Genomic DNA, 57,671 nt, shown 5'->3' with positions numbered 1-57,671 from the left:
CGCCCGGTCCCGGGCCGCGACCGCACCCCGTACCGCCGCCGCGACCCGATGGCGACCGGCCCGGGTCGGGTGAGCCGGGTCGATCGGGTGGGCGGCGCGCCGGAATCGTTATCCGAACACGGTGAGCCCGGTCACGTCGTCGCGGAAACGGGCAGCCGGTGACAGGCGGTGACATCGACCACGGCGATGCGCGGCATTGTCGCCTCCGGTGTCCGGTTGTTGTCCCCTCATGCCTGGAAAGTCAGTCGTCCCATTGAGTCACGTCAGTGCCGAACTGCACCGGAAACTGTCCCGGCAGATGACGTTTACGCAGCTCAGGAGGCTTGGCGTGGGGTGCCACTGCCAGTAGTGTCACCCCGGTCCGGCGCGGTTTCCGATCGCAGAAGGCGACGCCGCGCCGACCCGCCGAATCGTGGCTCACACGAACCGGGGACCCAAGCAAGTCTGGGGTGAATCCGTGGGCCCGGACCCGCGGTAGGGCGATCTTCCCGCCCGAATCCGTCAGCTAACCCGGTAGGCGGTGTCGGAAGGAGTTCCATCCCCGTGCCCCACATCCCTCACCTGCGCTCCACCTCGGTACCGGGGTGCACCCGCCGGTAGGCCGCGCCGTCGCGTCCTGACCCCGGCATCCGCCCCGACGCCCGGCCACCGCCCGGGCGCTCCCCCCGCCGAGCGGCCCGTCCCTCCGTTTCGCGCGTGACGCCTTCCGCCACGCGCCGATCCGGCGTGCCGCTCCGGCCCTCGTACCGTGGAGGAACACGTGAAGCACCACCTCAGGCGGCAGTTGCGGCGCCTGGCCACCGAGCGTCCGTACCAGGTCGTCGTGGGCTCCGCCGCCGCGCTCCTGCTGGCGACCGGCACCGGCGTGCTGGTCGCCGGCGCCGACGAGTCGCCCGCCCGTCAGCAGACTCCGGCCGCCCTCGTCGAGGCGGCTCCGCGCCTGGCCGACGTGGCCAGCCGGAACCAGGCCCGTGTGGCCGTCAGCACCCCGGCCGCCAGCCCGTCGCCCTCGGCGAGCCCCACCCCGTCGCCCACCGCCACGCCCTCGACCAAGCGCAGGGCGGCCGACCCCGACCTGACCCGGACGGCGGCTCCCAAGCCCCCGGCGTCGAAGATCCTGGACTACGACTACCAGGCCCAGGTCACCTACTACTACTGCGGCCCCGCGGCGGTGCGCCACGCGCTCAGCGCGGCCGGCATCGACCGGACCCAGGACGGGCTGGCCGGCGCGCTGGGCACCACCGAGATGGGCACCAACTCGGCCCTGGACACCACCCGGGTGCTCAACCAGTTCGTCAAGGGCAACCCGTACCGGACCCGGATGTTCCCGGGCACCCCGAACGCGGCGCAGGTCGCCCAGCTCCGGGCCGACGTGGTCGCGGCGATCACCGCCCGGCGGGGGGTCGTCGCCAACGTGGCCGGTGACGCCACCGACACCGCCGGTGGCTGGCACTCCTTCCCGGGTGGCCACTACATCGCCGTGATCGGGTACCGGGACAGCGGCCGGCTGGTCCGGATCGCCGACTCGGCCGACCCGAGCCTGCCGGAGTACTGGATCACCACGGCCGACCTGGCGAACTGGATCGCCACCCGCGGCTACTCCGCCTGATCCGCCCCGCGCCACGGGCGCCGGTCCTCGGTCGAGGACCGGCGCCCGTCGCGGTGTCGGGGAGCAGGTGTGCGGCAGCGGGCCCGCTCGGGCCGGCCGGTGGCCGGCGTGCTCCTCCGCTCAGGCGGTGGGGGTCAGGGGTGCGGCATCCCGCCTCGCCGGGGCCGCGGCGCGCGGCGACGGTGGCCTACCGCCCGGCTCCAGCTCACGCCGGGCCGCGTCCAGGAACCCGTCGGCGTACGAGGCGGCCGGGAAGTCGCCGAGGTAGCGGCGGCGCGTCTCCCACCGGGCCGGGGCCAGTGGGTCGGTGTCCAACAACCGGGTCAGCACGTCGTCGACGTTGGACATGTCGCGCCGCAGCACGTAGCCCGATGCCGCCAGGGGGAACCGGGCGACGAAGTCGTCGCCGTCGACACCCATGTCGGTCACCGCGTACGGCTTGCCGGAGTAGAGAAAGTCGGAGATCACCCCGGACACGTCCGAGACGAGCGCGTCGGCCCGGTTGACGCAGTCGGTCAGGGTCAGTTCGCGGCTGGCCGCCGCGCCCCACAGGTGCCCCCGCGCGGTGCGGGCCCGGTCGGCGGCGAGCAGCTCCGTCAACCGGGCGAGGTGCCGCGCCGACGCCGGGTTCTGCGTGGTGTAGGGGTGGGCCCGCAGGATCACCGTGGCGCCCCGGTCGAGCAGCCGGCGTAGCAGCGTCTCGGCCACCGGCAGGGAGCAGTAGTTCGCGTCGGCGTGGTGCCCCGTCCAGGTCGGCGTGTAGAGCACGGTCGGGTTGGGCAGGCCGAGGGCCGGTTCGGGGCGTACCTCGATCGACTCGACCTGGGGGCGACCGACCACGACGAACTTCTCCGCGGGGATCTCCACGCCGGCCCGGGCGTACCGCTCGATGGCGGCCGGACCGGCCACGAAGATCCGGTCGAAGATCGCCGAGACCGGGTTGGCGCTGGGGGCCTTGTCGCTGTCACCGTGGTGCAACTGCACGTGGGTGAGCTGGGTGAACCGGACGCAGTGGCTGTTCTTAGCGCCGTGGTTGACGTAGAACGCCACCCGCAGGCTCGGCACCAGCGCCTGGTCCATGGCCTTCAGGGTGGGGCAGTAGACCACCGGCGCGGAGGTGGCCGCGGCGATGGTGGGCAGGAACTCCGGCTCCCGCAGCAGCACCAGGAACGGCCGGCCCAACCGCTGCAGGTACGGCAGCCACATGGTGACCTGGTACTCGGACCCGGGCGGGGCGGAGAAGTAGAGCAGGAACTCCGGCTGGTGCGCCCGCAGCGCCCGGGCCACCGGCCCGCCCCCGGCTCTCGGCCGGAACCTCCGTCGGGCCAGGTCGAGGCCGACCGCCCCGCAGGCCCCGGCCACCAGGAGGGCGGCGGCCAGCGCGACCACGGCGGGCAGGGGGCCGGCGGCGGCGACCGCGACCACCACGAGCAGGGCCAGCAGCGTCGCGTCGAGCCGGGCGGCGACCAGCGGGGTCCAGGTACGCACCGGCAGGTTCGCCGCCCGGATCTCCAGGTTGCCGGCGTCGCGCAGGGGGCCGACCAGCAGCACCAGCCCGAGCAGCACCAGCCCGGCCAGCGCCAACACCGGGTCGAAGCCGCCGTCGAGCCGGCGCGCGTACCCGCCCAGGATCGCGGCGGCGAGCAGCGCCGTCTCGGCGGTGATGTCCGCGTTCGAACGGACCCGGCGTTCCGCCGCGGCGGCGGCCAGCGCGGCCACCGCCAGCGCCAGACCCCACCCGGTGGCGCCGGTGAGCGCCACCACCAGGAACGCGACCACGGCCAGGCCGGTGGTCAGGCACCGCGCGATCAGTTTTCTGACCAGGTCACCACGCATGTCGATCGCCCGCCTCGGAGGTACGTGGGTCAGCCGGCGTTGGCGAGCCGGTCGGCGTCGGCGGCGGTCGGCTGGGCCGGCACCGCGGCCGGCTCACCCGGCGCCCGGCGTACGTCGATCACCTGGCCGGTGAGGTCGGAGATCAGCACGTCCAGCGACGACCGGGCCACCGCCTCGGCGGCGAGCAGGGTGTGCTCGGGCTCCTCCCCGAACGCCTTGGTGCGCATCGGGGTGGCGGTGCGCTCCGGGTTGATGCAGTTGACCCGTACGCCGAACTCGGCCCACTCGTCGGACAGCGCCTGCGTCAGGTTGACCAGGGCGGCCTTGGTGGCGGAGTAGAGCGCGTACTTGGCCCGCCCGCGGGTGTAGGAGCTGGAGGTGTAGAGCAGCAGTTGCCCCTTGGTCTGCTGCAGGTACGGCAGGGACTGTCGGGCCACGATGACCGGCCCGACGAAGTTGACCTGGAGCACCCGGTCCATGGTCTCCTCGTCCAGGTCGGTCAGGGCGCCCTTCTCCAGGATGCCGGCGGTGACCACCACGTGGTCGATGCGGCCGGTGGTCTCGAACGCGGTCTTCAGCGCGGCCTGCACGTCCTCGGCCCGCTCGACGTGGGTGCCGGTGCTGGAACGGCTGAACGGGAAGACCTGGGCGCCGTACCGGCGGGCCAGTTCGGCCAGGTCGTGGCCGATGCCGTAGCTGCCGCCGAAGACGACGACCGTACGGCCGGTCAGCTCCTCGGTGTAGCTGCGGTGGTCGGTCAGCCGGGGGGCCTGGGCGGCGGCGAGCTGGAAGAGCTTGTCGGCCAGGTGCACGTCGACCGGGTGGGTGACCTTGATGTTCTCGTCCGAGCCGTCGATCACCTTGATCGGCGTGCCGGGCAGGTACCGCAGCACCACACCGCAGTCGTCGGTGGCCGCGAAGTGCGGGTCGCCCTCGGCCCGCCGGTACGCCTCGCGGATCGTCCCGGAGCGGAACGCCTGCGGGGTCTGGCCGCGACGCAGGGTGGAGCGGACCGGGATGTCGGTGATGCAGTCGTTCTCGTCGACCTGGATGATCGTGTCGGCCGACGGGATCGCCACGTCGACCGCGGAGTACGTCCAGAGCGCGTTGACGCACTCGCGGACGATCCGGGCGCTGACCAGTGGCCGGACGGCGTCGTGGAAGAGGATGTTGACGTCGCCCTCGCCCACCGCGTCCAGCGCGATCCGGGTGGTGGCGTTGCGGGTGTCGCCGCCCTCGATCACCTTGCTGACCTTGCGGAAGCCGGCCTTGTCGACGATCTGCTGGGCCTGCTCGACGTGGCCGGTGGCCATCAGCACGATGATCTCGTCGATCTCCGGCGCGGCCTCGAAGACGGCCAGGGTGTGTTCGATGATCGGCTTACCGGCGATCTTCAGCAGTTGCTTGGGGATGCCCAGGCCGAGCCGGGTCCCGGTGCCGCCGGCCAGCACCACCGCCACCGTCCGCGAGGGCCGCCACGGCGCCGGGGTCTCCGGTGCGGCGTCCGGGCCAGTGGTGTGGTCCTGCGTCATTGCCGATCCTCACTCTCAGGGGGAGCTGAACGAAAGATGGCGCCCGAGTGGCGACGGGTTGAACCTTAACGCGCGGACCGCGCCGCCCCAACGGGGCGACGCGGTCTCCGGTGCGGTGTCGTGGGATAGATTCTACTTTTTGTTGGAGAACGCCTCGTATGCCCGGATGACCTCGTCGGTGGGTCCGTCCATCCGGATGAGCCCCGACTCCAGCCAGATCGTCCGTTCGCAGGTGTCCCGCACCGAGGAGAGCTGGTGGCTGACCAGGAACACCGTGCCGGCGCTCTCCCGCAGCTCGCGGACCCGCTGTTCGCTGCGCTTGCGGAAGCCCTTGTCGCCGGTGGCGAGCGCCTCGTCGATCAGCAGCACGTCGTGTTTCTTCGCCGCGGCGATGGAGAAACGCAGCCGGGCCGCCATGCCGGAGGAGTACGTCCGCATCGGCAGGCTGGCGAAGTCGCCCCGCTCGTTGATCCCGGAGAACTCGATGATCTCCGGAGTCATCCGGACCACGTCGTCCGGGTGCATGCCCATGGCCAGGCAACCGAGCGCGACGTTCCGCTCCCCGGACAGGTCGTTGAGCAGGGCGGCGTTCACGCCGAGCAGGGAGGGCTGGCCCTGCGTGTAGACCGCGCCCCGGTTGACCGGCAGCAGGCCGGCGATGGCCCGCAGGATGGTCGACTTACCGGAGCCGTTGCTGCCGATCAGCCCGATCGCCTCGCCCCGGTACGCGGTGAAGGTGACCCCCTTGACCGCGTGGACCTCCTGGATGTTCGGCGCGGAGGTGCGCTTGACCAGCCGGCGCAGCGCGGCCACCGGGGTGGTGCCGCCGCCGGCGCCCTTGTGTACCCGGTAGATCACGTGCGCGTCGTCCACCACCACGGTCGGGATGCGCTCGCCGACCCGGGGAAGGGTGATGGTCGCGTCGTTCGACGCCTCGAGGTGCTCAACCACGGCCGTACTCCTGTTCGCCGCGCCAGAAGTAGACGAAGCCACCGATCCCGGCCACCACCGCCCATGCCGCTGCGACCAGCCAGAGCTGGGTCAGCGACTCGTTGAGCAGCGGCGCCTGCTCCAGCAGCGCGTGCCGGGCCAGCTCGATGTAGACCAGCATGGGGTTGTACTGGATGAGCGTGGCCGCCCACTCCGGCAGCCGCTTGAACAGCGAGACGCTGTACAGCACGCCGGAGCCGTACATCCAGGTGCGCATGATGAACGGCATCAGCTGCTTCAGGTCGCTGGACTTGGACCCCATCCGGGCCACCACCATCACGACCCCGGCGTTGAACACCGCCTGCAACAGCAGCGCCGGCACCATCAGCAGCCACTCCGGGGTGATCGGCTCACCGGTCACCAGCACGATGCCGACCAGCACGACCATCGAGGCCAGCAACTGCTGGAACTGGGTGAGTGTGGCGGCCACCGGCAGGCAGGCCCGGGGGAAGTGCAGCGCCCGGATCAGTCCCAGGTTGCTGCTGATCGACTGGGTGCCGGCCAGTACCGCGCTCTGGGTGAAGTTGAAGATGAACAGCCCGGTGGTCAGGTACGCGATGAAGTTCGGGATCTCCTTCTGCGCCAGCACCACGCCGAAGATCAGGTAGTAGACGGCGGCGTTGGTCAGCGGGGTCAGCACCTGCCAGATCTGACCCAGCTTCGCGTTGCTGTACGAGGCGACGAGCTTGGCGTTGGCGTACGCGGCGATGAAGTGCCGGTAGGCCCACAGCCGGCGGCTGTATTCGGCCAGGGAGGGGCGCTCACCGGCGACCCGTAGTCCGTGCCGGGCGGCCAGCTGCGCCTGGGTCAGGCCCGTTACGGGGTCGACCAGCGCGGTGTCGGCCATGAAAGGGCGCTCCGATCTTTCGTGCCAAAGGGATGCGCGCGACGATGGAATCTTAGTGGGAGCTCGATGCGGAGGGCCGCCTCGTCGCTGGGTGGACGGTAGTGCAAAACACGTCGGGACGCAACCGTAGCGTCGTTGCGCTAACCTGGCCTGCGTGACAGCTGCGGAGACTCCCCGATGACCAGCGAGAAGAGACGTGTGCCGGCCGGCGCCGCGGTGCTCCGCGGCGACATCACCAGAGCCATCCGGCGGGCGCTGATGCACGAACTCGCCGCGGTCGGCTACGGCCGGCTCTCCATCGAGGCGGTCGCCCGCCGCGCCGGGGTCGGCAAGACCGCGATCTACCGGCGGTGGAGCTCCAAGCTCGACCTCGTCCTGGAGACCGTGGTCGCCGCCGCCGGCAACAAGCTTCCCGCGCTGGACACCGGCACCCTCCGCGGCGACCTGTCCCTGCTGTTCCAGGTGGTGGCGCACGCGCTGAGCCACCCGCTCGCCTCGCAGATCATCCCCGACCTGCTGGCCGAGGCGGCCCGCAACCCGACCATCGACGAGACCCTGCAACAGGTGCTCCGCGCCCAGCAGCAGGAGATCGGCGGACGGCTGATCGCCCGCGCGGTGGATCGTGGGGAGCTGCCAGCCGACACCGACCTCGACGCCGCGGTGGACCTGATCGCCGGCCCGCTGTACTGGCGGCTCGCCATCGCGCGGACCCCGCTGACCGACACGTATCTCGACACCCTGGTGGAGGCTGTCACCGCAGCGCTGACCGCCGACGCGGCGGTGCCCCGGCAGCGCGACGGGTCGGTTCCCGGATGACGGCCACCCCGCCACGACACCCCTGGTACACCCGCCGGACATCTCCGCCGGGCGATTGCGGCTAGTCTCTTGCCAGACCGGAGCTGAGTGGGCCGCCCGCCGCCCGCCGCCCGTCTCCTCGCGCACCTTGCCCGTACGACGACAGGACGACCCGTGTCGAACGCCGACCACGTTGCCGTCGCGCCGCGCCCCGGCGCCGCCGACACCGCCACCGAACGACCGCCGTCACCCCCCGGCGGCCTGCTGCGTGCCCTCACCGCCGCGGCGCCCGCCGTCATCACCGACGCCGGGGTGCTGGGCTTCGCCCTCTGGACGGTGCTCTACCACGCGGCCTTCCTGTTCGCCCTGCGTCCGTCGGTCACCTTCCTGATCTGGGTGGCCGGCGGCGTCCTGCTCGCCGGCTGGTGGTCGGTGCGCGCCTGGCGGCGGTGGTCCACGCCCCGCCCGGCGGCCGGTCCGACCGTCCCGGACGCCACCCCCGCCACCGGCTACCCGCGTCGCCTGCTGCTCGCGGTGGTGGCGGCCGGCCTGGTCGCCGCGGTCACCGCCGGCCTGGCCAACACCCCGGCCGGCGACGCGATCTCCTGGTGGATCCCGGCCGCCGCCGGCGCGGTCGCCGCCGTCGGGGTCATGCTGATGACCCGCCGCGCCTGGCTCGCCGGTCCCGCGCCCGCCGCGCCCGCGCCCACCGTCCCGCAGTCCGCGTACGCGCTGCTCGTCTCCGTCGGCGTGGCGATCTCCTCGCTCCTCATCGCCCGGAACACCCCGGACGACGTCTACTACGTCGGCAAGTCGACCTGGGTGGCCGAGCGCGACATCGTGCCGCTCAACGACTTCCTGTTCAGCGAGAACGTCCTCCCGGCGATGGGGTCGCAGCCGCCCACCCCGTCGATCGAGGTGTTCACCGGTGCGCTCGGCCACGTCCTGGGCATCCACGGCGCCTCCGCCACCTGGTACCTCGCGCTGCCGGTGATGGCGGTGCTCGCCATCCTCGCCCTGTGGCGGCTGACCCATCGTTGGGCCCCGCGCCGGCCGGTGTTGGCGTTCAGCGTCGCCGTGGCGTACCTCTACCTCGTGGCCGGTGCGGACGCCGCGCTCGGCACCTTCCACCTGCCCCGGCTGTACGAGGGCAAGGGCATGTTCGTCTCGGCGGTCATCCCGCTGATGTGGCTCTACCTCACCGAGTGGTTCGACACCCGCAGCCGCCGCTCGCTGCTGATGGTGTTCGCGCTGTCGGTCACCGCCACCGGCCTCACCACCACCTCGGCGATCATCCTGCCGCTGCTGGTCGGGGCGGCCGGTCTGGCCATGCTGCTGGTCGGCCGGGTCAGGGACGCCGTCATCGGTGGGCTGGCCGCCGTCGCGTACCCGGTCGGGGCGATCGTGGTGTCCCGGCTGGTGCTGGGCGGGATGAACGCCACCGGCGCGGACGACGCCTTCTTCGACGCCGAGTACACCTACCGGCGCACCCTGATGATCGGCATCGTCGGCGTGATCAGCGGGCTCGCCCTGTGGTTCGGCCCGCTGCTGGCCCGCCGCCGCACCCCGGCGCTGCTCGCGGCCGGCGCCACGCTGACCATGAGCGTGCTGCTGATCCCCGGGGTGCTGGAGGCACTCGGCGCGGCCAGCGGGATCTCCGTCGTGCTCTGGCGGGTGCCCTGGCTGCTCGCCCTGCCCACGCTGATCGGTCTGCTCTGCACGGTGGACGTGCCGTCGGCGACCCGGGCGTTGCGGGTCGCGGTCGGTCCGGTGGTGGCCGTGGCGATGGTCGCCTCGTTCGCGATCTGGGCGACCCCGATGTGGTCGCCGGTGAGCTGGGTCGAGACCCACGACCGGCCGACCTGGAAGCTGCCCCAGCAGCGGCAGCGGATCGCCTTCTGGATCTCCGAGCAGGACCGGCCGGCCGGGCTCCTCCTCGCCCCCTCGGTGATCATGCGGACCTCGCTGATCGTCACCAGCCGCGTCCGGGTCGTCCTGCCCCGCGACTTCTACCTGGTCGAGTACGACCGCAACTCCGACTTCGCCAAGGACCGGCTGCTGCTGGCCCGGTTCGCCGACGGCCGGCAGCAGCCGTCCAAGGCCGAGGTCGAAGCCGCCGTGCAGCGGGTCGGTGTGGGCACGATCTGCGTCTACCACAGCAACCAGTACGCCCGGGACATGGCGGTCGACCTGGGCTTCCAGGAGTTCGCCGCGCGCCGGGGCCCGGGGGCCATGACCTGCTACGGCCGCAGCGGTTGAGCACCGGGCCGGGGTGGTGACGCCGCCGGCGTGACGGGGGACCTCCTGCGGACGGCCGGAACTGTGACCATTGTGGGAGTCGTGTACCCGAAGGACGACCGGGCGTCTCCTCGCGTTAAGGTCGCAGTCACCGTCGGACCGGTTGGCCCGGTCGTCGCACCGTGAGCGTCGCCTCGCCCGGTGACGTCAGCGATCGTCAGGCTACGCCCGTCATCGATCTCGTAGGGAGCGTACTCGTTGTTCGGCTCGTTGACTGGACGCATCGGCACCGCCGCCCGTGGCGCGCTGCTGGTGCTGTCCTATCTGGTCATGCTCGTCGCGGGCACCTTCGGCTGGGTTCCCGTCTTCGCCGTGGCCGGACTGGCCGCCGTCGTCGGTGAGTACGCCCTCACCCGATGGTCGCCGCCGTCGGACGTCCTGCTGGAGAAGGTCGGCCTCAACCTCGGGTACCGGCAGCTCAGCCGGGACCTGGCCAGCGTCCTGCTGGTGGCCGCCACGGTGCCGCTCACCGGGGTCGAGCTGACCTGGCTGCTGCTCCTGCCGGCCGCGGTCTGGGTGATCGCCGTGTTCGCCGGGGCGCTGAACACGATGATCGACCGGCGGAACCCGGTCTCCGCGCTGGTGCGCAACATCGAGCTGGGCGCGGTCCGGTCCGCGCCGCGCCCACCGCGGTGGGCGTCGGAGAACGCCGGCGTCCGGATGGCCGTGCTGAACGTGGTGCTCATCCCGGCCGCCGTGATGGCCGCCGTGCGGGGCGACGCCGCCCCCGTGCTGGCGGCGGGCGCGGCGGCGGCCGTCGCGGCGGCGGTGATCGGCGCGATCATCGTGCTGACCTGGCTGCGGGGCCGGGGCAGCGGCACCGGCAAGGACCAACTGCTCGCCCAGCTCCAGCGCTGGATCGACAGCTACCGTCCCGAGGTGGCGCTCTACTTCGCCGGCCCGGCCAAGGACGTCTACCAGGCCAACATGTGGCTCGCCCCGACGGAGGCGCTGGACCAGCGCGGCATCGTGCTGATGCGCAGCAAGGAGGCGTTCCTCGAGCTGGCCGACACCCGGCTGCCGGTGGTCTGCGTACCGGCCGGGGTGGACTTCATGAACCTGGAACTGGGCACCGTGCGCGCCGCCCTGTACGCCGCCAACGTCGGGGCGAACATCCACATGCTGCGCGAGCCGGGTATGAAGCACGTCTTCGTCGGCCACGGCGACAGCGACAAGCAGGCCAGTGTCAACCCGTACAGCAAGGTGTACGACGAGGTCTGGGTCGCCGGCCTGGCGGGCCGCGAGCGCTACGCGCGTGCCGGGGTCGGCGTACGCGACGAGGACATCGTCGAGATCGGCCGCCCGCAGCTCGCCGGCGTGGCCACCTTCGGCGCGGAGTCGACGCAGCGGCCCTTCACCGTGCTCTACGCCCCCACCTGGGAGGGGTGGCTGGACGACGACCCGTACCACACCTCGCTGGTGCTGATGGGGGAGCGGATCGTCAAGGGCCTGCTGGCCACCTCGCCCGCGGTCCGGCTGATCTACAAGCCGCACCCGTTGACCGGCTCCCGGTCCAAGGCGGCCAAGGCCGTGCACGAGCGGCTCGTGGCGCTGATCCGGGCGGCCGGCGGGGACACCGACGCGACCACGCTGGACGGACCCGGCCACCGGGTGGTCACCGGGCGGGTGCCGGCGCTGTTCGACTGCTTCAACCAGACCGACCTGCTGATCAGCGACGTCTCCAGCGTCGTCTCCGACTTCGTGCAGAGCCAGCGGCCGTATGTGGTGGCCAACCCGAGCGGCCTGCCGGAGGACGAGTTCCGCCGCACCTTCCCGACCTCGCGGGCGGCGTACCTGCTCTCGGTGGACTGCGGCGAACTGGAGAAGATCCTGGCGCTGACCCGGGCCGGCGACGACCCGATGACCGAGGCGCGGCGGGAGTTGAAGACGTACCTGCTCGGTCCGGCCGAGGCGAACCCGATGGAGCGGTTCCAGGAGGAGATCGCCCGGCTCTGCCGCTGACCGTACCGCCGCGCGGGGCCCGGGACGACACGTTCGTCCCGGGCCCCAGTCGCACCAGTCCGCTCGCGGCCGTCGGCCGGCCCAGTCCCCGGGCGGCACCAGCTCGTCGCGTTCCGGCAGCCCACGGCCCGCCCCGGCGCCCGGGCCGGGCCACCCGATCCTGGCCTGCGGGCCGGGGCTCCCACGGCGAGCGTGCTTCTGCCACCATTCGCAGGTCATCCGTACGACGAATGGGGGTCACCGGTGCGCATCCTGCTGGTCGAGGACGACCGACGGGTGGCCGCCGCCCTGTCCTCGGCGCTGACCCGGCGCGGATACCAGGTCGAGCACGCCGCCACGGTCGCCGCCGCCCTCTCCGCCGCCCCCTGCGACCTGGTGCTGCTGGACCTGACCCTGCCCGACGGCGACGGCACCGACGTCTGCCGGGAGCTGCGCCGCCGCAGCAGCCAGCTGGGCATCATCGCGGTGACCGCCCGGGGTGAGGAGCGGGACCGGGTGCTCGGGTTGCGGCTCGGCGCCGACGACTACGTGGTGAAGCCGTTCTCGATGGTGGAGCTCCAGGCCCGGATCGAGGCGGTGCTGCGGCGGGCCGCGCACGCCGCGCCGGCGCGGGACCTGATCGAGGTCGGGGCGCTGCGCGTCGACGTGGCCGCCCGTACCGTCACCGTCGACGGCCGGGCGGTGGCACTGACCCGTAAGGAGTTCGACATCCTGCTCTCCCTGGCCCGCCAGCCGGGCGTCGCGGTGCCCCGGGACCGGATCCTGCTGGACGCCTGGGGGACGACCTGGGCCGACCGGCACACCGTGGAGGTGCACGTCGGCTCGCTGCGCGGCAAGCTCGGCGACCCCCGCCTGGTGGAGACGGTGCGCGGGGTCGGCTACCGGCTCCGCGGCGAGTGAGGGGCGCCGGTGCGTCGACGACTGGTCATCAGCTACCTGCTGCTGATGGTGCTGGTGCTGGTGGCGCTGGAGACGCCGCTGGCCGCCACCCTCGCCTCCCGGGAGACCGACCGGGTCCGCGCCGACCGGCTCGCCGACGCGACCCGGTTCGCCTCGCTGGCGGGGCCGGCGTTGCGCGGCAACGTGCCGGGGCCGCTCGGCGGTGAGCTCGTCGCCTACGACGAGCTGTACGGCATCGGCGCGGCGGTGGTCGACCGGGACGGCCGGACCGTGGTGGTGTCGCCCGACTGGCGGGACGACCCGCGGACAACGGCGGCGCTGGACAGCGCCCTGGCCGGCCAGCAGTTCAGCGCCCCGGAGGCGGTCTGGCCCTGGGTCGACGGTCCGCTGGTGGTGGCGGTGCCGATCAACGACGGCGGCGAGGTGCTCGGCGCGGTGGTCACCGCCACCCCGGCGGACGAGGTCCGGCGTACCGTCACCGCCTGGTGGCTGCTGCTGGCCGGGATCGGGCTGCTCGCCGTGCTGGCCTGCGTCTCCACCGCCTTCGGGCTGGCCGGCTGGGTGCTGCGCCCGGTGACCGAGCTGGACGCGGTCACCCACGAGATCGCCGAGGGGGACCGGGGCGCGCGGGTGCAGCACCGGCTCGGCCCACCCGAGCTGCGCCGTCTCGCGGCCAGCTTCAACAACATGGCCGACGTGGTCTCCGACGTGATGGACCGGCAGCGCGCCTTCGTGGCGCACGCCAGTCACCAGTTGCGCAACCCACTGACCGCGCTGCGGCTGCGGGTCGAGGAGTTGGGGTCGAGCCTCACCGACCCGGACGGCCTGGCCGAGCACCGACTGGCGCTGGAGGAGACCGACCGGTTGGCCCTGGTGCTCGACGCGCTGCTCACCCTGGCCCGCGCGGAGCGGGAGGAGAACCAGCGGATCACCGTCGACGCGGCGGAACTGGCCGCCTTCCGCGTCGCGGCGTGGGAGCCGCTGGCCCGGCACCGGTCGGTGACGCTGCGGCTGGCCGCCGACGGCCCGGCGTACGCCCGGACCGTCCCGACCGCCGTCGACCAGGCTCTCGACGCGCTGATCGACAACGCGGTCAAGTTTAGCGGGGAGCGGGGCGTGGTGACCGTGACCGTCCGGCACGTCGATGGCGGAATCCTCCTCCAGGTCTCCGACACCGGCCCGGGAATGACCCCGGATCAGCTCGAACAGGCCACCGAGCGGTTCTGGCGGGCGCCGGACGCGCAGAACGTCGAGGGCGCGGGGCTGGGCCTGACCATCGTCGCGGTGCTGGTCGACGCCTCCGACGGCCGGCTCACCATGCGTCCGGGAGACCGGTGCGGCCTGGTCGCCGAGGTGTGGTTTCCGGCCCCCTGGGACGGCGGGGCGGCCACCGGGCAGGCCGGGGACAGCGTTGCCGGCCTGCCGGACCGGGGGACGCCCACGCCGGCTGCGCCGGCCGCCGGCGGCGACCCGGCCGGGGCCGCGACGGCGGATCACCCGGTGGCGGTGGCGGCCCCACGGTCGATGGACCCGGGTGACGTCAGGGCTTGATCGAGCGGTACCAGTCCGCCGCCCCGGGATGCAGCGGCAACGGCGCGGTGGCGATCGCCGAGCGGGGATTCATCCGCCCGGCGGCCGGGTGCGCCGCCGCCAGTTCCGTGCGGCGTTCCATCAGCAGTCGGGTCACCTCCCGTACCAGCGAGTCCGGCAGGTCGGCGCGGACGACGAGGTAGTTCGGGTTGGCCACGGTGGTGACCGGGTCCAGGTCGTACACCGAGCGGGGGATGTCCCGCGACACGTACACCTCGCGGTAGCCGCGGCGCAGCTTCTCGGTCCATTCGCCGAGGTCGATTATCCTCGTCGCCGACGCGCCGGCCAGCTGCCGCACACCGCGTACCGGCAGGCCGCCGGAGAAGAAGAACGCGTCGATCCTTCCGGCCCGCAGCGCGGCGACCGAGTCGTCGAGGCCGAGGTGCAGCTGGCGGACCTGGGCACCGCCGAGCTGGGCCACCTCCAGCAGCCGGGTCGCGGTGATCTCGGTGCCCGACCCGGCCGCACCCACCGACACCCGCCGGCCACGCAGGTCGGCGAGCGTCCGCACGGGCCCGCCGGCGGTGGTGACCAGGTGCAGCAGGTCGTCGTAGACCCGGGCCACCGCGCGGACCGACGGTGGCGAGGCCGGCCCGGCGGGCAGCACGTCGGCCTGGGTGAAGCCGAGTTCGGCCTGACCGGCGCCGACGAGCCGGACGTTCTCGGCGGAGGCCGCGGTGACCACCACGCTGGCCCGGACGCCGGGCAGCTCCCGGTTGAGCACGGCCGCCAGCGACTGCCCGAAGGCGTGGTAGACGGCGGTCGGGCTGCCGGTGGCGATGCGGATCAGTGTCGACTCGTTCGGTGAGTCACGGCAGGCGGTCAGCCCCGTCGTCACCAGGACCAGCAGCATCAGCAGCGCGGACGGGGCGGCGACGCGCCGCCGGGTGAGGGTGGACCAGCATCGGCTCACGGGCTGCACTCTGCGCCGTGCGGCGCCACCGGCGCAAGCTCCCGACGGCGGCGACGCCGGCGGCCGGTCGTCGTGGCTGACGGTCAGGCTGCCGGAGCGGGCCACCGAGCGGGTCGGCCCGTCCCCGTTGTCGTGCCCGACCGGACGGACCCGGTCAGCCTCAACCGGCCGTCATGCCCGGCCCGGCCGGACGGGTGGGGGCCAGGGATGCCCGTTCGACGATCTTCAGGCGGTCGGGGCCGTCGGCCACGCTCACCACGAGGCAGCCCGCCCCGGGGCGCAGCAGGGCGGGCACCTCCAGCAGGGCGGCGCCGCGCACCAGCACGGCGGCCAGCTCCCGGTCGGCGAGCCGGATCCCGAGGATGTGCCGGCGCACGTGCCGGCCACCGGCGAGCAGCGCGGACCGCCAGGCCGCCGCGGCGAGCCGGCCCCGCCAGACCGTTCGCGCACTCGACGCCCCGGCCACCGGCCCACCCAGCAGCTCCCGGCGGCCCCGCCGCCACCCCGACCCGCACAGCTCGGCGTACCGGGCCCGGTGCTGGTCGGGCACGTGCAGCCGGTGCAGCTCGTACCGGCGGCGCAGCCCACCGCTGACCACCTCGTGCTCCACCGGCACACCGAGCCGGGTGAGCAACTGGCGCATCCGCAGCGCCGCGTCCTGCCGGTTGAACTCGGCGGCCGGCCGGTACGGTTCGACCGCTCGGCGACCGGTCGCCGGTGGGGGCGTGCAGCGGAGCAGGCAGGCCACCTCGAACGCGTCGCCGAGGGTCAGCCAGTCCATCGGCGGCGGGGGCGCCGGCGGACGGGGCCGGTCGAGCAGGGTGGGTTGCGGGGCCATGGACCGCTCCTCCTCGGCGTCGGTTTCCCTTACCGTCGCCTCCCGCACGCCCCGGTTCCACCGATCCGACCCAGCCTTGAGCAAATCTTGCGGCACGGTCAGAGTTCGGTGACCACCACGTCGACCTGACGTGGCCGGCCGGCGGCCACCGGCTGCTCCTCGACCTGGTACCCCAGGTCGCGTAGCGCGGCGACCAGTCCGGCCGCGCCGCGCGGCCGGGCACCGGCGACCAGCAGGTCGCGGACCAGCCGCCCCTTGGTGGCCTTGTTGAAGTGGCTGACCACCGTGCGGGTCACCCGGCCGTCGGCCTCCCGTTCGTGCAGCACCCGCACGGTCACCGTCCGCCCGGCCAGCGCACCCCGCGGCGTCCAGGTGGCCGCGTACGCCCCGGAACGCAGATCCAGCACCGGGCCGTCCCCGGCGGCCGACTCCACCGCCGGAGCCAGCACCCGCCGCCAGTACGCCGACAGCGCCCCCACCCCCGGCAGCTTCGCCCCGATCGGGCAGCGGTACGGCGGGATCCGGTCGGCGAGCCGTACCGCGCCCCACAGACCGGAGCTGACCAGCACCGACCGGCGGGCGGCCCGCAGCGCCGGGGCCGGCAGCGTGGCCAGGCCGAGAGCCTCGTAGAGCACCCCGGTGTAGACCTGCGCGGCCGGCGCGGTGGCGGCCCGGTCCAGCCGCGCGTTGCGGGCCAGTTCGCCCCGCTGGCCCGGGCTGAGCCCGAGCGCCGCCAGTGCCGCCGTCCCGTCGGTGGCGCAGAGACCGACGAGCGCGGCCAGCACCTCATCCCGGGCCGGGTTCAGCTCGGGCAGGGAGAGCCGGGCGAGGTCGAGCCGCCGGCCCGTGCCGGCGTCGGCCTTGCCCTCGGAGGGCGGCAGCAGGATGAGCACGGCGTCAGCGTACGGGCCGGGTTCAGCGCCACGGCCGTACGGCGGCCGGCGGGTGGTACACGCGATACCCGGCCACCTCCACCAGGCGGGCGGCGTCCGCGTGGTCGCCGAGCAGCCGGCGCAGCCGGCGTTCCGCCGGGGAGTCCACCGGCAGCACGTACCCGGGGCGCTCGGCCCGACCCACCCGCCGCCAGTACGGCCGGTACCGGTTCTGTCCCGGGGTGAGGTCGCCGTCGAGCACCGCGCAGACCACCCGCTCGGCGGTGTCGAAGGTGAGCCGGTTGCAGGTCCAGTAGTCGCCGTACACCTCGCGCAGCCCGGTGGCGCGCACCGCCGCGGCCAGCTCGACGCTGCGGCGTTGCTCGGTTCGCGGCGTGTCGAGCGCGGCGAGGAAGAGCCCGGTGGCGACCAGGGCGGTGGCGGTCAGTGCGGCCAGCGCCGCCGTGGCGCTCGCCCCGGCGAGCCGTCCGGCCACCCCGACCGTGCCCCGTCGGCACGTGACGGCCGCCGCCCAGAGCGGCCAGAGCGCCGCCGGCAGCGAGATCTGCAGCACCGACAGGTAGCGGGCGCTGGTCACCGGTTCGGTCGCGGCCAGCGAACCGCGCACGTACGCCAGCAGGGTCAACGCCGCGCCGGCGACCAGCGCGAGTTGTGCGACCGGCCCGACCCGGACGGCGGTGGGCCGCCCGGCGCTCCGGCGGTACGCGCGCAGCGCGAGCAGCGCCGCGGCCACCAGCAACAGCGGGTAGAGCAGGCCGAACCACTCCTGCCAGCGGGCACAACCGGTCACCGGACAGAGGCCGCCGGCCAGCGGCACCCCTTCCAGCAGCCCACCGGTCACCCGCTGCGCCCACGGCGGCGTCGGGCCGCCGGCGCCGAGTTGCCGCAGCACGGACAGCGAGTCCTGCCCCGGTGGGGCGCGCAGGTTGTCCCACCCCATCGGCGCCGCCCCGAGCACGAAACCGGCGACCAGCAGCGCGCCGGACCAGCCGAGCAGTTCCCGGCGGGTCGCGTAGAGCAGCAACAGCCCGGCGACCACCAGGTACGGCACGACCAGCCAGTCCGACCACAACGCGGAACCGGCGAGCAGCCCGGCCAGGCCCATCGCCGCGCGACGGTGGGCGACCCGGTGTCCGGCCAGCCCGAGTGCGATCAGCAGCATCGCCAGCACCGCCGGCTTCACCTCGGGCCGGCCACCGACCATGGTGAGCTGGTCGCGCACCACCCGTTCCGTGCCGAGCGCGAGCAACCCCACCACGAACGTGGCGAACCAGGGTGAGTAGAGGCGCCGGGTCAGCCGGTGGGCCAGCCAGAGGAACAGGGCGTACAGCGCCACCAGCGGCAGCCGCAGCACCGGCCAGCTCGGCCCGACCAGCGCCACCAGCGGCGCGGCCAGGTACGCCTCGACCGTACCCATGTAGTGCTGCCCGTACAGGAAGACCGGCCGTTCCCGGCCGGCCGCGATGTGCAGCGCGGCCAACCCGAAGGTGGCCTCGTCGCTGTTCGCGGCGGGGATGGTGAGCAGGGTCAACACCAGGCGGTAGCCCACCGCGACCACGCCGAGCAGCAGCGCGACCCGTGCCGGCCGGTCCAGCCGGGCACGGTCCCGCAGTCCTGGTGTCGACACGACCAACGCCCCCGTCGTCGTCCCGTCCGGAGTGTTTCACGCAACGCCGGAGGGCGGGGCGGATCGGCCGACTCCTCCCGTGGCCGGTTGGGGCGGGGTGTGGCAGGGTTGCTCTGTGCCACCCACTCCCGCAGGCCAGCTGGCCGTACCGAACCTGCACCGGGCAGCGCGGATCGAGGATGCCGTGCACCAGCTGGTGGAGCGCCGGCTCCGCCGCACCGGGTGGCGGATCAACATCGTGGCGTACGCCGGCTACGGCGCGCCCGGCTGGGCGCGGGTGCTGTGTCGGGTGCTGCTCGGCCGCCCGGACACCCGCCAGCGTGGCCGGCTGGAGAAGGTGCGCGGCTGGCGCAGCTTCACCACCCTGCCCGCCAAGCACGTCATGGTACGGATCGAGGCGGGTGGGGCCGTCCACGAGGCGCAGGCCGACCGGAGCGGCTTCGTCGACACGGTCATCGAGGGAGACTTCACCCCCGGCTGGTCCTCGGTACGCCTCAGCGTGGCCGACGCCGAGCCGGCGGAGGCCCTGATCCGGGTCCTCCACCCGGACGTGCGGTTCGGCATCCTCTCCGACATCGACGACACGGTCATGGTGACCGCGCTGCCCCGCCCCCTGCTGGCGGCCTGGAACACCTTCGTGCTCGACGAGCACGCGCGGGCCGCGGTGCCCGGCATGGCCGTGTTGTACGAGCGGCTGGTCACCGCCCATCCCGGGGCGCCGGTCCTCTATCTCTCCACCGGCGCGTGGAACGTCGCCCCGACCCTCACCCGGTTCCTGTCCCGGCACCTCTACCCGGCCGGCCCGCTGCTGCTCACCGACTGGGGCCCGACCGCCGACCGGTGGTTCCGCAGCGGCCGGGAGCACAAGCGGGCGACGCTGGCGCGCCTGGCCCGGGAGTTCCCGGAGGTGCGCTGGCTGCTCATCGGCGACGACGGGCAGCACGACCAGGAGATCTACCGGGAGTTCGCCGCCGCCCATCCGGACAACGTGGCCGGGGTGGCGATCCGGCGGCTCTCGCCCACCCAGTCGGTGCTCGCCGGCAGTCTGCCCGCCCCGGCGGGTCACTCCTCGACGGGGCCGGTGGGGCAGAAGTGGCTCTCCGCTCCGGACGGCGCCGGGTTGTGGAAGCTGCTGCGGGACGCGGGTCTGGTCTGAGCGGCCCCGGGGGCCCGGTTCAGTCGCGGCGCAGCCAGAGCACGCCCAGCGGCGGCACCCGCAACGCCACCGAGGCGGGCATCCCGTGCCACGGGACGTCCTGCGCGTGCACCGCGCCGAGGTTGCCCACCCCCGACCCGCCGTAGTGGTGCGCGTCGGTGTTGATGACCTCGGTCCAGGTGCCGGCCGCCGGCAGCCCGACCCGGTAGTCCTCCAGCGGCCGGGCGGAGAAGTTGGCCACGCACACCAGGGTGGCGCCGTCCGGGGCGATCCGGACGAACGAGACGGAGTTGTTGGCGACGTCGTCGCCGGCGATCCAGCGGAACCCGGCCGGCTCGGTGTCCTGCGCCCAGAGCGCGGGAGTGGCCCGGTACGCGGCGTTCAGGTCGGTGACGAGCCGCCGCACACCGGCGCGTGCCGGGTCGTGCAGCAGGTACCAGTCGAGGCCGCGTTCCTCGCTCCACTCCTGGTCGTCGGCGAGCTCGCAGCCCATGAAGAGCAGCTGCTTGCCCGGGTGCGCCCACATGTACGCCAGCAGCGCCCGTACGTTGGCCAGCCGTTGCCAGGTGTCCCCGGGCATCTTCGCGCTCAGCGACCCCTTGCCGTGCACCACCTCGTCGTGACTGATCGGCAGCACGTAGTTCTCGCTGAAGGCGTACGCCAGGGAGAAGGTCAGCTGGTGGTGGTGGTGCTGCCGGTAGATCGGGTCCTTCGAGGTGTAGAGCAGGGTGTCGTGCATCCAGCCCATGTTCCACTTGAACCCGAAGCCGAGTCCGCCGTCGGCGGTGGATCGGGTCACCCCGGGCCAGGCCGTGGACTCCTCGGCGATCATGACCACGCCGGCGTGGTGCTTGTAGACGGTGGCGTTGACCTCCTGCATGAAGGCGATCGCCTCCAGGTTCTCCCGCCCGCCGTGCACGTTCGGCAGCCACTGCCCCTCGCCGCGGGAGTAGTCCAGGTAGAGCATCGAGGCGACGGCGTCCACCCGCAGCCCGTCGACGTGGAACTGCTCGCACCAGTAGAGCGCGTTGGCGACGAGGAAGTTGCGCACCTCGCGGCGGCCGAAGTCGAACACGTACGTGCCCCAGTCGGGGTGCTCGCCGCGGCGTGGGTCGGGGTGCTCGTAGAGCGCCGTGCCGTCGAAGCGCGCGAGGGCCCACTCGTCCTTGGGGAAGTGCGCCGGCACCCAGTCGAGGATCACCCCGACGCCGGCGCGGTGCAGGGTGTCGACGAGGTGGCGGAAGTCGTCCGGGTCGCCGAACCGGGAGGTGGGGGCGTAGTAGCCGGTGACCTGGTAGCCCCACGAGCCGCCGAAGGGGTGTTCCATCACCGGCAGGAACTCCACGTGGGTGAAGCCCATCTCGGTGACGTACGCGGTGAGCTGCTCGGCCAGCTCCCGGTAACCCAGGCCGGGCCGCCACGAGCCGAGGTGCACCTCGTAGACGCTCATCGGCTCCTGGTGCGGCTGCCGGGTCGCCCGCCGCGCCAGCCAGCCGGCGTCGCCCCACTCGTACGTCGACCGGTGTACCACCGACGCGGTCGCCGGCGGCACCTCCGCGTACGCCGCGAGCGGGTCGGCCTTGTCCCGCCAGTGCCCGTCCGCGCCGAGGATCCGGTACTTGTACCGGGCCCCGACCGGCGCCTCCGGCACGAAGATCTCCCAGACCCCGCTGGCGCCCAGGGAGCGCATCGGCCAGCCGTCGTCCGGGCCCCACCCGGTGAAGTCGCCGACCACCCGCACCCCGCGCGCGTTGGGCGCCCACACCGTGAAGGCCACGCCCCCGTCGAGGACCCGGGCGCCGAGCGCCTCCCAGAGCCGTTCGTGCCGCCCCTCGCCGATCAGGTGCAGGTCCAGGTCGCCGAGGGTGGGCGGGTAACGGTAGGGGTCGTCGGTGACCCGCCCGTCGGTCTCCACCCGGTAGTCGAGCACCTCGCCCGGCAGCACCGCCTCGAAGACGCCGACGTCGTGTACCCGCTTCATCGGGTGCCGTTGCCCGTCGACGATCACCGCGACGTCGCCGGCCCCCCGGCGCATCGCGCGGATCGTCGTCCGCCCGCCGGCGGGGTGCGCGCCGAGCAGGGCGTGCGGGTCGTGCGTCGCACCGGCGATCAGCTGGTCCATCGGTTGTCGTCCTTCGGGGCGGGTGCGGTCGGGGCGGTGCCACCGGACAGGCCGGCCGGCACGTCGGTGACGGTGAGGGCGGCCGGGACGTGGCCGGCCGACGCCGGTGGGGCCGCCGTCGTGGGCCGACGCACGACGAACACGTGCGCGGGTTGCAGGTACGGGTCGAGCCGGACCGCGTTGCGTTGGCCCCACTCGTAGCTGGCGCCGGTCAGCTCGTCGCGCACGGTGAACCGGTCGTGCCAGTCGAGGCCGAGCGCCGGCATGTCCAGCGTGGTGTTGCCCCACTGCACGGAGCGGGACTCGAACGAGCAGACCACCAGGACCGTGTTGCCGGTGTCCGGGTCGTGCTTGGACCAGCACAGCAGCGCCGGGTTGTCGATGTCGTGGAAGACCAGGTTGCGCAGCCGGTGCAGGGCCGGGTTGTCCCGGCGCACCCGGTTGAGGGTGGCGACGAACGGGGCCAGGGAACGACCCTGGGCCTGCGCGCCGGCCCAGTCCCGGGGCCGCAGCTCGTACTTCTCGTTGTCGAGGTACTCCTCGGCGCCGGGACGGGCGACGTGTTCGAACAGCTCGTAGCCGGCGTACATGCCCCAGGAGGGGGAGAGCAGCGCGGCGAGCACCGCCCGGATCTTGAACATCGGCGGCCCGCCGTGCTGCAACGACTCGTGCAGGATGTCCGGGGTGTTGGGCCAGAAGTTGGGCCGCATGTAGTCGGCGGCGGCGACCAGCTCCTCGCAGTACGCCCGCATCTCGGCCGCCGTCGTCCGCCAGGTGAAGTACGTGTACGACTGGGTGAAGCCGATCTTGCCGAGCCCGTGCATGATGGCCGGCCGGGTGAACGCCTCGGCCAGGAACAGCACGTCCGGGTCGACCTTCTTGACCTCCCAGATCAGCCAGTGCCAGAAGTCGAACGGCTTGGTGTGCGGGTTGTCCACCCGGAAGATCCGGATGCCCTCGCCCACCCAGTGCAGCACCACCCGCAGGATCTCCGCCCGGATGCCCTCGGGGTCGTTGTCGAAGTTCAGCGGGTAGATGTCCTGGTACTTCTTCGGCGGGTTCTCCGCGTACGCGATGCTGCCGTCGGCCCGGGTGGTGAACCACTCCGGGTGCGAAGTCACCCAGGGATGGTCCGGCGCGCACTGCAACGCCAGGTCCATCGCCACCTCCAGGCCGACGTCGGCGGCGGCGGCGACGAAGTCGCGGAAGTCCTCCGGCTCACCCAGGTCGGGGTGGATGGCGTCGTGCCCGCCCTCGGCCGCGCCGATGGCCCACGGCGAGCCCACGTCGTCCGGGCCTGCGGTGAGCGAGTTGTTCCGGCCCTTGCGGTTGACCCGCCCGATCGGGTGGATCGGCGGCAGGTAGAGCACGTCGAAGCCCATCGCCGCGACCCCGGGCAGCCGGTCCATCGCGGTGACGAAGGTGCCGGACCGCGCCGGGGCGTCGACGGTCGCCGGGATCGCCCCCTCGGAGCGGGGGAAGAACTCGTACCAGGCGGAGAAGAGCGCCCGGGGCCGATCCACCCAGAGCCGGCGCTCCTCGCCGGTGGTGACCAGCTCCCGCAGCGGGTGCTCCCAGAGCAGGTCGGCCAGCTCCAGCGCCGGGGCCACCCGCCGGGGCAACTCCCGCCCGGTGTCGCCCAGCGCCGCCGCAGCGGCCCGTACCCGCTCGCCGTCGGCCGCCGGGACCAGCTGCCGCGCGGCCTCCAGCACCCGTACGCCCTCGGCCAGGTCGTTGGCGAGGTCCTCGACGCCCTGCCCGGCGGCGATCTTCTTCGTCACCGCGTTCTGCCAGGTCAGGTACGGATCCTGGAATGCCTCCACGACGAAGGTCCACTCGCCGACGGCGTCCGGGCGGATGGTGGCGTGCCAGCGGTCCTGCCCGGGTTCACCCGGACGCATCCGGGTGAAGGGGCGGGCCGTGCCGTCCGGGCCCCGCCAGACCACGTTGCAGCCGAGCGCGTCGTGGCCCTCGCGGTAGGCGCGGGCCGACACCGGCACCACCTCGCCGACGACCGCCTTGGCCGGGTAGCGGCCGCAGGCGACGGCAGGGGAGACGTCTTCGATGGGGAACCGTCCGCTCACCCGCTCAACCTACTGCGCGAGATCGCTTCGCGCTCGGGTCGGGGGCTCTTCTTTCCGGGCGGCGTTGCTGGTCGTTGCCGCTGGCTCGGCGGCGGCGGTGGTCAGAGACACGTATCATGTGTATTACGTATCAGGGGGGTTGCGATGAGGTTGAACAGCAAGGGACAGGTGACCATCCCGGCCGAACTGCGTGCCCGGCACAACCTGCACGAGGGCGACGAGGTGGATGTGATCGAGGAAGGCGGCACCCTGCGGATCGTGCGGGTCGCGGAGGCCGAGACCCGTGGGCGGCGCCTCGTCAGGCACATGCGCGGACGGGGCAGCGCCCGAGAGGTGGAGAGCATGTCGACCGACGAGCTGATGGACCTGCTCCGTGGCGACTGAGCGCATCCGGGCCGTCGCCCGCCGGGCGACCGACACCGTCACCACCCTGGTCGACACCAACGTCCTGCTGGACATCCTCACCGAGGATCCACGGTGGGCCGACTGGTCGGGCGAGGCGCTGGCCGCCGCCCGGGACAGCGGCGTCCTGGTGATCAACCCGATCGTGTACGCCGAGGTGTCCGTACGGTTCGCGCGCGTCGAGGAACTCGACGAGGCCCTACCCGCGACGGACTTCCTCCGCGAGGAACTGCCGTCTCCCGCGGGCTTCCTGGCCGGCAAGGCGTACGCGCGGTACCGGGCGCAGGGAGGCGCCAAACACTCGCCGATCGCCGACTTCTACATCGGCGCGCACGCCGCGGTGTGCCGCTATCGCCTGCTCACCCGCGACGGCCGCCGCTACCGCACCTACTTCCCGACGCTGACGCTGATCGCGCCCGAGCCGTAGCCGCGGGTCAACCCGCCGCTCCCACCGACCGGTACACCTCGATCGTCCGCGCGGCGACCGCGTCCCAGGAGAAGTGCTCGACCGCGCGCCGACGCCCGGCCAGACCGAACTTCCGGGTCCGTTCCGGGTCGGCCAGCACCGCGTTCATGGCCGCCGCCAGGTCGGCCACGAACCGCCGTGGGTCCAGCGGCCGGCCCGAGCCGTCACCGGCCTGTTCGATCGGGACCAGCAGCCCGGTCTCGCCGTCGGCCACCACCTCCGGGATGCCGCCGGTCGCCGTCGCCACCACCGCCGTCTCGCAGGCCATCGCCTCCAGGTTCACGATGCCCATCGGCTCGTACACCGAGGGGCAGACGAAGATCGTCGCGTGGGTGAGCACCTGGATCACCTCGTGCTTGGGCAGCATCTCGGCCACCCACACCACGCCCGAACGGTTCGCCCGCAGTTCGGCGACCAGCTCCTCCACCTCGGCGGCGATCTCGGGCGTGTCGGGCGCCCCGGCCAGCAGCACCAGCTGGGTGTCGGCGGGCAGCTCCCGGGCGGCGCGCAGCAGGTAGGGCAGACCCTTCTGCCGGGTGATCCGTCCGACGTACACCACGCTCGGCCGGGCCGGGTCGACACCCAGGCGCTCCACCACGTCGGTGCCCGGGTCCGGCGCGTACTGGGCGGTGTCGATGCCGTTGTAGACCACCCGGACCCGGTCCGGATCCACCTGCGGGTACGCCGACAGCACGTCCCGGCGCATTCCCCCGCTGACCGCGATGATCGCGTCGGCGGCCTCGTAGGCCGTCCGCTCGCACCAGGAGGAGAGCGCATACCCGCCGCCGAGCTGTTCGGCCTTCCACGGCCGCAGCGGCTCCAGGCTGTGCGCGGTCACCACGTGCGGCACCCCGTGCAGCAGCTTCGCGGTGTGCCCGGCCAGGTTGGCGTACCAGGTGTGGCTGTGCACCACGTCCGTGCCGGCGCAGCCCGCCGCCATCTCCAGGTCCACGCCCATGGTTCGCAGCGCGGCGTTCGCGCCGGCCAGGCCGGCCGGCTCGGCGTACGCGACGACGCCCGGCTCCGCGCGCGGCGCGCCGAAGCAGTGCACCCGTACCTCGGCGAGCCGCCGCAACTCCCGGGCGAGGTACTCGACGTGCACCCCGGCCCCGCCGTACACCTCCGGCGGGTACTCCCGGGTGAGCAGGTCGACGCGCAGCGGTACGAGATCGCTCATGCCCGGCACCTTAGTGCAGAAACACGCCCGGTACGGAAGGAGAAGTCGGCCCGTAGGAGTGGTGAACTCGCGGCCGGGTGGATAGCGTCGGGACATGGCTGCCAAGGTGCTCGCGATCGTCCTGGCTGGCGGAGAGGGCAAGCGCCTGATGCCGCTCACCACGGACCGGGCCAAGCCCGCTGTTCCGTTCGGCGGGATGTACCGCATGGTCGACTTCGTCCTGTCCAACCTGGCGAACGCCGGCTTTCTCAAGATCGTCGTGCTGACCCAGTACAAGTCCCACTCGCTGGACCGGCACATCACCAAGACCTGGCGGATGTCGACCCTGCTCGGCAACTACGTCACCCCGGTGCCGGCGCAGCAGCGCCGCGGCCCGTGGTGGTTCGCCGGCTCCGCCGACGCGATCTACCAGAGCTTCAACCTGATCAACGACGAGCAGCCGGATCACGTGATCGTCTTCGGCGCCGACCACATCTACCGGATGGATCCGCGGCAGATGGTGGACGACCACATCGCCTCCGGCGCCGCGGTCACCGTGGCCGGCATCCGGCAGCCGCTGTCGATGGCCGACCAGTTCGGGGTGATCGAGGTCGGCGAGGACGGCCGGCGGATCCGGGCGTTCCGCGAGAAGCCCACCGACGCGGTCGGCCTGCCCGACGCGCCGGACCAGATCTACGCCTCGATGGGCAACTACGTCTTCAGCACCAAGGCGCTCTGCGAGGCCGTGGAACGCGACGCGGCAGACAAGACCAGCAAGCACGACATGGGCGGCAGCATCATCCCGATGCTGGTCGAGCGCGGCGAGGCCAACGTCTACGACTTCAGGGACAACGAGGTGCCGGGCAGCACCGACCGCGACCGGGGCTACTGGCGCGACGTGGGGACGCTGGACTCCTTCTACGACGCCCACATGGATCTGATCAACGTGCACCCGGTGTTCAACCTCTACAACTTCGAGTGGCCGATCTACACCGAGCAGCCGCCGTTCCCGCCCGCGAAGTTCGTCCACCAGTGGGGTGAGCGGGTCGGCCGGGCGGTCGCCTCGATGGTCTCGCCCGGCGCGGTCATCTCCGGCTCGCTGGTGGAGAACTCGATCGTCTCGCCGAAGGTCAAGGTGCACTCCTGGGCGCACGTCGAGGGCGCCGTGCTGATGGAGGGCGTGGAGATCGGCCGGCACGCGGTGGTGCGCCGGGCCATCCTCGACAAGAACGTCTTCGTCCCCGAGGGCGCGGAGATCGGCGTCGACCTGGAGAAGGACCGGCAGCGCTACACCGTGTCCGACAATGGCATCGTGGTCATCGGCAAGGGGCAACGCGTCGAGCCCTGAGCCACCCGCGACCCGGCCCGCGCCGGGAACCAGTGAGCCCACCCCGTACCCGAGGAGGATCCCGCAGTGGCCCACCCGCGCGCCGGACAGCCCGCCGAGCCCGCCGACCTGGTGGACGTGCCCCGCCTGGTGACCGCCTACTACGCCGAGCACCCGGACCCGGACGACCCGGCGCAGCGGGTCTCCTTCGGCACCTCCGGGCACCGCGGGTCCTCGCTCAGGGGCGCGTTCAACTCCGACCACATCCTCGCGGTCACCCAGGCGCTCTGCGACTACCGGCAGCAGCGGGGGGTGGACGGGCCGCTCTTCCTCGCCCGGGACACCCACGCGCTCTCGGCGCCGGCGGCCACCGACGCCCTGGAGGTGCTGGCCGCCAACGGGGTCACCGTGCTGGTGGACAGCCGCGACGGCTACACCCCGACCCCGGCGCTGTCGCACGCCGTGCTCACCCACAACCGGGGGCGCACCCGCGGCCTCGCCGACGGGATCGTGATCACCCCGTCGCACAACCCGCCCGAGGACGGCGGCTTCAAGTACAACCCCACCCACGGCGGCCCCGCCGACACCGACGTCACGACCTGGATCCAGGACCGGGCCAACGCGATCCTCGCCGCCGGGCTCAAGGAGGTGCGGCGGATCCCGTACGCGCGGGCCCGCGCCGCCGACACCACCGGGCGGTACGACTTCCTCGCCCACTACGTCGACGACCTGCCCGCCGCCATCGACGTCGACACGATCCGGCACGCCGGGGTCCGCGTCGGCGCCGACCCGATGGGCGGGGCCAGCGTCGGGTACTGGGGGGAGATCGCCGAGCGGCACCGCCTCGACCTGACCGTGATCAACCCGACGGTCGATCCGACCTGGCGGTTCATGACCCTCGACGGCGACGGCCGGATCCGGATGGACTGCTCCTCGCCGAACGCGATGGCCTCGCTCATCGCCGCCCGCTCCGCGTACCAGGTCTCCACCGGCAACGACGCCGACGCCGACCGGCACGGCATCGTCACCCCCGACGGTGGCCTGATGAACCCCAACCACTACCTGGCGGTCGCGATCGGCCACCTGTTCCGTACCCGCACGCAGTGGGGCCCGGCCGCCGCCGTCGGCAAGACGCTGGTCTCCTCCTCGATGATCGACCGGATCGCGGCCGACCTCGGGCGCCCGCTGCTGGAGGTGCCGGTGGGGTTCAAGTGGTTCGTGCCCGGCCTGCTCGACGGGGCGGTCGGCTTCGGCGGCGAGGAGAGCGCCGGGGCGTCCTTCCTGCGCCGCGACGGCAGCACCTGGACCACCGACAAGGACGGCATCCTGCTCTGCCTGCTCGCCGCGGAGATCATCGCGGCCACCGGGCGGACCCCCAGCCAGCACTACACCGAGCTGACCGAGCGCTTCGGCGCGCCCGCGTACGCCCGGATCGACGCCCCGGCCGGCCGGGAGCAGAAGGCGGTGCTCGCCAAGCTCTCCCCGGAGCAGGTCACCGCGACCGAACTGGCCGGCGAGCCGATCACCGCCACGCTCACCGCCGCGCCGGGCAACGGCGCGTCCATCGGCGGGCTCAAGGTGACCACGGCGTCGGGCTGGTTCGCCGCCCGGCCCTCGGGCACCGAGGACGTCTACAAGATCTACGCCGAGTCGTTCCAGGGCCCGGAGCACCTGGGCCGGATCCAGTCCGAGGCGAAGGCGCTGGTCGACGGGGTGCTGGCGAGGGCCTGAGCACCGCGCGGCGCGGCGGCCGGCGAGCCGTCGCCGCCGGTCAGCGGGGTGGGCGCAGGTCGCGGTGCCGGAACTGTTCCCGCAGCCCGTCCGGCAGCAGCTCACGCAGTTGGTCGGGCAGCAGCGGCAGGTCCAGCAGGCTCAGCTTGAGCTGGTTGCGCTCCCGGTGCCGGCGCGGATCGAGGCGGACCACCAGGCCGGCGTCGGGTTGGTACCGGATGTGCACCGCGCCCCGCGTGGCCGCGTCCCGGATCACCAGGCCGTCGGCCTCCACCACCACCGGCGCCGAGTCCGGCCGCAGCTCCAACCGGACGTCCTCCTCCGGGGCGAGCACCACCGAGCGGGAGATCCCGGCCATCGGCGCGGACGGTGTCACCACCACCGCCCGGGTGGCCGGCGAGACCACCGGTCCACCCGCCGCGTAGCTGTACGCCGTCGAGCCGGCGGGCGTGCTCACCACCAGCGCGTCGCACCGGTAGTAGCCGTAGCGCTGACCGCCGACGGCGAGCGTGGCGGTGACGAAACCGGAGCCGGGCTGGCGGGCCAGCGCCACGTCGTTGAACGCCACCACGTCGTCCCCGCAGACGTCGCAGGCCAGGCAGGCGTGCGACTCGACGGTGAAGTCGCGGTTCACCAGCCTCTCCAGCGCCCGGGGCAGGTCCGGCGGTTCCACCTCCACCAGGAAACCGACCCGGCCCAGGTGCACCCCGAGCACCGGCTTCGGGCTGCGCACCGCACCGCGCAGCGCGCCCAACATGGTGCCGTCCCCGCCGATGCTGATCAGGATGTCCGATCGGTCGGCCAGCTCCTCCGCCGGCACCGGCTCCACCGACGCCGGCACCCGGTGCCGGTCCTCGGCGCGGACGGCGAGGGTCGTGGCGTGCCGGGCGGCCCACCGCGCGATGATCCCGACCACCTCGGAGACGTCCCGGGTGGGATGCAGCACCAGACCCAACAGGTACCCCGCCACGGCTACAGCTCACCACACCGCAGGCGGCCCGGCCGGCGGACCGACAGGCGCGCCGACGGTGTGGTCACCGCCGGCGCGCCCGGCTACGCCGCTACCGGCGGGGTCGTGCGCTCAGGTGGGCCAGGGAGCGGGCCACCAGGTCGTCACGGGCCGCCGGGGCGAGCCCTTCCAGACCGAAACCGAGGTAGACGGTGTCGTCGGTGACGACCGCCGCCCCCTCCTCGAAGGCCTGCTGGCTGCGGCTCCAGTCGTTGGGGCTGGGCGCCGAGCCGGCCGGTGGCCCGGCGAGCGTCCAGCCACCCAGGTCGGCCGTCTCGAAGGAGGTCTCGGACACCAGCGCGCCGTCGGCGAAGACCCGCGCGTCGTCCAGGAAGACGCCCAGACCCTGGGTGCCCCAGTCGGAGGCGTAGGTGATCGACAGCTCGACCTTCTTCCCGGCGTACGCCGACAGGTCGACGGCGAACTCCTGCCAGCCGCCGGAGGCTCCGGTGGCCGCGTTCCAGGTGCCGGTGCTGCCCGTGGGAGAGCAGTCGGCGCCCTGGTAGTGGGCCAGGAACGGGTGCAGCGTCTGCGCCCAACCGGAGGCGCAGCTCTCCCCGGTGACCGTGCCGGTGTGCCCGTTGGCGTCGGGCAGCGTCGTCCAGTCGTCGCTGCCCACCTCGTGCGCCTCGACGAACAGGAAGTCCCAGTTCTGCTCGATGTCGTACGAGGTGAAGAAGCGCAGCTCGCCGCTGGTCTTCCCGGTCAGGTCGACGGTCCGGGTGAGCCGCTTGTACGACTCGTTGGACCGGCCGCTGTAGAGGTACCAGTCACCGGTGCGCGGGTCGAACGGCGCCGCGCCCGGCCGTGCCCAGTCCACCGTCGCCGAGCTGGCGAACTGCGGGAAGTCCTTCGGCGCGAGGAAGCTCGACGTGCTCAGGAACGAGGCCGTGTGGTCGTGGTTCTGCGCCGAGCCGGCCTCGTTGAGCCGGCCCGCGAACCCGGCGAACGGCCCGTCCGCGCCACGCAGCGGGTACGGTTCGCCGGCCGGGTCGGTGCCACCGTCGCTGACGTAGGTGTACGCCCCCAGGTAGTACTGCTGGAAGTCGTTGAGCAGCGGCAGGCAACTGGCGTCGTCGGGGTCGGCGCACTCCGCGGGCGCGTTCGGCTGGTAGACGTACGAACCGTTCGCGGCCTGGGCGAAGAGCGCGTACTTGCCGCTGACCAGGAGCTTGCCGCCCTCGTTGAGGTAGTCCCGCACGGCCAGTTCGGTCTCCGCGGCGGCCCGGGCGGCGGTTCCGGCCACCTGGCCGGGGGAGCGCGGGATGACGTCGTCGCCGGTCTCCCAGACCACCGTCCGGTAGTGCGACAGCACGCCCAGGTGGTGCGGCGCCTTCCGGCCCATGACGTCGAAGTCGTAGACGTCGCTGCTGCGCTTCGCCTTGGCCAGCGAGGCGGCGATCTCGTCGGCGTACTTGGCGCTGGTGGCGCCGGTCTGCGTCGGGCTGAGGCCGGTGACGTCCTCCATGGCGAGGACCAGCACGTCGCCGCCGATATCGTGGTGAACCCGGTAGGTGAAGCGGGCACTGGTCACCGGGCCGTTGCCCGGCTTGACGCCGCTGAACCAGACCTCTACCCGATCGCCCGGCCTGGTGCCGGTGACCGTGCCGCGCAGCTCGGCGTAGTAGTCGTTGTGGGTGTCGCCGTACCGCTCACCGCCGCGCCACTCGCGGACGGAGACCGTCTTCGGTCGGCCGCTGTTGACCGCGTAGTGCATCCGGACATTCTTCAGTGCCCGCCGGGTGATCGACGCCACCTGCTGGCTGCGCCCGTACGAGGTGTCGAAGGAGTCCACCACGAAGTCCGGGGTGCTGCGCCCGACCACCGACACCGGGTCGTCCGGGTCGGCCGCCGACTTCGCCACCGACAGGGCGAACGGCAGGTTCTTCGCGACCTCGGCCGAGATGAGCTTCTCGTCGTCCGGGAAGATGAAGCCGCTGACGCAGTCCTCCGGCCGCCACTGGTCGTCCGGGTCGGACGCGGCCGCCGCCTGGCAGGTGGACATCTCCGGAGTGAAGCCCAGGGTGCCGTAGCGCACGGTGGCGTGCGAGTCGGTGTCGCCGTTGGTGGTGTACAGCTCGGCGGAGAGGTCCGGGTCGTAGCCGGGCACCGCCGGGTGGGCGTCGTCGCCGGCCATCGTCTCGTAGATGACGTCGTCGGGGGTGGGGGTGCTGGCCTGCCAGCCGACCCCGTAGAGCAGCAGTTGCGCCGCCGAGTGGTAGTTGACGAAGAACTCGAAGCCGACCCGCTTGAAGAGCCGGTCCAGTGCCTTCGTCTCCGGCTCCGAGTTCGGTCCGGCGCCCCGGTAGGTGTCGCTGTTCGGCTCCGGTGAGGAGCCCTCGTCGTCGTACCCCCACTTGTAGGCGAAGTTGCGGTTGAGGTCGACGCCGTCGGCGGTGGTGATCTGCCCGTCCCCGTCGTTGTCGCGCAGGTTCTTGCGCCACAGCCGGTTGCCCGGGGTGAAGGTGTGGTCGTAGCCGTCCGGGTTGGCCACCGGCAGGAACCACAGCTCGGTGCGGTCCACCAGCCGCGTGATCTCCGGATCCGTGCCGTAGCTGTCCAGCACGTGGTGCAGCAGCCGTCGGGTCATCTCCGGGGTGATCCACTCCCGGGCGTGCTGGGCGCTGCCGTAGAGCACCGCCGGCCGCTTGCCGTCCGGCAGCGTCCGCGCGTTCTTGGTGACCTTCACCGCCAGGATCGGCTTGCCCTGCACGCTGCGGCCGATCGTCTCCAGCTTGGCCAGCTTCGGGTACCGGGCCACGGTGGCGGTGATCTCGTCGCGCAGGCCGCCCGGCTCGCTGTACGACCGGAACGCCGACCAGCCCGCCGCCGCCTGCTCACGCAGCGCCTGGGAGGCCGGCTTGCCGCGGACCTTCTTCACCTCCAGCCGGACGCCCTGCCCGGCGAGCCGGGCGGCCTCCCGCCGGCTCAGCACCGTCTCCACCCGGGCGGCGCCGGAGGCGTCCGTGCCCTGGTGGTCGTGGCCGAGGTCCACGCCGGACGCCCGCAGCTTCGCCAACTGTCCCGCGTCGAGCGTGCCGACGTAGACCTCCAGGCTGTCACGGCCGCCCGGGTCGGACGAGGGCCGGGCGGTCGCCGGTGCGGTCAGCGTGAGTGCGCCGACCAATGTGAACACGCCGGCGATCGCCAGCGGTGTGCGCCTCATCGCGCCTCCTGTCATGGGGATGGGCCTGTGACGGAGAGACTGCTGTCGGTGCTGTATCAATGTCAATGGATGACGACTCGTTGTGGCGGTTTTCCCGGCCGGCCACCCGATCGGGGGAATTCCGGCACCGGTCGTGTCCTCCTCCCGCTGGAGATCGTTCGACAGCAGGTGAACGTGGCAGAGGTGACCGACGGGACGGCGGTGCGCGACGGCGTCCGCCGCGAGCAGCAGTTGCTGGCGACCCGCTGTCCGCCGTGGTGGCCCGGGCGTCGACCGGGAGCCGGCCGGTGACCCGGACGCCGGTGGACGGCTCGCTGCCGGGCCGGGTCCTGCTGGCCAACCGGCACCGGCGGCTGGCCCGCGCCATCGCCCGGTACGACGAGTGCCCGGACCGGGCGTCGATCGAGCGGCGGCAGGTGCGCCGGTTCAACGAGATCTGGGCCTACTGCCTCGCCGAGGTGCCCTTCTACCGGTCCTGGCGGCGGGAGCACCGGCTGCCCGAGCGGATCGACCGGCCGTCCGCGCTGTGGTCGTTCCCGCCGCTGACCAAGGAGGTCCTCATCGCCCGGCAGGACGAGGTCTTCCAGGACGGGCGGATCGTCGACGCCTACACCACCGGCGGCAGCACCGGTCAGCCCACCCGCTACCCCCGGGGCGCGGGCGAGGCGGGCGACCGGTGGGTCGACGCGTACCTCGGCCGGCACTGGGCGGGCATCCGCCCCACCGACCCGAGCCTCCTGCTCTGGGGCCACGCCCACCTGTTCGGCAGCGGGCTGCGCGGCCGGGTCGCCCAGGCCCGTCGGCGGGCCGCCGACGCGGTCATGAACATCACCCGGCTCAACGCGTACGACCTCAGTGAGCCGTCCCTGCGGGCGCACCACGCCGTGCTGCGCCGCCAGGACCCGGTCTCTCTGGAGGGCTACACCTCCGCCGTGTTCAAGCTCGCCCGCCACATCGAGAGCAACCGGCTCGACCTGGGGGCCCCGCGCCGGCTGCGAGCCGTCGTGCTCTGTGCCGAGACCGCGAGCGACGCCGACGTGGCCCTCGTCGAGCGGGTCTTCCGGGCGCCCGCCGTGATCGAGTACGGCTCCGCCGAGACCGGGGTGCTGGCCATGTCCCGCGCGCGGACCAGGGACATCCGGGTGTTCTGGGACAGCTTCACCACCCTGGTCGACGACGACGCGGAACTGCACGTCACCACCCTGGGTCCACGGCTGTTCCCGCTGGTGCACTACGCCGTCGGCGACCGGGTGGTGCCCAGCGACATCGTCGACGGCAACGCGCTGGCGTTCCACGCGGTGCTCGGCCGGCGGCAGGACGTGGTCCGGGTCGCCTCGGCCCGGGGCGTGCTCGACCTGTCCGCGATCCTTCCGGTGCACATCCTCAAGTCGTACCCGGGGATCGTGGGCGTCCAGTTCCGCCAGGTACGCCCCGACGACCTGCGGATCCACGTGGAGGCCGACCACCAGCTCGACCTGGCGGACGTCACCCGGTACTTCACCCGGGAGTTGCGCCGCGACCATCCGGAGTTTCTCGCGAGCTCCGTGAGCTTCACCCAGATCACCGAACCGGCGCGGACGACCGCCGGCAAGCACGCCCTCTTCGTCGGCTGAACCGGCGAGTCGCGTGACCTCAGGCCAGGAGACTCCCGTGAGCATGCTGCCGTCAGCCGCCACCACCCCCGTCCGTGCCGTCGACCGGGCGGGCGCGGACCCGGACGACCGGGGCCGGCGGGTGCTGTGGATCGTCCGGCACTACCCGGTCACTGCCGTGGTGCTGGCACCCTACGCGCTGCTCATCGTTCCGCTCGCGGTGCTGCACGCCAACCCCGACCTCGCGTTCGTCATGCGCCTGCTGGGCGCCGCGCTGCTGGGCACCGTGGCCGTCGAGACGGTCGCCCTGGCGTTGCGTCGTCCCGGATGGCGCCTCGGCGCCGGCGGGGTCAACAGGTCCTACCGCCACGTCTACCTCGTCGCGCGGATCGTCGCGGTGGTCGCCGTCGTGGCCTCGGTCATCCGGGCCCAGGCGGGTCACGGCACGATCTTCACCCAGCTCACCTCCGACGTGGCGGTGTCGCCGGTGGCCCGGGTGACCTCGCTCGCGGCGGGCTGGTCGTACCTGGCCTTCGCGTTGCTGCTGGCGAGCTTCCTCGGCGGTCACGCGCCCCGGCGTCGGGTGCTGTGCTGGGCGGGTTTCCTCGTCGCCGGCCAGGTCGTGACGGTCGCCGTCACCGGCATCACCTCGCCCGCGTTTGGCTACCTGTCGTTCCTGGCCGGTGCCGGGGCGGTGTGCGGCCTGCTCCGGGCACGGGAGGTGGTCGTGGTCGGCGTCGCGCTGCTCGTCGCCTGGCCCACTCTGTTCACGCTTCGCAACGAGGTGAGGGTGGAGGGCGGGGTGAGCGTCGCCGCCGACGTCACCGCCGGCGACCGGCTCCGACTCGACCTCCAGATCGCCGAGGCCGCGCGCCACGACGCGCCCGTCGACGTGGGGCAGCCAGGCATCACCGAGTTCGCCCGGTACGGGCTGGTGCCCCGGGTGCTCGACCCCGACCGGCCGGCCCTGTCGACCGGAGCGCTGATCAACCAGTACCTCGGGGGTGCCGCCACCTCGGCCTACAGCTTCCTGGCCCTGGGTAACCTCTACTTCCTCGAGGGCTGGTGGGGTGTGCCGCTCTACTACGCCGGCTGGGCGGCGGTGGCGGTCCTGCTGCTGCGCGCCCGGGGTGCGCCCGGTCCGTTCCGGCTGACCCTGTTCTGCTTCGTCCTGGCGGGTCCGCTGCTCTGGTCGAGCAGCCATCCCGACTCGATGATCGGTTTCCTCCAGCACACCGTGGCCGCGCTGCCGGTCCTGCTGTTGTTGCGGCGCACCCGCGTCCGGGGCCGGCACGCCGCCGAGCCCCGCCCCCGCCAGCAGCCCGGCACGCCCGCGCCGCTGTGCCTCACCGGCGGATGACCGTCCCCTCTGCCTCGACGGCGTCGCGGGAACGCCGGCTGACGCGGCGCGTACGGATGGCCGTCCGCGCGCCGTTCACCGGCCGGGCCTGTTGGGCGGTGCTGGCCACCGCGCTGTCCAGCGCCGGAAACCTGCTGCTGTCCCTGACCGTCGCACGGCTGGCGCCGATCGACGACCTTGGTCGGTTCGCGCTGGCCTTCTCGCTGTACGTGCTGGCCACCGGCCTGTGCCGGGCCGTGGTGACCGACGGGGTGCTGGCCGGGGCGGCGGACGCGTCCGCGGCCCCGGCACGGGTGCTCGTGGTGGGTCTCGGTGGTGCCGTTCCGGTGCTTGTCGCAGGGATTGTCGGCGGGTCCGGTTACCTGGTCCTCACCGGCCTGGCGCTGCCGGGCCTGCTGCTGCACGACCACGCCCGGATCGTCGGGGTCGGGCGGGGTCGCCCGGGCGCGTCCTGCTGGCGCGAGGCCCTCTGGACCGGGGCCAGCGCTCTGGCGGCGGGCCTGGGGCTGGCCGGTGTGCTGGGCCCCACCACCGTGTTCGCGTTGTGGGCGGGGACGGGCGCGCTGCTCGGTCACGTCACGGTGCTGCTGTCCGGCCATGCCGCTCGTCCCCGCTGGCGGCTGGATCGCGCCGACACCCGAGCGTCGCTGGGCTACGGGGCCCAGTTCCTGGTGACCGCCGGGTCAGCGCAGCTGGCGCTGACGGCGGTGGCGGTGGTCGTCGGCATGGCGGTGGTCGGTGCGCTCGGCGCCGGGCGGACCCTGCTCGGGCCGGCCGCCCTCCTGGTGGGCAGCGCCACGACACTGGTGATCCCCCGGCTGGCTGGCCTCCGCGAGGCCGGCGCGCCGGTCCGACGACGGGGCGCGGTGCGGGTCGCCGTCGTCCTGCTGGCCGTGACCGCGCCGGCCAGCCTCGCCGTCCTGCTGCTGCCCGACGCCGTCGGCCTGGCCGTGCTCGGCGACAACTGGCGCCACGCGCGGCCGCTGCTGGCGCTGCTGGCGCTGGAGACGGTAGCCGCCGGCGCGGCCATGGTGGCCTTCGCCGGCCACCGGGTGCAGGGCGCGGCCCGCCGGACGCTGCTGATCGGGTCGAGCCTCGGCGTGCTGCGGATCCCGCTCGTGACGACCGGAGCCGTGTGGCGGGGCGCGACCGGGGCGGCCGTCGCCCTGGCCGTGATGGCGCTGCTGAGCGTGCTGGCCTGGTGGGGCAGCTACCTGCACCTGCTCGGCCGCGCCGGCACGGTCCAGGCGCCGGTCCCGGCCCGTGCCGACGGCGGGCAGCCCGCGCTGTCCGGGTCGCGGCTCACCGGCCGGTGAGCCGCGACAGCGCCTCGCGGACCCGCTCCACGATGGTCTTGACGTCCACGTCGGTCAGGTCGGCGTAGGTCGGCAGGTTGATTCCGCGTCGGGCCAGGTCCAGCGTGACGGGGTGCTCGCCATCCGACGCCGCGTAGGGAGGCAGGTGCGGCAGGGGCACGAAGAACGGCCGGGTCTCCACACCGTGCCGGTCCAGCGTCCGGGCCAGCTCGTCCCGCGTGCTCCCGTCGCCGGGCGGTCCGACCAGGAGGGCGGCCATCCAGGGCGCCCGGCGTACGCCCGGCAGCACCGGCTGCGTGGTGACCAGCGGGTGGTCGGCCAGTTCCCGTTCGTAGCCGGCGATGACTGCGTCGCGCCGGGCGATGATCTCGTCGGCGCGTTCGAGCTGTGCGCAGAGCAGGGCTGCGGCCGGGTTGGTCAGCCGGTAGTTGTAGCCGACGACCGGGAAGTAGTAGCGGCGGTCCGGGTCCATGCCCTGGTTGCGCAGCAGCCGCATCCGTTCGGCCAGCGCCGCGTCGGAGGTGGTGACGCACCCGCCCTCGCCGGAGGTGATGACCTTGTTGCCGAAGAACGAGAAGGTGGTGGCGTCGGCCAGGCCGCCGGTGGGGCGCCCGTGCAGCAGGGCGCCGAAGGACTCCGCGGCGTCGGCGACGAGAAGCAACCCGTGCCGGCGGCAGAGCTGGCGCAGCGCGTCGTAGTCGGCCGGATGCCCGTACAGGTCCACCGCCACCACCGCCCTGGTCCGGGGCCCGATCGCCGCGGCGACCCGCGCCGGGTCGACGCACCAGTTCCGTGGGGACACGTCGACGAAGACCGGCCGGGCCCCGCAGTACGTCACGGCGTTGGCGGTGGCCACGTAGGTCAGCGCGGGGACGATCACCTCGTCGCCGGCGCCGATGCCCGCCGCCGCCAGGACCAGGTGCAGCGCCACCGTGCCGTTGCCGGTGGCGACGGCCGTGGCGGCCCCGCAGCGGGCGGCGAACAGCTCCTCGAACCGGCGCAGGTACGGGCCCTGGGAGGAGATCCAGCCGCTGCGGTAGGCATCGAGCAGGTACCGCTCCTCCAGGTCGGACAGCGACGGTCGGGCGACCGGGTAGCGCTGCGGTGTGCTCATCGCGCTCCTCGCGAGGTCAGGGTGCTGGCGAACGCGGACCGGGGCACCGGGCCGGGCCGGCCGGCCACCACCCACGCCAGTACGGCCGCGTAGTCGGCGGCGGTGTCGGCCCAGGTCCGTCCGGCCAGGAGCACTCCGGCGGCCCGGGAGGAGGACGCGTAGCGGTCCCGGTCGGCCAGGACCTGGCGTACCGCGGTGGCCAGGGCGGCGGGGTCGCCGGCCGGGAAGACCGCGGCGTCGGCCCCGGTGAAGTCGAGTTGGGCGAGCAGCGGTTCGGAGTCGGCGCAGGCGACGGGGAGACCCCAGCTGAACGCCTCCAGCATCGCCCCGCTGGCCGCCTCCCACCGCGAGGGCACCACCACCGCGCTGGCGCGGGCGTACAGCGACGCCAGCTCGGTGGTGCTCACGAAGCCGGGGAACGACACCCGGCCCCGCAGGTCGGGCTGGTCGGCGCGGGCGAGCAGCCGGCTCGCCTCGGGTTCCACCAGCGGCCCGGGGCAGACGAGGCGGCACTCGGGCAGCAGCGCCAGGGCCTCCAGGAGGGTGGCGTGGTTCTTCAGCCGGGCGGTCGACGACGGGTACAGCAGCAGTCCCGGCTCCGGCGCGGCGGTGCTCGTCGTGGCCGCGGCGTGGAAGGCGGGCAGCGGGATCAGCGTCATGCGGTCCCGCGCCTCCGGGAACGCCCGCACCGCCTCGGCGTACGGGTGGGGCCAGGACACCACCACGGCGGCGGCCCGGGCCACGTTGCGGCGGATCACCTCCGCGAAGCCCGGCGAGCCGAACTCGGGGTGCAGGTGACGCAGGTCGTGCAGCACGATGACGGCCGGGTCGGCGTGGGTCGGCGCCGCGGCGAACGGGTACAGCGTCACGTCCGCGCCGCAGGACTGGGGGCGACCCCACTGGCGTACCAGGTTGACGCCGCGGCGCAGCGCCACCGACGACGCCACCGCGCCGGGGGTGTGCCGGCGCAGCAGGCGGCCGACCCGGGTGTCGGTACGCAGCGGCGTGTGCACCTCGGACCAGGCGATGCCGTCCGCGGTGACCCGCCGACGCCACTCGTCGCCGGTGCCGGCGATCACCTGGACGGTGAGGTCGTGCGGGCCGGCGGCCAGGCCGCCGAGCAGGCCGTAGCAGAAGGCCTCGATCCCGGCGGAGTGCGCGGGGCGTACCGTGGTGGCGTCGAAGCCGATCCTCACCGGTCCACCCGCACCAGTCGGCCCATCCGCTCGTCGTCGAGCAGCTGCCGGTCGGCGTCGACCATCACCCGAACCAGGTCGCCGAAGAGGGTCTTCGGCGCCCAGCCGAGCTGCCGGCGGGCCTTGCCGTAGTCGCCGATGAGGGCGTCCACCTCGGCGGGGCGGAAGTACGCGGGATCGGTCACCACGTACCGCTCCCAGTCCAGCCCCACGTGGGCGAAGGCGGCCTCGACGAACTCCCGCACGGTGTGGCCCTCGCCGGTGGCGACCACGAAGTCGTCCGGCTGGTCCTGTTGCAGGGTCAGCCAGACCGCCTCCATGTACTCGGGGGCGTATCCCCAGTCCCGGACCGCGTCGAGGTTGCCGAGGTAGAGCTTGTCCTGGATGCCGGCCTCGATCCGAGCCACCGCGCGGCTGATCTTCCGGGTCACGAAGTTCTCGCCCCGGCGGGGGCTCTCGTGGTTGAACAGGATCCCGTTGGCGCAGTACATGCCGTAGGACTCGCGGTAGTTCACCGCCGCCCAGTAGGCGAACACCTTGGCGCAGGCGTACGGGCTGCGCGGATGGAACGGGGTCTCCTCGCGCTGCGGTGGCGGGGTCGACCCGTACATCTCCGACGACGAGGCCTGGTAGAACCGGCTGTCCACTCCGGCCAGGCGGGCCGCCTCCAGCAGCCGCAGCGCACCCATCCCGGTGACGTCGGCCGTGTAGCCCGGCACGTCGAACGAGACCCGCACGTGGCTCTGCGCCCCCAGGTTGTAGATCTCGTGTGGCTGGATGTCGCGCAGCAGCCCCACCAGCGAACCCGCGTCCGACAGGTCGCTGTAGTGCAGGAACAGGCGCGCGTCCGGGTGTCGCGGGTGGACGTCGATCCGGTCGATCCGCTCGGTGTTGAAGCTCGACGACCGGCGCTTGAGGCCGTGCACGGTGTAGCCCTTGTCGAGGAGGAGTTCCGACAGATAGCTGCCGTCCTGCCCGGTGATGCCGGTGATGAGTGCGACTCGACTCATGCCGCGCCTTTCCAGAAGAAGTGGGTGGAGCTGCGTTCAGTGCTCGGGCGGCCGGGTGGCGCGCAGTACGCGGGCGGGTACGCCGACCACGACGACGTCGTCCGGGACGTCCCGGACGACCACCGCGCCGGCGCCCACCACCGCGTTGCGTCCGATGCGGATGTTGTCGACCACGGTGGCCCCGGCGCACACGGTGGCGCCGCTGCCGATCCGGCTGCCGCCCGCCACGGTGCAGCCCGGCAGCAGCGTCGCGTAGTCGCCGATCTCGGTGTCGTGGCTCACCGTGGCCCGGGTGCCCACGTGCACGTGCCGGCCGAGCCGCACGTCGGTGGTGAGCACCGCGCCGGGCCACAGCACACTGCCGTCGCCCAGTGAGCACCGGGCGCCGACCACCGCCGCCGACGAGACCAACGATTCGGCGGGACGCCCGTTGCGCCCGGCGGCCCGGTCGATCCGGGCCCGGACCGCGCCGTCGCCGATCCCGACGACGTACCGCACGGCCGGGTCGTCGGTGGCGATCCGGTCGTCCTCGCCCAGCCAGGGCACCGGCAGCCGGGTGGTCTCCGCCGGCCGGTGCGGGCCGACGCACCCCAGCACCCGCCGGCCGGCCTGCTCGGCGATCCAGGCGATCTCCCGGGCGTGCCCGGAGGTGCCGAGGACGACCAGTGGGTACGCGTCGTGGACGGATGGCTGCCGGGCGGGCGGGGGGACGGTGCGGGGGCTCGACATGGGACCGGTTATATCCGGCCCGGCCGGGCGTCCACGCCACTTTCACGAATCCGGTGGTGACTGTCGGCGCGGTGCCGGCCGGCCCCGCCGGCGGGGTAACCGGGAAGCCTCCCGCTCGTTGGCCGTTTCGTCCCACCTGCATCTTCTGGTCCGGGAGGTCCTGTGCAGCAGAACCAGCTGGCGGCCCCACCGGCCGGCGGCGCGCCGGGTGCCGGCCGGGACGCGGCGGCGTTCCGCGTGCTGGTCACCTGTACCTACTTCGAGCCGGGGTTCCGCGGCGGCGGACCCGGCAGGTCGGTCGCGCACATCCTGGACGCGGCCTCGCCCGAGGTGGCGGCGACGCTGGTGACCCGTGACCGCGACCTCGGCGATCCGGCCCCCTATCCGGGACTCTCCGGCCGCTGGCAGGCCCGCGGCCGCACCCCGGTGTTCTACCTGTCGCTGCGCAGCCCCCGGCAGTGGTTCGCGCTCTGGCGAAAGCTCCGGCGAACCCGCTTCGACCTGCTCTACGTCAACAGCCTGTGGGCGACGATGTCGCTGGTCCCGGTCCTGGCCGTCGGCTGCGGCCTGCTGCGCGCCGACCGGGTGATGGTGGCGCCTCGGGGCGAGTGTTCACCAGGGGCACTGGCGCTGCGTTCGGTGCGCAAGCGCGTCTTCGTCGTCGGCTGGCGGCGGGTGCTGCGCCGGTTGGACGCGTCGTTCCACGCGTCCACGGAGCGGGAGGCCGCCGACATCCGCCGGTTGTTTCCGTGGGCGACGGTCCGGGTGAACGCCAACCAGAGCCCGCTGCCGCCGGAGCCCGCCCCGCCCGCGCCACCCGTGCCCGGGCCGCTGCGGCTGGTCTTCGTCGGGCGGGTCGCCGAGATGAAGAACCTGGCGCTGGCGTTGGCGGCGTTGGCCGCGGTGCGTCGTCCCGTGACGCTGGACGTGTACGGCCCGATCGAGGACCCGGCCTACTGGCGGCGCTGCGAGGCGTTGATCGCCGCGCTGCCGCCGGGGCAGCGGGTCCGTTACCGGGGTGTCCTGACCCCGTCGCAGGTGCCGGCGGTGCTCGCCGAGCACGACGCGCTGGTGCTGCCGACCCTGGGGGAGAACTTCGGCCACGTGGTGGCCGAGAGCCTGTCGGCATCCTGCCCGGTGCTCTGCTCGGACCGGACACCGTGGACCCCGGTGCTGACCGCCGGGGGCGGGGCGGTGGTGCCGGAGCTGACCGCCGCGGCCTGGGCCGCGGAGATCGACCGGTGGGCCGCCCGGACGCCCGGGCAGCGGCACGCGGCCCGGCTGGCCGCCGCCGACGCCTACCGCCGGTGGCGGGCGACGGTCGCCCGGGAGAGCATCCTGGACGTGGTGCGCCTCGCGCCGTTGCCCGGCTGAGCGGGCCGCCGACCGGGGCGTCAGCCCGGTCGCCGAGGCGATCCGCCCCGCGCCTCTCATAATTCGTACCTTTTATGCGTTTGTAGCGGAAAGCGTATCTCGGCCCCCGGCGTTTCGTTGTCCCGGGTGCCGCACCCCGCGGGACGACGTCGCCTCGGGAGGCGTCCAGAGAGAGGACGGGCATGACGCGGATCATGACGGTGGTCGGTACCCGGCCCGAGATCATCCGGCTGTCCCGGGTGATCGCCCGGCTCGAGGACACCGTTGACCACGTGTTGGTGCACACCGGCCAGAACTGGGACAGCAGCCTCTCCGACGTCTTCTTCAAGGAACTGCGGCTACGGGATCCGGACCGTTTCCTGCGGGTCGACACGTCGTCGCTGGGCCGGGTGTTGGGCGGTGTGCTGGTCGGGGTCGAGTCCGCTCTCGTCGAGCTGCGGCCCGACGCGCTGCTGGTCCTGGGCGACACGAACAGCTGCATCGCGGCCCTGATGGCTCGGCGGATGCGGATCCCGGTGTACCACATGGAGGCGGGCAACCGGTGTTTCGACCTGAACGTGCCGGAGGAGACCAACCGCCGTCTGGTCGACCACGTCGCCGATTTCAACCTGGTCTACACCGAGCACGCCCGGCGGAACCTGCTCTCCGAGGGGCTGCATCCGCGCCGGATCCTGCTCACCGGCTCACCGATGCGCGAGGTGCTCACCCACTACCGGTCCGACATCGACAGTTCGCCGGTCCTTCGGCAACTCGACCTCGTCGCCGGCCGGTACTTCGTGGTCAGCGCGCACCGCGAGGAGAACGTCGACGACCCCGACCGGCTTCGCCGCCTGCTGGACTGTCTCGTGGCGGTACGTGACCGGTGGGGGTTCCCGGTGCTGGTGTCCACGCACCCACGGACCCGCAAGCGCCTGGAGGCAACCGTGCCGGACGCGGGTGCGCTCGACGGCATCGCCTTTCACGAGCCCTTCGGTTTCTTCGACTACGTCCACCTTCAGACGCGGGCGTACTGCACCCTCTCCGACAGCGGCACGATCAGCGAGGAAGCGGCCATCCTCGGATTCCCGGCGGTGACACTGCGCGAGTCGATCGAGCGACCCGAGGCGCTCGACGCCGGCGGAATCATGATGACCGGCCTGGAGCCGGCGGGCGTCGTGGAGGCGATCGACGTGACCGTGGCGCAGGTGGGTGCCGACGGCGTCCCGTGCCCGGTCGACTACCAGGTGCCGGACACCTCGCGACGCGTCATCGACTTCATTCTCTCCACGGTGCGTCGGCACCACGACTGGGCAGGTATCCGGCGCTGACGCCCGGATCATGTCCGTTTGTCCCGTTCCTGCCACTATTGCGGCGCTAAGCAATAGATTGTCCCTAACACTGCATCTGCCCTGCTGTCAGGAGTGACTGTGACGCTTAACTTCGCCGGCCGACGGATCTTGATCACCGGTGGAACCGGGTCCTTCGGTCAGACGATGACGCGCCGTCTCCTCGACCGAGACGTCGGCGAGGTCCGCGTGTTGAGCCGCGACGAGGCCAAACAGGACGCCATGCGTCGGGTGCTGGGTGACGACCGGGTGCGGTACCACGTCGGCGACGTCCGCGACCTCGACAGTGTGCTGCACGCCAGCCGGGACGTCGACTACGTCTTCCATGCCGCGGCGCTCAAGCAGGTGCCGTCCTGCGAGTTCTTCCCGCTGGAGGCCGTCCGCACCAACGTCCTGGGCAGCGCCAACGTCGTCGAGGCGGCGGCGCGCAACGAGGTCCGGTCGCTGGTCCTGCTCAGCACCGACAAGGCCGTGTACCCGGTGAACGCGATGGGCATGAGCAAGGCGCTGATGGAGAAGGTGGCGCAGGCCCACGCCCGGAACCATCCGGACAGCCCGACAACCGTCTCCTGTGTCCGGTACGGCAACGTCATGTACTCCCGCGGCTCGGTGATACCCCTGTTCATCGAGCAGATCAAGGCCGGCCGGGCGCCGACGGTGACCGACCCGGCGATGACCCGGTTCCTGATGTCCCTGGACGACTCCGTGAGCCTGGTCGAGCACGCGTTCCAACATGCCAGCGCCGGCGACGTCTTCGTCCGCAAGGCGGCCGCCTGCACCATCGCCGATCTGGCCGAGGCGCTCTGCCAGCTCTTCGACGTGCCGACCAAGCTCGACGTGATCGGCGTGCGGCACGGTGAGAAGCAGGACGAGACGCTGGCCAGCCGCGAGGAACTGGTCCGTGCCGAGGACTTCGGGGACTTCTTCCGGGTCCCGCTGGACGCCCGTGACCTCAACTACGCCCTCTACGTGACCGAGGGTGAGCTGGCCGAGAGCCCGCGGGAGGACTTCAACTCCGCCAACGCGGTCCGCCTGGACGTACCGCAGATCATGGAGCTGCTGGTCACTCTCCCCGAGGTGCGGGCGGAGCTGACCCTACGGGATCAGGTGCTGTCGTGACCCGGCTCGCCCTCACCGGGGCCAACGGCTTCCTCGGGTGGCACGTCCGGGTGTTGGCCCGCGCCCTCGGGTGGCCCGAGCCCGTCGTGGTCAGCCGGACCGACCTTCTCGACCCGGCCACGGTGGCGGCCCGGATCGACGGTGTTGATCGCGTGGTGCACCTCGCGGGCGTCAACCGGGGCGAGCCCGCGGAGGTCGCCAGCGGCAACGTCCAGCTCGCCGCCGCGCTGGCCCGAGGGCTGCGCCGCTGCGCGACGCCGCCGGGGACGGTCGTCTACGCCAACTCGGTGCAGGCCGGCAACGGCACCCCGTACGGCGACTCGAAGGCGACGGCCGCGGCGACGCTGGCGGCTGCCCGTCCCGACCTCGTCGACGAGCCCCTGCCCAACCTGTACGGCGAGCACGGCCGCCCGTTCTACAACGGCGTGACGGCGACCTTCTGCCGGCTGCTCGCCGACGGACGTGAGCCGGAGCTGCACGAGGATCGCGAGCTGACCCTGGTACACGCGACGGACGCCGCGGCCCGGCTGATCGGTGCCCCGGCCGGTGGCACCTGGGACGCCTCGATGCCCGGCCTGCGGATCAGCGTCCGTGAACTCGCCCGTCGCCTCGCCGGCTACGCCGCGACCTACCGCAGGGGGGAGATCCCGGCGCTGACCGACCGCGACGCGGTACGGCTGTTCAACACCTACCGGTCGTTCACCTTCCCGGACCAGCATCCCATCCCGCTGCCGCAGCACGCCGACGTGCGCGGTGAGCTGGTGGAGACAGCCAGATCGCACGGCGGAGCCGGCCAGGTGTTCTGCTCGGCCACCCGCCCGGGGGTGGCCCGGGGTGAGCACTTCCACCTCGCCAAGGTGGAGCGCTTCGTGGTGCTGCGGGGTCGGGCGGAGATCAGTCTGCGCCGGGTGGGCCGCACCGAGGTGATCCGGTTCCGCGTCGACGGAGACGAACCCGTGGCCGTCGACATGCCGACCATGTGGGTACACAAGATCCTCAACGTGGGCTCGGAGGATCTGCTGACCCTCTTCTGGGCCAACGAGCTCTTCGACCCGGAGCGGCCGGACACCGTCGCGGAACGGGTGGAGAGCGCGGTGCCCGCGGCGGCCGGGGCGGCGGCGTGAAGATCGGTCTGGTCACCCAGTGGTACGCGCCAGAACCGGTGTTCATCGCCGGCAACCTCGCCGACGAGTTGGCGGCGCGGGGGCACGAGGTGAAGGTACTCACCGCGTTCCCCAACTATCCGACCGGGCGCACCTATCCTGGATTCCGCCAGCGGTGGCGTCACGTCGAGCGGGGCGGCGGGCCGACCGTCCGGCGGGTGCCCATCTACCCCAGTCACGACGCCTCGGCGGCCCGGCGGGCCGCGAACCTGATCTCGTTCGCCGCCACCAGCCTGGCGGCGGCACCCCGCTTCCTGTCGGGGGTCGACGTTGTCTACGTGTTCAGCCCGCCCCCCACCGCGTACGCCGCTCCGGCCCTGCTGAGGCTGTTGCGCGGGGTGCCCGCCCTGCTGCACGTGCAGGACATGTGGCCGGAGTCGGTGACGGGTTCGGCGATGGCTCCGGGCGGCGTGGTCGGGCGGCTACTCGGTCGCGGGATCAGCGGGGTGATGCGGCGGATCTACCACAGTGCCACCCAGATCGCGGTCATCTCGCCGTCGATGGCCGACCTGGTGATCGACCGGGGCGCGGACCCGACCAAGGTGCGGGTGGTGTGGAACTGGACCGACGAGACGCTGTTCCGTCCGGCGCGTGCCACCGCGGGGGACCTGGCGGCGATCGGCCACCGTGGTCGACCGGTCGTCATGTTCGCGGGCAACCTCGGCCCGCTGCAACGGGTCTCGACGGCGGTACGCGCCGCGGCGGCGGCCGGCCCGGTGCTGGACCTGGTCTTCGTCGGCTCGGGCAACGAGGAGGCGGCGGCCCGACGGCTCGCCGCCGAGTTGGGCGTCGACAACGTTCGGTTCCTCGGCCGCCGCACACCGGAGGAGATGGCCGGCCTGTACGCCGCCGCCGACTATCAACTCGTGACCCTGCGGGACATGCCGGGTTTGCGCGGCACGGTCCCCTCGAAGCTGCAGGCCGCGCTCGCCAGCGGCGCTCCGGTGATCATCTCCGCGAACGGCGACTGCGCCGACCTGGTCGCGACCAGCGGCGCGGGACTCGCGAGCCCGGCGGAGGACGTGGCCGCGCTGGCCGCCCAGTTCCGTCGCGCCGCCGCGCTGTCCGAGGAGGCGCGCGCGGCGATGTCCCGGCGGGCGCTCGCGGTGTACCGGGAGCGGATGTCGCTGCGGGTCGGCGCCGACCACATCGAGGACATGTTGCTGAAGATGGACCGGCGGAGCGGAAAGGCGCTGAGCCGGCGGCGTTCTTCATCGACCGCTGCTGGAGGAGACTCGTGACAAGCCACATCTCACACCGGGAGACGGGTGGTCCCGCCACCCTGCTGACCGTGCCCGAACCACGCCACGAGGTTCGGGCACCGGCCCGGCCGTACGACCCCTACAAGAGGATGCTGGACGTGGTGGGGGCGCTGCTCCTGATGATCGTCACCGCGCCGGTGCTGCTGCTCGTCGCGGTGGTCGTGCTGGTGACGCTGGGCCGGCCGGTCATGTTCCGGCACCCCCGTCCGGGCCGCGACGGTCAGCTGTTCCAGATGGTGAAGTTCCGCACCATGCGGCACGTCGACCCCTCCCGTGGCCTCGTGGCCGACGCCGACCGGCTCACCCGGGTCGGCAGGTGGCTGCGCGCGTGCAGCCTCGACGAACTGCCCGAGCTGTGGAACGTGCTGCGTGGTGACATGAGCCTGATCGGGCCCCGGCCGCTGCTGGTGCGCTACCTCGACCGGTACACGCCGGAGCAGGCCCGCCGGCACGAGGTCCGCCCGGGCATCACCGGGCTGGCCCAGGTACGCGGCCGTAACAGCCTGACCTGGGAGGAGAAGTTCGCCTACGACGTCGAGTACGTCGACAACCGTTCCTTCGGGCTGGACCTGCGAATCCTCGCGGCGACCGTACGCGTGGTGCTCTCCCGCGAGGGTGTCTCCGCGCCCGGGGTCGCCACCGGCTGCGAGTTCCTCGGCACCGCCGCCCACCGCGACGGGCAACGCCAGGCCACCGAAACGGGGCCGGACGGGATACCGATGCTGCCCGTCTGAGGCCGGGCACGGGCCGGCGGCCGGACCGGGCCCGACGGCGGGCCGATCGTGAGCTCCCTGCGGTCACCGCCAGTCGTCGCCTGCCTCGAGACGCAGGCTGAGCAGGGCCGCCAGCGGCAGGGACTCCCCGTCCCGGCCGCCCCGGCCGACGACCAGGGGCGGTGCCGACGGTGTCGGCCGTGCCCCGAGCAGCCGGGACCGGAGGCTGGCCGGCACGGTCAGCAGGTAGAAACGCCCGTCGGTGTCCACCGCGCGGGCGCGGGCCTGATCGATGTACCAGCCGGCGAGGCGGGTGCGGTACCGGCTGCGGCCGTTGTAGGACGCCGCGGTGAGCCGGTCGGTGCGCAGGCCGCGCCGGGTCGCCTCAGCGGCGAACCGGGATACCAGCTCCGTCGCCTCCGCCTGCTCGGCCGCGCGTTGCCGCGCGTCTGCCTCCGCGTGCGCCCGCACCGCGTGGCGCTGCCGCTCCCGCCACTCCAGGCCGTCCTCCGCCATGCCCGACACGGTACGCGCCTCCGGGACACGGGACCGGCGTCCGGAGGCTGGTGGACGCCCGTTCGGAACGCTCAGCACGAGCGCGCCGACCGGAGGCGTCCGTTTGATCGCTCGTCCTACCCCGAAGGGGGTGTCAGGCGCAGACGTGAGAAACATCCTCAACAGGCGCAGTCAGCACTGACCCCGCCGGCACAACCGTCAAGCGGGACGGCAGGACACAGGCGCCGCCGGCCCCGGGTGCCGAAGTAGAGTCCGGGACACGCTTGGGCGAGGGGAGAGACGTGCTGCACCTGAGGGTGATCGCTCCGCCGGACCGGTCCGGCGCGGTGGCCGACCTGCTGGCCGCCGAACCGGGCGTGGCCCACCTGGCGGTGCTGGACGGCGCCGCCCGCCAGCCCCGCGGTGACCTGATCCTCTGCGACGTGGTGCGGGAGAGCGCCGACCGGGTGTTGCACCGGTTACAGCAACTCGGCGTGGAGGCGCACGGTGGGATCGCCGCCGCCGACGTCGAGTTGACCATCTCCGCCGCGGCCGAACGGGCTGCCCGCCGGGCGCCGGGCAGCGGGGCGGACGCGGTCGTCTGGGACGAGATCGCCGCCAAGACCGGCGAACAGACAGAGCTCTCCGCCACCTACCTCGTGCTGATCACGGTCGCCACCATGCTCGCCGGCATCGGCGTCCTGCTCGACCAGCCGATCCTGATCGTCGGCGCGATGGTCGTCGGTCCCGAGTTCGGCCCGCTCGCGGCGCTCTGCGTCGCGCTGCTGCGCCGCAGGGGGCGGGTGATCCTCCGGTCCGTGCAGGCCCTGGTCGTGGGGTTCCTGGTCGCCATGCTGGTCACCGTGCTCAGCACCTGGGCACTGACCGCCGCGGGCCTGGTCAGCAAGGCGATGCTCGAGGGTGAGCGGCCACTGACCGACTTCATCTGGCGGCCCGACGCGCTCTCCTGGGTGGTGGGCCTGCTCGCCGGGGTGGCCGGCATACTCTCGCTGACCTCGAAGAAGTCCGGCAGCCTGGTCGGCGTCCTGATCTCGGTGACCACGGTTCCGGCCGCCGCGAACGTCGCGGTCGCCGCGGCGTACGGAGTGTGGTACGAGGCGAGCGGTTCGGCGCTCCAGTTGGTGATCAACCTGGCCGCGATCGTGCTCGCCGGGCTGCTCACCCTGGCGGTGCAGCAGACCTGGTGGTGGTACCTGGCGCGGCGTCGCCCAGCCGTCGGTTGAGCAGGGCCCGCAACGGGATGGGACTCGCCGTCGCGCCCGCCGGCCCCGACGATCAGGGGCGGCGGGCCGGGCTGCGGTCCGCCCCGAACAGCAGGTCCACGTACCAGCCGCGCAGCCGGGGCCGGTAACGCCCCCGACCGTCGTACGACCGTGCGGTGGGTACGTGACGCAGGACGCCTGGCTGCGCTGATGCCGAGTCGACACCACCACGATCATCGCACTGTCACCGGGCCCCGATCAGGCGCCGCGTACGAGAGGCGACCATGGTGCCGCGGCGTCGCCGGTCGCGGGTGCGACGGCCAGGTGCAGGGCGGCCAACGGCCGACCGCCGACCAACCGATCGGCCCCGGTGGATTGGTGTGCTCGGGTCTTGTCTGGCCATCCGGGTAGCGGGAAGGATCGCGGTAGATCGCCTCCGGACGGGGAGCCCAACGGGGCGCACGGGGCGACGGGGGAGGGCACGCCATGCGTGCGTTTCGGGCGCGGGTCTTCGCACTCGTTCTTGTCATCCTTTCTGCGGCCGGCTCGCAGGCCCGGCGGGTCGCGCTGGTGGTGGCGCTGGCCGTGGCGGTGAATGGCCTGGTGGTGGCCGGCGTCGACCGGCCCGAGCCGGACCGACCGTCCACCGTGTCGCTGGCCGGGGCCCAGCTGCGGTCCGGGGCCGCGGACGAGGACGCCCGGGCCGCCACCCGGCTGGGCCGGTGCCAGGCGGCCCGGATGTTGCACGCGGGCGGTCCCGCGTTGAGGGCCGCGGCGACCGAGGCCCTCGCGGGCCCGGACGCCGACCTGGCCGCCGCCGGAGAGCCGGGCAGCGCCGTGTACGAGCGGCTACTGCGCGCCTTCTGGAGCGACAACGAGACCATCGAGGCGTACCGGGACGCCCGCTGGGCCCGGCAGACGGCCTGGCGGAATCAGCTCCAGCCGTACGGGGTGTACGACGCGGTGCCGGAGTTCGACGCCTCGATCGCACACTTCATGTTCGGCCGGCAGGACATCGCCCACCAGACACTGCATGGCGAGCCCGACTACCCGAAGGCTGGGCAGGAGGCGCTGGACCGGATCTCGGAGATCATGGCGGAACGGCCGAACGACCTCACCCTGCAGATCGCGGGGCAGGTGGTTCTGGCCACCGGAACGGCGGATGACGCGCGCCGCTTCCTGGTCTACGGCGGTTATCTCGCCGCCGCACCGGCCCCGGGCTCGGTGGAGTTCCGCCACGAGGCAGAGGCGGTCAAGATTCGCTGGGCTTCCTGCGACGCCGCCAACCCGCGCCCCTACTCGGCCGACCCGAACAGCCCGCTCAAAGCTGTGGTGACCACCGCGGCCGCCGAGTGGGACGCGGAACTGGCCGCGCAGGCCGGTCCGCGCAACGACATCGTGGCCGCCGAGGCCGAGGCCGCGGCGCAGGTTCGCCGTGCTTCGGAGACCATGGTCGAGGCCATCGGGCAGGCCTGGGTGGCGGAGAAGATCCTCGCGGTGCAGAAGCGCTGGAAGGACTGCCCCACCTGCCCGCCGGTGCCGACCGCGGCGCTGAAGGCGCAGGCCACGGCCGATTTGGCCGCGATCAGGACCACGGTGGCCGAACTGGTCACCACGGCGCAGCAGGCGGCCGCCGCGGCGGAGCGCGCCGCCGGGAAGGCGGACGCGGCCAGGACGCAGGCGGCGCAGATCGCCGCCAGGGACAACACGCCGTATGGGCGCGGTCTGGCGTACGCCCAGCAGTCCGCCCAGGTGACCAAGGCATCAGCGGCGGCAGCCGCGGCGGCGAAGAAGGCCACCGAGACCGCGTTGCGCGCGGTGGAGGCCACCGCCGCCGACAGCGCCGCGCTGCTGTCGCTGGCGCAGACCCAGTCCCTGGCGCTGCGGGCGGAGTTCAAGCGGGTCGCCGCCCAGCAGGCGGCCGCGCAGGCCCGCGCAGCGGCCATCGCGGCCGACGCGCAGGCCACCGAGGCGGGCCAGGCCGCCGCACGGGCCGCCGCCGAACGGGCCAGCGCCGAGCGGGCCGAGGCCGACGCCCGGGTCGCCGCGCAGGCCGCACACGACAAGCGGGTCGTGGCCGAGCGCGAACGTGACATCGCCGCCGCGCAACGGGTCACCGCCGAAGCGGAACGGGCCACGGCGCAGCAGGCCGAGGCGCGGGCCCAGGCGCAGCAGCAGGCCGCGGCCGAGGCCCGTGGCCGCGCCCAGGCGGCCGGGGACACCGCGAGCCAGAAGAAGGACGTCGCGCTGGCCGCCGAACGCGAGGCAGTCCAAGCCCGCGACGAGGCGGTGCGGGCCGAACGCAACCGGGACGCGCTCGTCGCGAAGGCCGCCGCGTTGAGGGCCGTGGCCGCGGCCGCCGAGGGTGAGGGCGGCGCGGGTGAGGCCCGGGCCGCCGCCGACGAAGCACAGGCCGCTGCGGACGCGGCCACCGGGGCGGCCACCGCCGCGCGGGCCGCGGCCACCGAGGCGACCGCGGCGGCCGTGGCAGCGCGGGAGGCCGCGACCCGGGCCACCGCCGCCGCCGAGCGCGCTCGGGCCGCCGCCGACGGGGCCTGGGCGGAGGCGACCGTCAGCCAGTCCGCCGCGGCCACGGCGCACGCCGCCGCAGCCGACGCCATCGTCGCCTCCGAACAGGCCGCGAGAAACGCCAAGGGGGCCGAACAGCAGGCGAAGCTGGCCTCGAACGCGGCGGCCGAGGCCCGCGCGGACGCAGCGGCAGCCCGGGGGTCGGCGGACGCGGCCCAGGCGGAATCCGCCCGCACCGCCGGGCACGCCTACGCGGCGGCCGCGGCCGCCGCGGCGGCCGGGGACGCGGCCCGCGCGGTGACGGATCCGGCGAACGAGGCGATCACGCTCGGCACGCCGTTCTGGGAGAAGGACTCCTCGGCCGGCATGGCGATCCTGGTTGGTCAGAGCGCGAAGACCCTGGCCGCGCAGCACGCCGCGGCCGCCGAGGCGAAGGCCGCCGAGGCCGCCCGGGCCGCCGAGGCCGCCCGGCAGGCCGCCGCCCGGGCCGACGCGGACGCCAAGGTCGCGGTCGAAGCCGCAGCGGCGGCGGCGACCGACGCGGCCAGCGCCGCCGAGTCGCTGGAGCGGGCCCGTCAATTCGCGGCCGAGGCCGCCCGGGACGCCACCGCCGCGCAGCAGGCGGACGCCCGCGCCGCCACACACGCCCAGCAGGCGCTCGGCGACGCCCTCCAGGCCGGGTGGGCGGCCAACAGCGCCGAGTCGGACGCCACGACGGCCCGCAACGCGGCCACCGCCGCCGAGCAGGACGCCGCTTCCGCGCGCGGCGCCGCCAGCCGGGCCGAGTCGGAGGCGGCCGGCGCACGGAACGTCGCGGCCCAGGCGGACCGGGACGCCACCACCGCCGAGCAGGCTGCGGCGAATGCCCGGGAAGCCGCGCAGGAGGCCCAGGCCGCCGCGCAGCGGGCCGAAGCCGCCGCGAACGCGCAGAGGGAAGCGACCGCCATCGGCCCGGACGCTCCCACCGGGATGGAGAACGTCATCGTCGTGCCGATCGACGTCAAGGACGAGTTCCCGTCGCCGGTGCCCTGTCACATGATCGACAACATCCACTGCACGGCAACCATCACGCACCACCTGACCGGCCAGTTGGCGCTGTACGTCCGAACCTGCCCCGACCCGGACACCACGCACTGCCCCGGTCAGTACGTGGACGACTACCTGGGCACCGTGCCGCTCGACACGCACATCACCAGGATCCACGTCTTCAATGCGGCGAAGCTCGTCGGAGCGTTCTGGCTGAGCGTCGCGAGAGGCATGGCCCAGGACTATGTCGACTGCTATCACGGCAATCTCGAGAAGTGCGCCGTCGCCGCCGGTGAGTTCGCCCTGGACATTGCCACCGCCAGGGCTGCCAGCCTCCTCATCGCGCTTCGGCGGGCCGCCAAGGCGCAGACCCTGGCGACCGCGACGGATGCCGCGCTCTTCTGGTCAGGCACCGTCGACGGTGTCAGCGTGCAGACGCTGGCCCAGCAGTTTGCCACGGCGCGCGGTGGTACGACCCTGGAGATGTTGCTGGAGGCGCGGGGCGTCACCATGCCCACCTGGGGTCAACGCGACGCTGCTTCCGTTGCTGCCTGGGAGGAGGCGTCCCGCGCCTTCGCCCGTGCCGCCCGAGGAGAAGTCCGAGCCGTGATGGGGGAGACGGTCCCGCCAAACGGCGTCTGGAAGAGGATCGAGCTTCCCGCTCTCAAGGCGAACCCGAACGTGACCAGAATTATCGAGGTCGATGCTCGCACCGGGAAGGAGACCGTCATCTTCGAGAGGTGATCGCGGTACGGTCAACCCACCGGGCAGGCAACTGCCCGGTGGGTTGGAGGGGAGAATCATCCACAAGGTGCACGACGACATCCTGAGCCGGGCCGTGACAGCATTCGTCTGGGGCGACCCGCCACGGTCCTGGCCGTCGTCCGATCCAGCCGCCGTCACCCGGCTGTTCGGCGACGGCGGCGCAGAGCTCGTCCAGCGCATAACCGCGCTGCTCGCCGAGCTTGACCAGGTCCCACCCGACGACGACCTAGTCGTTTACGGCGACCGCATCGAGCAAGCCCTGGAATCCAACCATCCGGAGCTCACCAAGCCGGCGCGCGAGGCGCTGGCCAGGAGATACACCTTCGGCTGGCGATGAGCCAGCCGGCCGCGCGGTGCGAGCTGCGCCGGGTGGCCGACTCAAAGTAGCGACCACCCAACGTGACCGTCAGCTCGCGCGCCGAAGGACCGGGCCGACGTCCAGCTCGACGATCCGGGTGACCGCGCGGTCGAGGAAATCCCGGTCGTGGGCTGCCCACGACGGGTTCGCCCGGGAAGCGCGACAGCCAGGTGCCGAGCCAGGCGATGCCGTCGGCGTCCAGTGGGTTTGTGGGCTCGTCCAGCAGCAGCGAGGGTGAGCCCGGCAGCCGGGTGGACCGGTCAGGCCAGGCCGGCGCGGCGCAGAGCCTCCGCCATCGCGCTGTTGGCCGGCGGCGGGATCGCCCCGCCCCGGCCCTGGCGTGGCTGTCCGCCGCGCCCACCCTGGCCGCCGCGCCCGCCGGACCCACCCTGGCCGCCGCGCCCGCCGGACCCACCCTGGCCGCCGCGCCCGCTCTGCTCCCCGCGCGGGCCGCCGCGCTCCCGGCGAGCGCCGTCCGGGCCACCCCGACCGGTCTCGGGGTCGTCCAGCCGCAGGGTCAGCGAGATCCGCTTGCGGGGCACGTCCACGTCGAGCACCCGGACCTTCACCACGTCGCCGGACTTGACCACGTCGCGCGGATCCTTGACGAAGGTGTGCGACATCGCCGACACGTGCACCAGGCCGTCCTGGTGCACGCCGACGTCGACGAACGCGCCGAACGCGGCCACGTTGGTGACCACGCCCTCCAGCACCATGCCGGGGGTGAGGTCGCTGATCTTCTCGACCCCCTCGACGAAGGTGGCGGTGCGGAACTCCGGTCGCGGGTCGCGGCCCGGCTTCTCCAGCTCGGCGAGGATGTCGGTGACGGTGGGCAGGCCGAAGGTGTCGTCGACGAAGTCGGTGGCCAGCAGCCCGCGCAGGATCGCCGACCTCCCGATCAGGGAGCGCAGGTCCTGCCCGGTGTGGGCGAGGATGCGCCGCACCACCGGGTACGCCTCAGGGTGCACGCTGGAGGAGTCCAGCGGGTCGTCGCCGCCCGGGATGCGCAGGAAGCCGGCGCACTGCTCGAACGCCTTCGGCCCCAGCCGGGGCACCTTCTTCAGCTCCGCGCGGGTGCGGAACGGCCCGTTCGCGTCGCGGTGCAGGACGATGTTCTCCGCCAGCCCGGCCCCGATGCCGGAGACCCGGGTGAGCAGCGGCGCCGACGCGGTGTTGACGTCCACCCCGACGGCGTTGACGCAGTCCTCCACGACGGCGTCCAGGGACCGGGACAGCTTCACCTCGGACAGGTCGTGCTGGTACTGCCCGACGCCGATGGAACGCGGGTCGATCTTGACCAGCTCGGCGAGGGGATCCTGGAGACGGCGGGCGATGGAGACCGCGCCGCGCAGCGACACGTCCAGCCCGGGCAGCTCCTGCGAGGCGTACGCGGAGGCGGAGTAGACCGACGCGCCGGCCTCGGAGACCACCACCTTGGTCAGCTTCAACTCCGGGTGCCGCTTGATCAGCTCACCGGCCAGCTTGTCGGTCTCCCGGCTGGCGGTGCCGTTGCCGATCGCCACCAGCTCGACGCCGTGCGCGGCGGCCAGCCTCGCCAGGGTGGCGACCGAGGCGTCCCACTGCCGGCGCGGCTCGTGCGGGTAGATCGTGTCGGTGGCGACGACCTTGCCGGTGCCGTCGACCACGGCCACCTTCACCCCGGTACGCAGGCCCGGGTCCAGGCCCATGGTGGGTCGGGCCCCGGCCGGCGCGGCGAGCAGCAGATCCCGGAGGTTGGTGGCGAAGACCCGCACGGCCTCCTCCTCGGCCGCCTGCCACAGCCGCATCCGCAGGTCCGCGCCGAGGTGGATGAGGATACGGGTACGCCAGGCCCAGCGCACCGTGTCGGCCAGCCACCGGTCCGCCGGCCGGCCGGCGTCGCTGATCCCGAACCGGCCGGCGATCGCCGCCTCGTACCGGGTCGGGCCGGTGACCGGGGCGTCGGCGTCGCCGTCGGCCTCCGGGTCCATGGTCAGGTCGAGCACGCCCTCCTTCTCACCCCGGAACATCGCCAGGATCCGGTGCGAGGGCAGCTTCGGGTACGGCTCGGCGAAGTCGAAGTAGTCGGCGAACTTGGCCCCGGCGGTCTCCTGGCCCTCGCGGACCCGGGAAACCAGGCGGCCCCGCGACCACATCTGCTCGCGCAGCGTGCCGATGAGGTCGGCGTCCTCGGCGAACCGCTCGATCAGGATGGCGCGCGCCCCCTCCAGCGCGGCGGCGGCGTCGGCGACCCCCCGGTCGGCGTCGACGAAGCCGGCGGCGGTCTCCCGGGGCTCGCGCGTCGGGTCGGCGAGCAGCGCCTCGGCCAGCGGCTCCAGCCCCGCCTCGCGGGCGATCTGCGCCCGGGTCCGCCGCTTGGGCTTGAACGGCAGGTAGATGTCCTCCAGCCGGGACTTCGAGTCGGCCGCCATGATCTGCGCTTCGAGGGCCTCGTCGAGCTTGCCCTGGCCACGGATGGACTCCAGCACGGCGGCTCGCCGCTCGTCCAGCTCGCGCAGGTAACGCAGCCGCTCCTCGAGGGTGCGCAGCTGCGCGTCGTCGAGCAGGCCGGTGGCCTCCTTGCGGTAGCGGGCGATGAACGGCACGGTGGCGCCGCCGTCGAGCAGCTCCACGGCCGCCCGCACCTGACGTTCGGCGACGCCGAGCTCGTCGGCGATCCGCTGATGGACAGACTGGGTCACGATCTTGATCCGCCTTCGCTGTGGGTTCCGTGCTGCATTCTGCCGTCCATCCCCGACGTCGCCCACCACCCC

Annotated in this window: 42 protein-coding genes, 2 pseudogenes and 1 riboswitch (1 of these 45 running past the window's edge); of the genes and pseudogenes, 24 read left to right on the top strand and 20 right to left on the bottom strand. The window is 73.2% G+C overall.

The annotated features are described in order from the left end of the window. Together E1165_RS02710 and E1165_RS02705 are read left to right on the top strand one after the other, a co-directional pair. On the top strand, positions 1-73 hold the 3' portion of the coding sequence (locus E1165_RS02710; protein WP_243704558.1) for a hypothetical protein. The gene continues 683 nt to the left of window position 1, outside the view; 73 of the gene's 756 nt are visible here — the last part of the coding sequence; the start codon falls outside the window, past its left edge; the stop codon is at positions 71-73. A gap of 320 nt (positions 74-393) precedes the next feature. Continuing rightward, positions 394-535: riboswitch (cyclic di-AMP (ydaO/yuaA leader) on the top strand. A 213-nt stretch (positions 536-748) separates the two neighbouring features. Continuing rightward, entirely contained in the window at positions 749-1,609 is an 861-nt protein-coding gene (locus E1165_RS02705; protein WP_207916507.1) for a C39 family peptidase, read from the top strand. 120 nt (positions 1,610-1,729) lie between these two features. On the opposite strand, the gene E1165_RS02700 is transcribed toward E1165_RS02705, so the two are convergent. From E1165_RS02700 to E1165_RS02685, 4 genes are all read right to left on the bottom strand, one after another. After that, complete coding sequence (locus E1165_RS02700) at positions 1,730-3,445, bottom strand: CDP-glycerol glycerophosphotransferase family protein (protein ID WP_132387316.1); 1,716 nt, start codon at positions 3,443-3,445, stop codon at positions 1,730-1,732. 29 nt (positions 3,446-3,474) lie between these two features. After that, positions 3,475-4,977: a bifunctional cytidylyltransferase/SDR family oxidoreductase gene (locus E1165_RS02695; protein ID WP_132387314.1), complete on the bottom strand. Its 1,503-nt coding sequence runs from the start codon at positions 4,975-4,977 to the stop codon at positions 3,475-3,477. A 132-nt stretch (positions 4,978-5,109) separates the two neighbouring features. Then, positions 5,110-5,928 carry an ABC transporter ATP-binding protein gene (locus tag E1165_RS02690; RefSeq protein WP_132387312.1) on the bottom strand — a complete coding sequence of 273 codons (819 nt, stop codon included), beginning with the start codon at positions 5,926-5,928 and terminating at the stop codon, positions 5,110-5,112. Continuing rightward, positions 5,921-6,814, bottom strand: a complete 894-nt coding sequence (locus tag E1165_RS02685) for an ABC transporter permease (RefSeq protein WP_132387310.1) — start codon at positions 6,812-6,814, stop codon at positions 5,921-5,923. The genes E1165_RS02690 and E1165_RS02685 overlap by 8 nt, the downstream gene beginning before the upstream one ends. Before the next feature lie 216 nt (positions 6,815-7,030). On the opposite strand from E1165_RS02685, the gene E1165_RS02680 reads away from it, so the two are divergent. From E1165_RS02680 to E1165_RS02660, 5 genes and pseudogenes are all read left to right on the top strand, one after another. Then, on the top strand, positions 7,031-7,630 hold the full coding sequence (locus tag E1165_RS02680; RefSeq protein WP_132387363.1) for a TetR/AcrR family transcriptional regulator: 600 nt from the start codon (positions 7,031-7,033) through the stop codon (positions 7,628-7,630). 153 nt (positions 7,631-7,783) lie between these two features. Beyond that, positions 7,784-9,868: a DUF6077 domain-containing protein gene (locus E1165_RS02675; protein ID WP_132387308.1), complete on the top strand. Its 2,085-nt coding sequence runs from the start codon at positions 7,784-7,786 to the stop codon at positions 9,866-9,868. Positions 9,869-10,105: 237 nt separating this feature from the next. Then, positions 10,106-11,869, top strand: a complete 1,764-nt coding sequence (locus E1165_RS02670) for a CDP-glycerol glycerophosphotransferase family protein (protein ID WP_207916505.1) — start codon at positions 10,106-10,108, stop codon at positions 11,867-11,869. A 243-nt stretch (positions 11,870-12,112) separates the two neighbouring features. Continuing rightward, on the top strand, positions 12,113-12,769 hold the full coding sequence (locus tag E1165_RS02665) for a response regulator transcription factor (RefSeq protein WP_132387306.1): 657 nt from the start codon (positions 12,113-12,115) through the stop codon (positions 12,767-12,769). 9 nt (positions 12,770-12,778) lie between these two features. Continuing rightward, a pseudogene (locus tag E1165_RS02660) lies at positions 12,779-14,137 on the top strand (sensor histidine kinase); the annotation flags it as partial. A 172-nt stretch (positions 14,138-14,309) separates the two neighbouring features. On the opposite strand, the gene E1165_RS02655 reads toward E1165_RS02660, so the two are convergent. The 4 genes from E1165_RS02655 to E1165_RS02640 form a co-directional block, all read right to left on the bottom strand. Continuing rightward, complete coding sequence (locus E1165_RS02655; RefSeq protein ID WP_371687292.1) at positions 14,310-15,272, bottom strand: TAXI family TRAP transporter solute-binding subunit; 963 nt, start codon at positions 15,270-15,272, stop codon at positions 14,310-14,312. Positions 15,273-15,432: 160 nt separating this feature from the next. Beyond that, a complete protein-coding gene (locus tag E1165_RS02650; protein ID WP_132387304.1) occupies positions 15,433-16,110 on the bottom strand; it encodes a hypothetical protein in 678 nt (225 codons plus the stop codon). Between the two features lie 98 nt (positions 16,111-16,208). Beyond that, positions 16,209-17,003 (bottom strand): peroxide stress protein YaaA, encoded by a 795-nt coding sequence (yaaA, locus tag E1165_RS02645; protein ID WP_132387302.1) that lies wholly within the window; start codon positions 17,001-17,003, stop codon positions 16,209-16,211. A gap of 22 nt (positions 17,004-17,025) precedes the next feature. Continuing rightward, the gene (locus tag E1165_RS02640; RefSeq protein WP_207916499.1) at positions 17,026-18,636 is read right to left on the bottom strand and encodes a glycosyltransferase family 39 protein; all 1,611 of its coding nucleotides are present in this window, start codon (positions 18,634-18,636) and stop codon (positions 17,026-17,028) included. Between the two features lie 109 nt (positions 18,637-18,745). Between E1165_RS02640 and E1165_RS02635 the strand changes: the two genes are divergently transcribed. Continuing rightward, a complete protein-coding gene (locus E1165_RS02635; RefSeq protein WP_132387298.1) occupies positions 18,746-19,786 on the top strand; it encodes an App1 family protein in 1,041 nt (346 codons plus the stop codon). 19 nt (positions 19,787-19,805) lie between these two features. On the opposite strand, the gene glgB is transcribed toward E1165_RS02635, so the two are convergent. Further along, complete coding sequence (gene glgB, locus E1165_RS02630) at positions 19,806-21,908, bottom strand: 1,4-alpha-glucan branching protein GlgB (protein WP_132387296.1); 2,103 nt, start codon at positions 21,906-21,908, stop codon at positions 19,806-19,808. Further along, positions 21,896-23,992, bottom strand: a complete 2,097-nt coding sequence (locus tag E1165_RS02625) for an alpha-1,4-glucan--maltose-1-phosphate maltosyltransferase (RefSeq protein ID WP_132387294.1) — start codon at positions 23,990-23,992, stop codon at positions 21,896-21,898. The genes glgB and E1165_RS02625 overlap by 13 nt, the downstream gene beginning before the upstream one ends. Positions 23,993-24,136: 144 nt before the next feature. Here E1165_RS02625 and E1165_RS02620 point away from each other — a divergent pair, with 144 nt between their 5' ends. After that, complete coding sequence (locus tag E1165_RS02620) at positions 24,137-24,376, top strand: AbrB/MazE/SpoVT family DNA-binding domain-containing protein (protein WP_132387292.1); 240 nt, start codon at positions 24,137-24,139, stop codon at positions 24,374-24,376. Beyond that, positions 24,366-24,821 carry a type II toxin-antitoxin system VapC family toxin gene (locus tag E1165_RS02615; RefSeq protein WP_132387290.1) on the top strand — a complete coding sequence of 152 codons (456 nt, stop codon included), beginning with the start codon at positions 24,366-24,368 and terminating at the stop codon, positions 24,819-24,821. The genes E1165_RS02620 and E1165_RS02615 overlap by 11 nt, the downstream gene beginning before the upstream one ends. 7 nt (positions 24,822-24,828) lie before the next feature. Here E1165_RS02615 and glgA read toward each other — a convergent pair whose 3' ends face one another. Then, positions 24,829-26,037: a glycogen synthase gene (gene glgA, locus E1165_RS02610; RefSeq protein WP_132387288.1), complete on the bottom strand. Its 1,209-nt coding sequence runs from the start codon at positions 26,035-26,037 to the stop codon at positions 24,829-24,831. 94 nt (positions 26,038-26,131) lie between these two features. On the opposite strand from glgA, the gene glgC reads away from it, so the two are divergent. Continuing rightward, a complete protein-coding gene (glgC, locus tag E1165_RS02605; RefSeq protein ID WP_132387286.1) occupies positions 26,132-27,364 on the top strand; it encodes a glucose-1-phosphate adenylyltransferase in 1,233 nt (410 codons plus the stop codon). Between the two features lie 66 nt (positions 27,365-27,430). Further along, positions 27,431-29,074 carry a phosphoglucomutase (alpha-D-glucose-1,6-bisphosphate-dependent) gene (pgm, locus tag E1165_RS02600; RefSeq protein ID WP_132387284.1) on the top strand — a complete coding sequence of 548 codons (1,644 nt, stop codon included), beginning with the start codon at positions 27,431-27,433 and terminating at the stop codon, positions 29,072-29,074. Between the two features lie 40 nt (positions 29,075-29,114). Here the strand turns inward: pgm and E1165_RS02595 are convergent, their stop codons facing one another. Beyond that, complete coding sequence (locus E1165_RS02595) at positions 29,115-30,044, bottom strand: NAD(+)/NADH kinase (RefSeq protein ID WP_132387282.1); 930 nt, start codon at positions 30,042-30,044, stop codon at positions 29,115-29,117. Between the two features lie 91 nt (positions 30,045-30,135). Then, the gene (locus E1165_RS02590; protein WP_132387280.1) at positions 30,136-33,249 is read right to left on the bottom strand and encodes a M14 family metallopeptidase; all 3,114 of its coding nucleotides are present in this window, start codon (positions 33,247-33,249) and stop codon (positions 30,136-30,138) included. Positions 33,250-33,536: 287 nt separating this feature from the next. On the opposite strand from E1165_RS02590, the gene E1165_RS02585 reads away from it, so the two are divergent. From E1165_RS02585 to E1165_RS02575, 3 genes are read left to right on the top strand one after another with little or no spacing between them, the layout of a single operon-like run. After that, positions 33,537-34,862: a hypothetical protein gene (locus E1165_RS02585; protein ID WP_132387278.1), complete on the top strand. Its 1,326-nt coding sequence runs from the start codon at positions 33,537-33,539 to the stop codon at positions 34,860-34,862. 37 nt (positions 34,863-34,899) lie between these two features. Next, positions 34,900-36,201: a hypothetical protein gene (locus tag E1165_RS02580; protein WP_132387276.1), complete on the top strand. Its 1,302-nt coding sequence runs from the start codon at positions 34,900-34,902 to the stop codon at positions 36,199-36,201. Further along, entirely contained in the window at positions 36,198-37,517 is a 1,320-nt protein-coding gene (locus tag E1165_RS02575; protein ID WP_132387274.1) for a hypothetical protein, read from the top strand. The genes E1165_RS02580 and E1165_RS02575 overlap by 4 nt, the downstream gene beginning before the upstream one ends. On the opposite strand, the gene E1165_RS02570 is transcribed toward E1165_RS02575, so the two are convergent. From E1165_RS02570 to E1165_RS02555, 4 genes are read right to left on the bottom strand one after another with little or no spacing between them, the layout of a single operon-like run. Next, positions 37,504-38,631, bottom strand: coding sequence for a DegT/DnrJ/EryC1/StrS aminotransferase family protein (locus E1165_RS02570; protein ID WP_132387272.1), 1,128 nt, complete (start codon positions 38,629-38,631; stop codon positions 37,504-37,506). The genes E1165_RS02575 and E1165_RS02570 overlap by 14 nt on opposite strands. Further along, entirely contained in the window at positions 38,628-39,827 is a 1,200-nt protein-coding gene (locus E1165_RS02565) for a glycosyltransferase family 4 protein (RefSeq protein ID WP_132387270.1), read from the bottom strand. Before E1165_RS02565 ends, E1165_RS02570 begins: the two co-directional genes overlap by 4 nt. Beyond that, positions 39,824-40,837, bottom strand: a complete 1,014-nt coding sequence (gene gmd, locus E1165_RS02560; protein WP_132387268.1) for a GDP-mannose 4,6-dehydratase — start codon at positions 40,835-40,837, stop codon at positions 39,824-39,826. The genes E1165_RS02565 and gmd overlap by 4 nt, the downstream gene beginning before the upstream one ends. Before the next feature lie 36 nt (positions 40,838-40,873). Continuing rightward, positions 40,874-41,566 carry a NeuD/PglB/VioB family sugar acetyltransferase gene (locus E1165_RS02555; protein ID WP_132387266.1) on the bottom strand — a complete coding sequence of 231 codons (693 nt, stop codon included), beginning with the start codon at positions 41,564-41,566 and terminating at the stop codon, positions 40,874-40,876. 162 nt (positions 41,567-41,728) lie between these two features. Between E1165_RS02555 and E1165_RS02550 the strand changes: the two genes are divergently transcribed. The 6 genes from E1165_RS02550 to E1165_RS02525 all read left to right on the top strand — a co-directional run bounded on the left by E1165_RS02550 (position 41,729) and on the right by E1165_RS02525 (position 48,543). After that, the gene (locus E1165_RS02550; RefSeq protein ID WP_132387264.1) at positions 41,729-42,940 is read left to right on the top strand and encodes a glycosyltransferase; all 1,212 of its coding nucleotides are present in this window, start codon (positions 41,729-41,731) and stop codon (positions 42,938-42,940) included. A gap of 182 nt (positions 42,941-43,122) precedes the next feature. Beyond that, positions 43,123-44,247, top strand: a complete 1,125-nt coding sequence (gene wecB, locus E1165_RS02545; protein ID WP_132387262.1) for a non-hydrolyzing UDP-N-acetylglucosamine 2-epimerase — start codon at positions 43,123-43,125, stop codon at positions 44,245-44,247. A 93-nt stretch (positions 44,248-44,340) separates the two neighbouring features. Then, positions 44,341-45,384: a polysaccharide biosynthesis protein gene (locus E1165_RS02540; protein WP_371687291.1), complete on the top strand. Its 1,044-nt coding sequence runs from the start codon at positions 44,341-44,343 to the stop codon at positions 45,382-45,384. Further along, entirely contained in the window at positions 45,381-46,508 is a 1,128-nt protein-coding gene (locus E1165_RS02535) for an NAD-dependent epimerase/dehydratase family protein (RefSeq protein WP_132387258.1), read from the top strand. The genes E1165_RS02540 and E1165_RS02535 overlap by 4 nt, the downstream gene beginning before the upstream one ends. Beyond that, a complete protein-coding gene (locus E1165_RS02530; RefSeq protein WP_132387256.1) occupies positions 46,505-47,788 on the top strand; it encodes a glycosyltransferase family 4 protein in 1,284 nt (427 codons plus the stop codon). The genes E1165_RS02535 and E1165_RS02530 overlap by 4 nt, the downstream gene beginning before the upstream one ends. Continuing rightward, a complete protein-coding gene (locus E1165_RS02525) occupies positions 47,785-48,543 on the top strand; it encodes a sugar transferase (protein ID WP_305792146.1) in 759 nt (252 codons plus the stop codon). The genes E1165_RS02530 and E1165_RS02525 overlap by 4 nt, the downstream gene beginning before the upstream one ends. A 63-nt stretch (positions 48,544-48,606) precedes the next feature. Here the strand turns inward: E1165_RS02525 and E1165_RS02520 are convergent, their stop codons facing one another. Continuing rightward, positions 48,607-49,038 carry a hypothetical protein gene (locus E1165_RS02520; protein WP_132387254.1) on the bottom strand — a complete coding sequence of 144 codons (432 nt, stop codon included), beginning with the start codon at positions 49,036-49,038 and terminating at the stop codon, positions 48,607-48,609. Positions 49,039-49,319: 281 nt separating this feature from the next. Here E1165_RS02520 and E1165_RS02515 point away from each other — a divergent pair, with 281 nt between their 5' ends. Then, the gene (locus E1165_RS02515) at positions 49,320-50,261 is read left to right on the top strand and encodes a DUF389 domain-containing protein (protein ID WP_132387252.1); all 942 of its coding nucleotides are present in this window, start codon (positions 49,320-49,322) and stop codon (positions 50,259-50,261) included. Here E1165_RS02515 and E1165_RS02510 read toward each other — a convergent pair. Beyond that, positions 50,197-50,418, bottom strand: a pseudogene (locus E1165_RS02510) (hypothetical protein); the annotation flags it as partial. The gene E1165_RS02515 and the pseudogene E1165_RS02510 overlap by 65 nt on opposite strands. A gap of 308 nt (positions 50,419-50,726) precedes the next feature. Here E1165_RS02510 and E1165_RS02505 point away from each other — a divergent pair. Both E1165_RS02505 and E1165_RS02500 read left to right on the top strand, forming a co-directional pair. Next, the gene (locus E1165_RS02505) at positions 50,727-54,539 is read left to right on the top strand and encodes an ALF repeat-containing protein (RefSeq protein WP_132387250.1); all 3,813 of its coding nucleotides are present in this window, start codon (positions 50,727-50,729) and stop codon (positions 54,537-54,539) included. A gap of 67 nt (positions 54,540-54,606) precedes the next feature. Beyond that, positions 54,607-54,897, top strand: a complete 291-nt coding sequence (locus E1165_RS02500) for a hypothetical protein (protein ID WP_132387248.1) — start codon at positions 54,607-54,609, stop codon at positions 54,895-54,897. A 281-nt stretch (positions 54,898-55,178) separates the two neighbouring features. Here E1165_RS02500 and E1165_RS02495 read toward each other — a convergent pair whose 3' ends face one another. Continuing rightward, positions 55,179-57,599 carry a Tex family protein gene (locus tag E1165_RS02495; RefSeq protein WP_243704556.1) on the bottom strand — a complete coding sequence of 807 codons (2,421 nt, stop codon included), beginning with the start codon at positions 57,597-57,599 and terminating at the stop codon, positions 55,179-55,181. Positions 57,600-57,671: the final 72 nt, after the last annotated feature.

The sequence above is a fragment of the Micromonospora sp. KC723 genome, from assembly GCF_004348595.1.
In the GTDB taxonomy this organism is placed as follows: domain Bacteria; phylum Actinomycetota; class Actinomycetes; order Mycobacteriales; family Micromonosporaceae; genus Micromonospora.
This window is presented reverse-complemented; position numbering and strand designations above follow the sequence as displayed.

Coding starts and splice junctions, on each gene's coding strand:
- E1165_RS02700 (WP_132387316.1), bottom strand. CDS start 3,445: ATGCGTGGTGACCTGGTCAGAAAACTGATCGCGCGGTGCCTGACCACC.
- E1165_RS02695 (WP_132387314.1), bottom strand. CDS start 4,977: ATGACGCAGGACCACACCACTGGCCCGGACGCCGCACCGGAGACCCCG.
- E1165_RS02685 (WP_132387310.1), bottom strand. CDS start 6,814: ATGGCCGACACCGCGCTGGTCGACCCCGTAACGGGCCTGACCCAGGCG.
- E1165_RS02650 (WP_132387304.1), bottom strand. CDS start 16,110: ATGGCCCCGCAACCCACCCTGCTCGACCGGCCCCGTCCGCCGGCGCCC.
- glgB (WP_132387296.1), bottom strand. CDS start 21,908: ATGGACCAGCTGATCGCCGGTGCGACGCACGACCCGCACGCCCTGCTC.
- E1165_RS02620 (WP_132387292.1), top strand. CDS start 24,137: ATGAGGTTGAACAGCAAGGGACAGGTGACCATCCCGGCCGAACTGCGT.
- glgA (WP_132387288.1), bottom strand. CDS start 26,037: ATGAGCGATCTCGTACCGCTGCGCGTCGACCTGCTCACCCGGGAGTAC.
- glgC (WP_132387286.1), top strand. CDS start 26,132: ATGGCTGCCAAGGTGCTCGCGATCGTCCTGGCTGGCGGAGAGGGCAAG.
- E1165_RS02590 (WP_132387280.1), bottom strand. CDS start 33,249: ATGAGGCGCACACCGCTGGCGATCGCCGGCGTGTTCACATTGGTCGGC.
- E1165_RS02575 (WP_132387274.1), top strand. CDS start 36,198: ATGACCGTCCCCTCTGCCTCGACGGCGTCGCGGGAACGCCGGCTGACG.
- E1165_RS02570 (WP_132387272.1), bottom strand. CDS start 38,631: ATGAGCACACCGCAGCGCTACCCGGTCGCCCGACCGTCGCTGTCCGAC.
- gmd (WP_132387268.1), bottom strand. CDS start 40,837: ATGAGTCGAGTCGCACTCATCACCGGCATCACCGGGCAGGACGGCAGC.
- E1165_RS02555 (WP_132387266.1), bottom strand. CDS start 41,566: ATGTCGAGCCCCCGCACCGTCCCCCCGCCCGCCCGGCAGCCATCCGTC.
- wecB (WP_132387262.1), top strand. CDS start 43,123: ATGACGCGGATCATGACGGTGGTCGGTACCCGGCCCGAGATCATCCGG.
- E1165_RS02520 (WP_132387254.1), bottom strand. CDS start 49,038: ATGGCGGAGGACGGCCTGGAGTGGCGGGAGCGGCAGCGCCACGCGGTG.
- E1165_RS02505 (WP_132387250.1), top strand. CDS start 50,727: ATGCGTGCGTTTCGGGCGCGGGTCTTCGCACTCGTTCTTGTCATCCTT.